We start from the raw sequence: 55,866 nt of genomic DNA, 5'->3' as shown, positions 1-55,866 counted from the left end.
GACCTTCTTGATCTGCTCGATCAACTCCACTGGCCAACTCTGCATGCCCAGACAAGCACCCAGCATCGCCCCCAGCATCGCGGCGATGGTATCGGTGTCGCCCCCCAGGCTCGCTGCCATGCACAACGCTTCGAAAGCGCCCATTTCGCCGACGGCCACTTGTTGCGCCAACGCGAAGGACACCACCACCGACTCTTGCGAGGCCACGGAGGTGCCGATCACGTCGTAGAGCAGATCGGCCAACATCGCTTTGTCGCTGTCGACACTGATGGTCCGCGCCCAGCTGATGCGCGATGCAATACGCCCGCCGGCGACCCAATGGCCGTGACCCTCAGCCTGCTGAGCCATCTGCATGCCCAGGTGCAATGCCTCGCCCAGGTCCATCCCATTGATCCCGGCCGACACTACTGCCGCTACCGCCGCCGCACTGGAGATCCCCAGCGTGGTGTTATGGGTGACTTGGCAGGCTTGTACCACCGCCTTGATGAAGCACTCAGGATTAGCGACATCCACCGCAATCCCGACCGGGGTAATGCGCATTGCTGCGCCGTTGGTGGTGCCGTAGCGCCCGGCTTCTTCAGGTGAGTGCCCGGCGAGAATCATTTCAATGGCGCGTTTGGTCGAAGGCCCTAAAAGGTCTTGCGAACCTTTGGCCTGCATCACCGCCTCCCATTCGATCAAGCGTTGCGCCAACACGGACGGTTCGATCTGACCGTTGCCGTCAATCAATAGATGACCGACCAGAATCGCCTGTTCCGTGTCATCGGTGATCGAGCCTTTGGGCATGTTCGGGGCGATTGGTTGATCGGCGCCAGCGTCCTCCAGAGCGGTGATCGCGCCGAAGCGCTGCTTGATCTGCGCGCGACTCAAGGACTGGGTCGGCATACCAAGGGCATCGCCCAGCGCCAAACCGTAAAAAGCGCCCGAGGCGCGATCGAGCGCGCTCATTTCTGCGCGCCGAATTGCAGGTGCAGGCGAAAGTGCACAGGATCGAGCAAGCTTTCTACTTGTTCCATAAAACGCTCACGGCGGTCATAGGTGGTGCGCAAGGCTTTGAGAAACACCGTGCCGACCGGGCGCCCGAGCAACCGGGCATCTTCCTCGTTCAGCGGCTCGGCACCGATCCATTGATCGCCGTGTTCGCCGATATAGCCGTAAGCGGCCAGGGTGATGGTCAGGGAGTCATCGATCAGACCCACACGCGGCAGGCTTTCCAGGCCACCGGTGGCCGGCATGAGTGAGCGTTCGAGGGACACCAGCGTACCGTCGTTACCGCGTCGGCGACGCTCCAGAAGGATGAACTGATCCGTGCCGAAACGGCTCAAGAGATCCGCCCGCTGCACCGCTTCCAGCCGCAACACCTCGGTGTTGATCAGCGCCCCGGTATCCGCCAGTGCTTGCGCCCAGCCACTGCGTTGATCGAGCACGACGCCGTCGTAGGTCACGATGGAACCGACACCACTCTGCGTGGCGATGTAGTGACGCCGCTTCAGCTCGGCCAACGCCTCGCGCAATGTCCCGCGGCTCACGCCAAATTCTTCAGCCAACTGATGTTCACCCGGCAGCAGAAGGCCGTCCTCCATGAGGCCGCTTTCGATGCGCCGAATAAACTCATTGACCACCCGTTGTTTCTTGTCAAATCGAACATGTCTAGTCATGTACAAATTGAAGCTGAAACGGTTCGGCCGTAGCAAGCGAATTATTTCAGCAGGATGTCAACGGTCGTGAAATCCGACCAGTTGCTGGAATAGAGCACCGTATCCAAACGGTCACACCCTTGTAGGAGCGGCCGATCGATTTAAGGCTCAAGCCCGATAGTGAAGAACTCGCCGCCACTCCAGACACCCAACCAGCGCTGCCCGTCGATTTCCCGTGTCACCGCCAATTCCACCAGTTGGTAAAACACATTGCGATGGATCAAGGCTTCGAGATTGGTCCGCACATGCACGTAGGGCGCAGGCTCTTGAGTGTCGGGATCGATCACCACCCGTAACGCGTGCTCAAGGCCGGCTTCGGCCTGCTCTTCAACGTTGGTGGTGAAACGCAGCACCTGAGCTTCACCCTCGCCTTCGACCTCAAGACTGACGGCGACAAAAGGCGCATCGTCGACCTTGATGCCAACCTTTTCCACCGGGGTGATCAGGAAATAGTCATCGCCATCGCGGCGCATGATGGTGGAGAACAGCTTAACCATCGGTTTGCGCCCGATGGGCGTACCGAGGTAATACCAGGTCCCGTCACGCGCGATCCGCATATCGATATCGCCGCAGAAGTCGGGATTCCACAAGTGGACCGGCGGCAAGCCTTTGGATTTGGGGATTTGCCCCAGCAGATCGTTAGCTTTTTGCGGACCACTCATGTTGTTCTCCTTGTGTATTGCTTAGTCGCTCAAGCCCAACAGACTGCGAGCGTATTGCTCCAGCGGCGGACCCAGCAAGTCTTCTGGCTTGTTGTCGTGGAACGTCAGTAAACCGCCACGACTGTGAATACGTGCAGTATCGATCAAATACTGGGTGCTGGTCTCGATCAGCATGAGCTGAATCACGCCACTGTCGATCCCCATGCGATCCACGGCTTCCTGATCGGCCCATTCATCGGTGTTGCCGATCCGGTCGTCAGCCTTGGCGAAGCGGCTGTAGAGCAAGTAATGCGCACCGGCCGCGCGGGCCTCGGTCATCGCTTCTTCCAGCCCCTCAGGCGTCCGGGCGCGACGGACCATGGGGAAGTATTCGACAAAACCGTTGAAGGCCTCTTCGGCGACCACGTTAGGTCGTGGATAGGCACTGCCCGGCGGAGCGAAGGCGCCTTGAGCAATGTAGATGAATGAGTCGGGTTGTATGCGAAACGAGTTAGAACGGTGGGTATCGCTGTGATCAAGCAAGCCTGCATCGCTCATATGATAGCGAGCGCCCTCGCCCAGATCGCTGACATTCATGCAGCCACCAAGCGCCAAAATGGCCAGCAGCAAAACCAGGCTACGCATCCTACCCTCCAGAGGCCGGTGACGGAAAACCGGCGAATCCTGGCAAGATGCAGCTTCCGCGCCACCTCAAGGTTGCGCACATCCCGTAGCAGCTGCCGCCAGGCTGCGTCCGACTGCGAAGCAGTCGTGAAACCTGAGGACACGGTCTTCTTGATGGATTGAGGTTGCTTGGTTTTGCGAGGGGTACCCCCTCGAACGCAGCCTTCGGCAGCTGCTACAAGAGCTGCGTTCAGCCGCCGATGATTTTCATGATGGTCGCACCGCCGGAAAATGCCACTTCCTGCTTGTCGCCCAAGGCTTTCACCAGCAGGCGTTGCAAGGCCGGCAAAGCCTCGTGGCGCGGCTTGTCCAGCAGGTCGCCGACATAGTGCCGATTGCTCGACGACAGGCAGCCATGCAGCCATCCGGTGGAGGACAATCGCAGCCGTGAACAGGTCCGACAGAACGGCACACTTTCATTGGCAATCACGCCAAAGAATCCCGAACCCGGAATTTCATAACGCACCGCCGTGGCATCCACCGGTGCATCGGCCTGAAGATATTCATAGCGATCGCCGATCAGACTCAACAGCTGCTGAAGGCTGACGAACTGCTGCAAGAACGCATTCGAATCGCTGGCCAAATGGCCCATACGCATCAATTCGATAAAGCGCAGTTCATAGCCGCGCTCAAGGCAGTAATCGAGCAACGGCATCACCTGATCCAGGTTCTGCCCGCGCAACGGCACCATATTGACCTTGATCTTCATGCCAGCAGCTTTGGCCTGATCCATCCCGTCAAGCACGGTCGCCAGATCGCCACCACGGGCAATGCTGCGGAAGGCGCCAGGGTCAAGGGTATCGAGGGAAACGTTGATCCGGCGAATGCCAGCATCCACCAGCAATGGCAGTTTGCGCGTCAAGAGCTGGCCATTGGTGGTCAGGCTGATATCTGCCAGGCCCATCTGCCCCACCGCGCTCATGAAAGCTTCCAGCTTGGGGCTGACCAAGGGCTCACCGCCGGTGATACGCAGGCGCTCGATGCCGGCCGCTTCGATCAGATAAGCAACGCCGCGAGCCATGGCCTCGGCCGACAACTCATCCTGCGCAGCGACCAGCCGCTTGCCGTTCGGCACACAGTAGGTACATGCGTAGTTGCAGGCTGAAGTCAGGCTGATCCGCAAATTGCGAAAACGCCTGCCTTGACGGTCAACGATCATGGATCACTCCGGCGGAAGAAGATTCGGACCTGCAAAACTTGACTCAGAAATCAAGTTTTAGCAAGTCCTATGCCTGAGTATATTCCTGTATTTCTGGGGACACTGCGCCACATAGGGAAACATGGCGCAATAAAGCATGTGAATGACTCAACTGGCGGGGGTATCGGTATCGCGCTTGCGCTTGTTGCCCATGCGCACGCCGATGTCCATCAGGAACTGGAAGAATCCTTCCTGATCTTCCAGCACATTGCTCCAAAACGGCGAGTGATACAGCGCCACAGCGCCATGCACCAGCGCCCAGGCTGCGCAATAGTGGAAGTAAGGCGGTACATCTTCAAGCTTGCCTTCGCTGATGCGACCCTTGATCAACAGGGTCAGACGTTCGAAGTTCGAGGCGCGGATCTTGTGCAGTTCCTCGACCATCTCCGGCACTTGATTGCCCTTGACCACCTTCTCTTCCAGACGGTCGAACAACCGGTAACGCTGCGGATCGCGCATACGGAATTCGAAGTAGGCCCGGGACAGGGCTTCCTTATCCTTGTCGACATCGGCAGAGTGCAGCAGCTCATTCAGGTCACGCTCGTAGTCGAGCATCAGGCGCAGGTAAATCTCCGCCTTGGACTTGAAGTGCTTGTAGATGGTCCCTTTGCCGATACCCACGGCATCAGCGATCATCTCGACGGTAACGCTGTCTTCACCGTGTTCGAGGAACAGCTTTAGCGCGGTATCGAGAATTTCTTGCTCGCGGCGACGAAACTCACGGACCTTACGAGGTTCTTTCTGCATAAGAAAAGGTCTGTAGGGGTCAAAATCGAAGCCGCGTATTATGCCTAACTTGCGCCAAATTGCACGGATCATCCGACCATGTCTACGTTTCTTGATGAGTTTGTACAGGCTCCGGGCCTGCGTTATTTGAATCATGCGGCCGTCGCACCCTGGCCAAATCGCGCTGCCGTAGCGGTCGCCCGCTTCGCCCAGGAGAACGTTTTACTGGGTGCGCGGGACTATTCGGACTGGATGGCCCTCGAACAACGCCTGCGCGAACGCTTGATGCGCCTGCTTAACGCCCCGTCGACGGATGACGTGGCGCTGGTCAAAAATACTTCGGAAGCGCTGTCATTTGTCGCCTTCGGACTGGAGTGGCAGAGCGGTGATCAGATTGTCATTAGTGACGAAGAATTCCCTTCCAACCGTATCGTCTGGGAAGCCCTGGCGCCGCAAGGCGTGGAAGTGGTTCAGGTCAGCCTCAAAGGCGATGACCCCGAAGGCGCCCTGCTGAGCGCCTGCGGTCCGCGCACCCGCCTGATGTCAGTGAGTGCGGTTCAATTCGCCAGCGGCCTGCGCCTGGACCTGCAGCGCCTCGGCGCCGGCTGCAAGCAACAGAACGTGCTGTTCTGCATCGACGCCATCCAGCAATTGGGCGCGCTGCCTTTTGATGTCCAGATTTATCAATGCGACTTTGCCATGGCTGACGGCCACAAATGGCTCTTGGGGCCTGAAGGACTGGGCGTGTTCTACTGCCGCAGCGAGCTGCGCGAGCAGCTTAAGCTCCATGAGTTTGGCTGGCACATGCTCGAACACATGGGCGATTACAATCGTACGGAATGGGAGCCTGCGAAAAGTGCACGCCGCTTCGAGTGTGGCAGCCCGAACATGCTCGGTGCCATGGCGCTGGAGGCCAGCTTGTCGCTGCTGGAGGAAGTCGGCATGGATCAGGTAGCCGCGTTGATCGCCGAGCGCGTGCAATGGCTACAGGACGGCTTGAGCGACATTCCTGGCGTGCAGCTGCACAGCCCGCTGAATCCCGCCCGTAGGGGAGGGATTTTCTCGTTTAGTATCGATGGTATCGATACTCAGTTGGTTTACGAGCAACTCAAACAGCACCAAGTTGTGTGCATTCCTCGCGGCCCTGGCATTCGTTTTTCCCCGCACTTCTACACAGAAAAGCGCGTAATCGACGAAACTTTGGCAATTGTGGCGACTATTGCCAAAAGATGAGAACTCAACCGAAGCGCGCGTATTCCAAATCTGTTTAAAAAACAGAGGGGTCAGACTGGACTCAACGCAATAGTGATCAATACTTGAACTGTCGGCGTGACATCTCCCCCAAGTGGCGCGCCGATGAAGGTACCAACGGATTGCGTGCCTTTGTTTTACTCCTAATGGTCTTAACCCGGATTCCCCCCCCAGAACCCGGGTTTTTTTTGCCTAAAATTCGACAGCCCCGCATACCACCGCAGGAGCTACCGAAGGTTCGGGCCGCCGATCTTTTCCGGCTCTACACCGAATCCTTGACATGCGCCAACGGGAACAACCGCTTGAAGTTCTCCGTCGTCTGTTCGGCGAAACGCTCGTAAGGTTCACCTCGCAACATCGCCAAAAACTCCGCAACATCTCGTACGTACTGCGGCAGGTTCGGCTTGCCCCGATGAGGGATCGGCGCCAGGTACGGTGAGTCGGTTTCCACCAGTAGACGATCAGCCGGCACTTGCCTGGCGACATCACGCAAGGCATCGGCATTGCGGAATGTGACGATACCGGACAGGGAAATGTAGAAACCCAGATCCAGCGCGGCCTTGGCCATCTCCCAGTCTTCGGTGAAGCAGTGCAGCACGCCCGCCTGAGGCAACGCCGCCTCGCGCAACAGTGTCAAGGTATCCGCTCGCGCGCCGCGGGTATGGACGATAACCGGCTTGCCGGTCTGCTGCGCAGCTTGCAGATGCAGGCGAAAGGATTCTTGCTGCAGCTCGGCCGCTTCCGGCTCGTAGTGATAATCCAGACCGGTTTCACCAATGGCCACAACCCGCGGATGGTTGAGTTCGCGCAACAGCCAATCCAATGCAGGTGCCGCACCGGGCTGCACGTCGAGCGGGTGGACGCCGACCGAGCAGTCGACATCCGCATAGCGCTCGGCCAACGCTTTGACATCAGCCGCATTCTCGACGCTTACACCAATACAGAGAAAGTGTCCGACACCGCGCTGACGAGCCGCTTCGAGGGCTGCATCGAGAGAGCCGGCATGTTCGGCAAGGTCGAGACGATCAAGGTGACAATGGGAATCTACGAGCATAAAAGGCTGCAACTACATCGTATGAGTGGGACGGTCGGACTTCAGTGCTCCGGCCAGATGGGTTTCGATTCTACTGCGAGCGGCATTGTCGCCGTCATTGAACTGCACGCCGACGCCCGCCGCACGGTTGCCTTGCGCACCCTTGGGGGTAATCCAGGTAACTTTGCCGGCAACCGGAATCTTTTCCGGCTCATCCATCAGGCTCAGCAGCATGAAAACCTCATCGCCCAACTTGTAGCTTTTGTTGGTCGGGATAAACAAACCGCCGTTTTTGATGAAGGGCATGTAAGCCGCATACAGCACCGACTTGTCCTTGATGGTCAGGGACAAGATGCCGTTGCGCGGCCCCGGATTGACAAGATCGTTCATACGGACCTCCGCTGCTGAATACCCGAGTCTAGGCCCGAGCGATCAATTCCGGGTAGGCAAACCTGCCCATTGCACCAATAACGCCTCAAGCAACAGCACGCGATTGAGGTTGGCTTTGCTCAACACCTTCTGGCGCTGGGCGAGAATCCAGTCCTGGATATTCAGGACCTTCTCCTGAGAAGATTTCTGCGCCAGGTATTGCACGACTTTGCGCATATCGGGCAAACCCAGCCCCGTCTCGTCCTGAGTCAGCTGATAACGCAGGATCAGGCTCGACCAGTCGCAGAACCAGTCGAACAGCAACAATAGCGGAATCGCATTCCAGCCCTCAGCCAACTGAGTGGGTGATTGCTGCTGCTTGAGCAATTTCTTCACGCCATCGACTACCAGGGCGCGCTGCTCACGCACACCCTGCGCCTGCAAGGTGACCGCGGCCAACGGCGAACCAGCAGCCAGCGTCAGTAGCTCAACACGCTCTTCTGCAGCGCAGTCGGGCAAGGCCTTGGCCAGCCACGCGAGGCTCATCGCTTCGCTCGGCAGTGGACAAGCCTGCTGCACACAGCGACTCTTGACGGTCGGCAACAAACGGCTTGGTTGATGGCTGACCAACAGCAACACCGTATCGCCGGAAGGCTCTTCCAGGCTTTTCAGCAAGGCGTTGGCGGCGTTGTTATTCATCGCCTCCGCAGGCTCGATCAGCACGACTTTGCGCCCGCCCATTTGGGCGGTCTGCACCACAAAGCTGACAAGCTCACGAACCTGGTCGACCTTGATCGCCTTGTCCGCCTCTTCCGGCTCCAGCACGTAGTTATCCGGATGGCTACCCGCCTTGAGCAGCATGCAGGATTTGCATTGCCCGCAAGCGTCCAGCCCTTCCGGCCTCTGACAGAGCAAACGAGCCATCAAGCGCTCCGCCAACGCGCGCTTGCCGATGCCCACCGGACCATGCAGCAAGTAGGCGTGAGCATGCTGTGCACGCCCCGCCAGTTGCTGCCAGAGGCTGTCCTGCCAAGGGAAGGCCTCAGCCACGGTAAAGTCCAAGCAATTGTGGCAGCAGGGCATCCAGCGACTGCTGAACCTGCGCCAACGGCTGCGCGGCATCCACCAGGCGATAACGCTTCGGATCAGCCTCGGCGCGCTTCAGGTAAGCACTGCGGACCGCATCGAAGAACACTCGACCTTCAAGCTCGAAACGATCCAGCCTTCCGCGGGCACTGGCACGGGCCAGACCGACCTCGACCGGCAGATCGAACACCAGTGTCAGATCCGGACGTAGATCACCCTGAACGAAGGTTTCCAGGGTTGCGATGCGCTCCAGCGACAAACCCCGACCACCACCCTGATAGGCGTAAGTGGAATCGGTAAAGCGATCACACAACACCACCGCACCTTTGGCTAGCGCCGGACGAATCACCTCGGCCAGATGCTGAGCACGCGCAGCGAAAACCAGCAGCAGTTCGGTGTCGGCATTCATCACTTCATCGCCAGGCGTCAACAACACTTCGCGAATCCGCTCGGCCAACGGTGTGCCGCCCGGTTCGCGGGTCAGCAACACCTCGATACCTGCGGCGCGCAGACGCTCGGCCAGGTACTCGCGGTTAGTGCTTTTGCCAGCGCCTTCCGGGCCTTCCAGGGTAATAAACAGACCAGTCACAGGCAGTCCTTAATCAGAGTCATTGCGGGCTTTGCGGCTCGGGCGCGGGGACCGGGGCCTGTTGCTCCAGAGTCGTTTCGGGAGCCGGCTGCGGAGCGCTATCAGCAGGCACCTCAGGCGCTGGATTCAAAGCATCCGGTGCCTGAGGCGCCGTTATCGGCGCAGGGCTGGATCGATAGTCCGCACGTCGCTTGAGCTGAAACTCGCGCACCGCACTATTGTGCGCATCCAGGTCATCGGAGAACACATGGCTGCCGTCACCACGGGCCACGAAATACAAACTGTTTCCCGGCACCGGATTCAGCGCCGCACGAATCGCTTCGCGCCCCACCATCGCAATCGGCGTCGGTGGCAACCCGGCGTTCATGTAGGTGTTGTAAGGCGTCGCTTCGCGTAAATTTTCGCGGGTCAACTTACCGTTGTAGCGCTCACCCAATCCATAGATCACTGTAGGATCGGTTTGCAGCAACATGCCGATCTGCATGCGCCGCACGAAGACGCCGGCAATCTGCCCGCGCTCCTGCGGTACGCCGGTTTCTTTCTCCACCAGCGAAGCCATGATCAGCGCTTGATAGGGCTCGGTGTACGGTGCGTCAGCCGAGCGCTTGTTCCATTCTTTGGCGAGAACATCATCCAGACGCTGGTAGGCTTTTTCCAGCAGATCCGCATCGGTCATGCCTCGCACAAAACGGTAGGTATCTGGAAAGAACCGCCCCTCCGGGAACACGCCGGCATGACCGAGCTTGCCCATCACTTCGCTATCGCTCAAGCCGGCAAGGGTCTGTTCAAGTTTTTCTTGCTTGGCCAAGGCTGCACGTACCTGACGGAAATTCCAGCCCTCGACCAAGGTCAGGCTGTACTGCACCACTTCGCCACGCTGCCACAGTCCGATCAAACCCTGGGCAGTCATGCCCGGTGTTATGCGGTACTCACCGCCGTGTAGCGGCTGTCCGTCGAGATTCAAGCGCCAGTACAGACGCAACCAAAAGGCGTCCTCCAGGACACCGTCGGCCTGCAGGCGATTGAAGGTTCCGCTCGGTGTGGAACCAGGCGGTACATCAAGCAATTTTTCTTGTGTCAGGTTGAGCGGCTGCTCCAGCGCCGAGTTCAGCTTCCAGGCCGAAGCGCCCAGCAGCAGTCCTGCCAGAACCAATCCGGTTTCCAGCAGTAGCAAGAATTTACGTCTCACAAATCAAGCATCCAGTAGCGCGCGGGCAATGCCTTGCAGTTTACGGGTGAGCGGACCAACCGGCCAGCTCAGCGCAGCATAAGCGCGTACCGGCCAGACGCCGTACACGCTGTTGCAGACGAAGACTTCGTCGGCCTGTTGCAGCTGGTCGAGACTGATCTCGGCTATTTCTGTGGGGATTCCCAGCGACTTGGCTTGAAACAATAATTCGGCTCGCATCACGCCGGCAACGCCGCAGCGACTTAAATCAGCCGTCAGCAAGACACCCTCACGCACCAGAAACAGATTACTGAACACCCCTTCGATCACACGCCCGGAGAGGTCCAGCATCAAGCCTTCGGCATGCTCGGTATCCTGCCACTCGGAGCGGGCAATAACCTGTTCCAGACGATTCAAGTGCTTGAGCCCCGCAAGCAAGGGCTGCTCGCAAAGTCGCGTGACACAGGGGAAAAGGCGAACACCTTGCTGACCATGGGCAGACGGGTAAGCAGCTGGCGGATTGCCTTGCAGAATCCGGCGGGCCTGAGCAGCCGGATCGGCAGCATAGCCGCGCAGGCTGTCGCCACGGGTGAGGATCAGTTTGAGCACGCCCTCGCCCATGGCCGCCGCATAAGCCTGCAGCTCGCTGCGCATCAATGATTGATCCACAGCGATAGCCAGACGCGAACAACCTTCGGCCAAACGCTGCAGATGCCGATCCAGCAGCAATGGCTGACCAGCCTTGACGGCGATAGTCTCGAACAGACCATCGCCGTACGCCAGGCCGCGATCTTTTAGCGACAGAGCGTCAGCCGGCTGACCGTCGACCCAGCTTTGCATTAACCGGCGAACCGACGGAACACCAGAGAACCGTTGGTACCACCAAACCCGAACGAGTTGGACAGCACCACATCGATATCCATGTCACGCGCGGTATGCGGCACGAAATCAAGGTCGCAGCCTTCATCCGGCTCATCCAGGTTGATGGTCGGTGGAGCGACTTGGCCGTTGATCGCCAGCACACTGAAGATCGCCTCGACGGCACCGGCCGCGCCCAGTAAATGCCCTGTCATGGACTTGGTTGAACTGACCGCCATCTTGTAGGCGTGCTCACCAAAGACAGTCTTGATCGCCTGGGCTTCCGCGAGGTCACCGGCCGAGGTCGATGTGCCGTGGGCATTGACGTATTGCACTTGATCGACGTTCAGTTTGGCATCACGCATAGCGTTGGTAATGCAGCGCGCTGCGCCCGCGCCATCGGCGGGTGGCGACGTCATGTGATAAGCGTCGCCGCTCATGCCAAAGCCGATCAACTCGGCATAAATGGTCGCACCGCGAGCTTTAGCGTGCTCCAGTTCTTCGAGCACCAAGGCACCGGCACCGTCGGAGAGTACAAAACCGTCACGGCCCTTGTCCCATGGACGGCTGGCGCGGGTCGGCTCATCGTTGCGCGTCGACAGCGCACGGGCGGCACCGAAGCCGCCCATACCGAGGCCGCAAGCGGCCATCTCGGCGCCGCCGGCAATCATCACATCGGCCTCGCCGTAAGCAATGTTGCGTGCCGCCATGCCGATGCAGTGCGTACCCGTGGTACAAGCAGTCGAAATGGCGTAGTTAGGCCCCTGGGTACCCAGATGGATGGACAGGAAGCCGGAAATCATATTGATGATCGAGCCTGGCACGAAGAACGGCGAAATCCGCCGAGGGCCTTGCTCGTGCAGCGTGCGGCTGGTTTCTTCGATATTGGTCAGGCCGCCAATACCCGAACCGATGGCAACGCCGATGCGTTCACGGTTGGCGTCGGTGACTTCCAGACCGGAGTTTCGGACCGCCTGAAACCCCGCTGCCAGACCGTACTGAATGAACAGGTCAAGTTTGCGAGCCTCTTTGACCGACAGATATTCCTCAACATTGAAGCCTTTTACCGAGCCGCCAAAACGGGTGGAATAGGCAGAAAGGTCGGTGTGTTCGATCAGACCAATGCCACTGCGGCCAGCCAGAATACCCTGCCAGCTGCTTGGCACATCCGCGCCCAATGGCGACAACATACCCATACCGGTGACTACGACGCGTCTACGCGACACAGCACTCTCCTTTTTCTAATGACGACACTTTGTATCAGGCCTAAAGAAAAAACCGCACGCCATGATGGCAGTGCGGTTTTTCCATGACAGCAAGCGACGACTACAAACTATTAAGCCTGGTGGCTAGTAACGTAGTCGATAGCAGCTTGAACGGTAGTGATCTTTTCAGCTTCTTCGTCAGGGATTTCGGTCTCGAATTCCTCTTCCAGAGCCATCACCAGCTCAACGGTGTCAAGGGAGTCGGCACCCAGGTCTTCAACGAAGGAAGCGCTGTTGGTCACTTCTTCTTCTTTAACGCCCAGTTGCTCAGCAACGATTTTCTTGACGCGCTCTTCGATGGTGCTCATACCTTGTTTTCACTCCTAATGGACAAATTCAGGCAGCTGGCCAGTGGGTAAGTGTATAGAAAGGCTTTTCAGTTTTTCAACTGAAAGCTTCACTCCTCGAACCCTACCGACCATCTGCCTATAAATAGATTGCAGCTTTATAACGGATTTTAGACAGCTCGTATGACATTTTTTTGAAGCAATCCGTCACATTTAACTCATGTACATCCCGCCGTTCACCGGGATTGTAGCCCCAGTAACGTATGCCGCACCGTCCGAAGCCAAAAAAGCGACCACATGCGCGATCTCTTGAGCTTGTCCCAGACGGCCCAGCGGAATTTGCGTCAGCAAGGCTTCACGCTGTGCCTCAGGCAATTCGCGGGTCATATCAGTATCAATGAACCCTGGAGCCACCGAGTTTACCGTAATCGACCGCGAGCCGACTTCACGCGCCAGAGCACGACTGAAACCTTCCAGACCTGCCTTGGCGGCTGCGTAGTTTACTTGGCCTGCGTTGCCCATGGCACCCACAACCGAACCAATACTGATAATTCGACCCCAACGAGCCTTGGTCATGCCACGCAGAACACCCTTGGACAGGCGGAACAGACTGTTCAAATTGGTATCGACGACATCATGCCATTCGTCGTCTTTCATGCGCATCATCAGGTTATCGCGGGTGATGCCAGCATTATTGACCAAAATCGCCGGCGCACCGAACTGCGCCTGAATGCTCGCCAGCACAGCAGCGACGGACTCGTCGCTGGTGACATTGAGTTCCAGGCCAGTGCCTTGAATACCGTTTTCTTTCAGGGTCGCAGCGATACGCTCAGCGCCCGAAGCGGAAGTTGCAGTGCCGATGACTACGGCACCCTGACGACCCAACTCAAGAGCGATGGCTTGACCAATACCACGACTGGCACCGGTAACCAGTGCAACTTTACCTTGCAGACTCATGCAAGCTTCTCCTAATTCAAGCCAGCGCTGCACGAGCGGCAGCGAAAGCATCTGGGGTATTGAGGTTCGAGGTCGACACGCCTTCGGCGCAGCGCTTGTTCAGGCCAGCCAGCACTTTGCCAGGGCCGCATTCGACCAGCTGGGTGGCGCCATTGGCTGCCAGGCACTGGACAGACTCGACCCAACGCACTGGCTTGTAGAGCTGCTCGAGCAGATCACGCTTGAGGGTCTCAAGATCCATTGCAACACTGGCGCTGACATTCTGCACCAACGGAATTTGCGGGGCCTGCCAGTCGATCGCAGCGATCGACTCGGCGAAACGCTCAGCAGCAGGACGCATCAACTCGCAGTGGGATGGCACGCTGACCGGCAACGGCATCGCTCGCTTGGCGCCACGCGCCTTGCAACCTTCGATAGCGCGCTCGACTGCAGCCTTGGCACCCGCGATCACTACTTGACCCGGCGAGTTGAAGTTGACCGCACTGACCACTTCACCTTGCGCACCTTCTGCGCAGGCCGCCAGCACATCGGCATCTTCCAGACCGAGAATCGCGGCCATGCCGCCCTGCCCGGCCGGTACAGCCTCTTGCATCAACTGACCACGACGCTCTACCAACTTCACGGCATCACCCAGGCTCAGACTGCCCGCAGCCACCAGAGCGCTGTATTCGCCCAGACTGTGACCTGCGACATAAGCCGGGCGCGCACCGCCTTCAGCCAACCACAGACGCCACAATGCGACGGACGCAGTAAGAATGGCCGGCTGGGTTTTATCGGTTTGATTGAGTTGCTCTTCCGGCCCTTGCTGGGTCAATGCCCACAGGTCATAACCCAGGGCATCGGAAGCTTCTTTGAATGTTTCCAGGATCAACGGGTATTGCGCGCCCAACTCGGCCAACATGCCGAGGGACTGCGAGCCCTGCCCTGGAAAGACGAATGCGAGGGATGCAGACATGTAACAAGCCCCTAATGATCTTGTCGTCGGAGAATTGACGTCCCTTATTAGGGACACAAGAAACTGACAGTTGGATGACTGATTGAATTGAGCGGTCACATTTAAGCATTGTCGAACGAAAACGCCTAAAGCAACAAATCTTCGAGACGACCATGCAAGCGTTCCGGCAGGTTTTCCTGGATCTCGATCAAGGCCCGCTGAATCGCACTTTGGAACCCCTGCACCCCGGCCGAGCCATGGCTTTTCACGACGATCCCCTGCAATCCGAGAAAACTAGCACCGTTGTGTCGCGCAGGCGCCAGATCAGCCTGCAAGCGGCGCATCAATGGCAGCGCCAGGGCCCCGACCATTCGCGATGCCAGACTTTGCCTGAACAACGCCTCGATCCGCGCCGCAATCATGGTCGCCAGACCCTCGCTGGATTTGAGCAGGATATTGCCGACGAACCCATCGCACACCACGACGTCAGCCTCACCACGGTACAACCCATCACCCTCGACAAAGCCGATATAGTTCAAACCACGGGCATTTTGCAGCAGAGTGGCTGCCAGCTTGACCTGCTGATTACCCTTGATGTCTTCAGTGCCGATATTCAGCAACGCCACCCGCGGCCGAACAATACCCAGCGTTTCAGCCGCCACCGACCCCATGACAGCAAATTGCAGAAGATGCTCGGCACTGCAATCAACGTTCGCGCCCAAGTCGAGCAACTGGCAATAGCCGCGCTGGGTCGGGATGGCCGCAACCATCGCCGGCCGATCAATACCCGGCAGGGTTTTCAGCACATAACGAGACAACGCCATCAGCGCACCGGTATTGCCGGCGCTGACGCATGCCTGAACCTTGCCATCGCGCAGCAATTCTAGCGCCACACGCATTGAAGAGTTCGGCTTACCGCGCAGGGCTTGCGATGGTTTTTCATCCATGGCAATCACTTCTGCGGCCGGCACGATATTCAGGCGTGCGCGATCCACAGCCGGCTGGCTGGCAATCAATTCTTCTAAAAGGGAGGATTGACCAACGAGGGCCAGGTGCAACGAGGGGGTAGCAGACAGACAAGCAAGGCTGGCCTGAACAATGCTGCGGGGACCGAAGTCCCCGCCCATTGCGTCAATCGCGATGACTTGAGCGGACAAGGATTACTCGTCAGCGCCCTTGTCGATCACTTTACGGCCACGGTATACGCCTTCTGGCGATACGTGGTGACGCAGGTGAACTTCACCGGTGGTTTTTTCTACAGACAGGGTGCTAGCCTCGAGAGCGTCGTGCGAACGACGCATGTCACGGGCAGAGCGGGATTTTTTGTTCTGCTGAACAGCCATAATTGATTAACTCCTAAACGTTTGGGTCACGCTTTAACTGCGCCAATACACTGAACGGGTTGGACCGCGTTACCTCGTCCTCGCTCGGTTCGGGCTCATCGAGACCCGCCGGCTGCTGGCATTCTTCCGGATGATGAGCAGGCACAATGGGCAAGGCGAGCAAAAGCTCCTCCTCGATCAGTGACTGCAGATCCAAAGGATCTTCGCCCAGTTCCAGCACGTCATAACCTTTCGGCAACGACTGGGTATTCGCACCCTCTTTCACCACAGCATAACTGCATTCGCTGTGGATCGGCAGGGTGACCAGCTCAAGACAACGCTGGCAAACCATTTTGACTTCGGTGTCGATAAAGCTGTGGATAACCACAGATTTACGCTCATCTCGTTCAAAAACAAATTTAGCCTGCACCGTACCGACAGTATCGGAAAGCGGGTCGCAGAGTCTCTCCAAATCGGCCAGCAGCATTTCACCTTGAAGGGTGGTGCCACGATCAGCCAATTTGCGCGGGTCAACGTGAGGTGGAATCGGGTCATTCAACATAGGCGCAGCATTATAGGGATGCCCCCGGCCATGTCAAAGGAAATTCAGCCCTGTCCGTCACTTGGAAGCCTCGCTAGAATTCGCGGCCATCTTCAGGAGAACCGCATGCTGCCATTATTACTTGCTTCAAGCTCGGTCTATCGCCGTGAATTACTGGCCCGCTTGCAGCTTGCATTTACCTGCAGCTCACCGGATATCGACGAAAGTCACCGCCCTGGAGAGCTTGCCGCCGACCTGGTCAAACGCCTGGCCAAAGAGAAAGCTCAAGCCTTGGTCAGCAGCCACCCTGCGCACCTGATCATCGGCTCCGATCAGGTTGCCGTGCTCGACGGCCGGATTATCGGCAAACCCCACACCTTCGAAAAGGCCCGCGAGCAACTGCTTGCCGCCAGCGGCGCCAGCGTGACCTTCCTGACCGGCCTGGCGCTGCTCAACAGCTCGACAGGCCACTGCCAGATCGATTGCATCCCTTTCACCGTGCACATGCGCTCGCTTGATCAGGCGCGCATCGAACGCTACCTGCGCGCCGAACAGCCCTACGATTGCGCTGGCAGCTTCAAAGCCGAAGGCTTGGGGGTGAGCCTGTTTCAAAGCACCGAAGGCCCGGACGCCACCAGCCTGGTCGGCCTGCCGCTGATTCGCCTGGTGGACATGCTGTTGGCTGAGGGCGTGCAAATCCCCTAAACATCAAAAGATCGCAGCCTTCGGCAACTCCTACAAAGACATGCATGATCGCCCACCGCAGGAGCCGCCGGCGGTTCGGGCCGCGTTCGGACGTTATTTTGATCTTAAAAAAACCGGCCACGAAGGCCGGTTCTTTTGTGCGAAGAGAAGATCAGCGCAATGTCGGCCCTTGAAAGCCCATCCACATTGCCAGTTGCTCGGCAACACCGGCCCCGAGCTTTTTCGAGAAGCGATCGAATGTCGACTCTTGAATCGTGAAGTCGACCAGCTCTTTCTCGCCGATCACATCCCGAGCCACTGAACTCGCACTACCCAGCCCATCGATCAAGCCCAGCTCCAGTGCTTGCTCACCCGACCAAACCAGACCAGAGAACAGCTCAGGATGCTCTTTGTCCTTGAGCCGGTCGCCACGCCCCTGTTTGACGCTGGCAATGAACTGACGATGGGTCGTATCCAGCACACCCTGCCAGAACTGGGTTTCTTCCGGCTTTTGCGGCTGGAACGGATCGAGGAACGACTTGTGTTCGCCAGAGGTGTAGGTCCGACGCTCGACACCAAGCTTCTCCATGGTGCCGACAAAGCCGTAGCCTGCAGCCGTCACGCCAATGGAGCCGACCAGACTGGCCTTGTCGGCATAGATCTGATCCGCAGCGCTGGCGATGTAATAGGCTCCAGAGGCCCCCAGATCCGAAATCACCGCATAAACCTTGATATCCGGATGCAGACCGCGCAAACGACGAATCTCGTCATAGACATAACCCGCCTGCACTGGAGTACCACCCGGACTATTGATCCGCAGCACCACGCCCTTGACCTTCGAGTCTTCGAAAGCAGCCCGCAAGCCGCCAACAATATTGTCAGCACTGGCAGGCTCTTTGTCGGCAATCATGCCGTTCACATCAATCAGTGCCGTGTAGCCAGGACCGCGTGTCGCGCTTTTTTCCATGTCCATCAGCGGCGTAAACAACACCAACGCTGCAAACAGATAAACAAAGGTCAGCAGCTTGAAGAAAATCCCCCAACGCCGCGACCGCCGCTGCTCTTGCACGCTTGCCAGAAGGGTCTTCTCCAAAAGCTTCCAGCTTTTATCGTCACCGCCGTCAGCGCTCGCTTTGTTCGGCGCTTTCCACTCATCGGTCATGCCATTTACCCCAGCAAAAACTTAATTGGTCCGCCGGCTCAGCCAGGCGTGCAACTCAGAAAAATGATCAATAGCCAGACGCGGCGCGAACTCACGCAAAGCATCCATCGACTGAGCGCCATAGCTCACAGCAACTGAATCCATCCCGGCATTGCGCGCCATCAACAGATCGAACGAAGAATCCCCCACCATCAACGCCTGCTCGGGCCGGACTTCGCAATGAGCGAGAATCTGCTCCAGCATCAACGGATGCGGTTTACTTGCAGTTTCATCCGCGGCGCGGGTGATATCGAAATAATCTTCCCAGCCATGGGACTTCAGCACCCGATCCAGCCCACGACGGGCCTTGCCGGTGGCCACGGCCAAGCGATAACCCTCGGAACGAAAAGCCTCGAGAGACTCAACCACGCCGGCGAATAGCGGTGAAGGCTCCGCCTCCAGCGCAATGTAATGGTCAGCGTAGTGCTGACGGAACGCCACTAGCTCAGCATCGCCGATCTCCGGGTACAAAGTGCGAATCGCCTCTGGCAAACCCAGACCGATAATACCCTTGACGGCAAAATCGTCTCGCGGCAGCAAATCTGATCGCTCGGCCGCCACCTGCATCGCCTCGACAATCCGACCAATGGAGTCGGCCAAGGTGCCGTCCCAATCGAAGATCAGCAGCTTGTAATCAGCTAGCACTCAGACGCTCCACGGTCTTGGCCCACATCTCATCCACCGGCGCTTGCAGCTTGAGCTCGCCACCATCAGGCAACGGCACGGTCAGCATGTAGGCGTGGAGGAACAGGCGCTTGCCACCCAACTCGCGAATCTCTTTGCTGAAGTCTTCATCGCCGTACTTGGTGTCCCCAGCGATGCAGTGCCCGGCATGTAAGGTGTGCACGCGGATCTGATGCGTGCGCCCGGTAACAGGCTTGGCCTCGACCATCGTGGCGAATTCACCGAAGCGGCGCAGCACCTTGAAGACCGTCAGAGCCTCCTTGCCCTCTTCATTGACTTCGACCATGCGCTCGCCGGAGCGCAGGTTGCTCTTGAGCAGCGGCGCACGAACCTGCTTGATCGACGCCGCCCAGTTACCGCGAACCAGCGCCATGTAGCGTTTATCAACGCCGTCGCCACGCAATGCGGTGTGCAGGTGACGCAACATGCTGCGTTTTTTGGCGATCATCAGCAGGCCGGAGGTGTCCCGATCCAGGCGATGGACAAGCTCCAGCTCTTTGGCATCGGGCCGCAACTGACGGAAGGCTTCGATCACCCCGTAGTTCAGACCGCTACCGCCATGTACGGCAATACCGGCTGGCTTGTTGATCACGATCAGCGCCTTGTCTTCAAAGACAATCGACGCCTCAAGGCGCTGCAACAAACCCTGAGCCAGAGGCACCGGTTCATCGCGCTCAGGCACGCGTACAGGCGGCACACGGACAATATCGCCCGCCTGCAGCTTGTACTCGGGTTTGATCCGACCTTTGTTCACGCGCACTTCGCCTTTACGCAAAATGCGGTAAATCAACGTCTTGGGCACACCTTTGAGCCGAGCAAGAAGGAAGTTATCGATACGTTGGCCGGCATATTCCGGCGAGACCTCAAGCAGCTGGACGCTGGGGGTCGGGGGGGCAGTAGTCGTCATGCCGCGAATGATAACAATTTTTTATGGATTTGAAGCACTTAATGATTGCTGCTATAGTCGCGAACGCCGCCAAAAGCGGCCTGGACAGCGGACAAACGGTCGTCGACCGGCCCTGACCAACGCAATTCATCAGGACGCGAGGCCGTCCTACGGGGCTTTCGCTACAATTATGGAAGGTTCGCGGTTGTAACGAGCGCAGGTGACATGAGGCCTGAAGCGAGCGCAAAAAGCAGAGTGATTACTCCCTTTTACGCCGATATTCACGGCCAGTTCACAAAGTGCAGTCGATCTCGAATGAGCCTGAGCGAAGGCTTCGGAAACACCGCCTAAATTAGCCATGATGCGTGACCTCCCCTTTCGGAGCTCACGGTAAATGCCAACCCGCTGCGGATTCTGCGCGCGGCAGCACCCGAATTATCAGGGATACGTGTAGGGTGGAGATGCACAACCGTCGGACTGTGTAGCACTAGGCTTATATTTAGACGCTTCATCTCGTCCACAGTCGCCGGTTGATTCCTCCTCCTGACCAGAGCTTTTGCTTAAGAGGTGCTTAAGCACCACAGCAAGCAGGACGCGTACGTCGCGACTCCGGCCCCAAGGTCGAACCTCGCTAGACACTGGAGTGGCCAACCACTCCTGACGCACCTGACACCGACCTAGAGAAGTCGTGTGTGCCGAACGCCGTTTCCGGCAGCCCGGAAACCGACGGTACTACATGAAAAGAATGCTGATTAACGCAACCCAACCCGAAGAGTTGCGTGTTGCACTGGTAGATGGCCAGCGCCTCTACGACCTGGACATTGAATCCGGTGCACGCGAGCAGAAAAAGGCCAACATCTATAAAGGCCGGATTACTCGCATCGAACCAAGCCTTGAGGCTGCCTTTGTCGATTTCGGCTCTGAGCGCCACGGCTTCCTGCCCCTCAAAGAAATCTCCCGCGAATACTTCAAGAAAGCCCCTGAAGGCCGCGTCAACATCAAGGACGTCCTGAGCGAAGGCCAGGAAGTCATCGTTCAGGTCGAAAAAGAAGAACGTGGCAACAAGGGCGCAGCCCTGACCACCTTCATCAGCCTGGCCGGTCGTTATCTGGTTCTGATGCCGAACAACCCGCGTGCTGGCGGTATCTCCCGTCGCATCGAAGGTGAAGAGCGCAACGAACTGCGTGAAGCCCTGAACGGTCTGGTTGCTCCAGCCGACATGGGTCTGATCGTGCGCACTGCCGGTCTTGGCCGCAGCAGCGAAGAAATGCAGTGGGACCTCGACTACCTGCTGCAACTGTGGACCGCCATCAAAGAAGCCTCGCTGGACCGTTCCGCTCCTTTCCTGATCTATCAGGAAAGCAACGTGATCATCCGCGCCATCCGCGACTACCTGCGCCAGGACATCGGCGAAGTGCTGATCGACAGCGTCGAAGCCCAGGACGAAGCCCTGACCTTCATTCGCCAGGTGATGCCGCAGTACGCCAGCAAGATCAAGCTGTACGAAGACAGCGTTCCGCTGTTCAACCGTTTCCAGATCGAAAGCCAGATCGAGACCGCCTTCCAGCGTGTCGTTGAACTGCCTTCCGGCGGCTCCATCGTCATCGATCCGACCGAAGCCCTGGTGTCCATCGACATCAACTCGGCGCGCGCCACCAAAGGCAGCGACATCGAAGAAACCGCTCTGCAGACCAACCTCGAAGCAGCCGAAGAAATCGCCCGTCAGTTGCGCCTGCGTGACATCGGCGGCCTGATCGTCATCGACTTCATCGACATGACCCCAGCCAAGAACCAGCGCGCCGTGGAAGAGAAAGTCCGCGAATGCCTGGAAGCCGACCGCGCTCGCGTGCAAGTCGGTCGCATCTCGCGCTTCGGCCTGCTGGAAATGTCCCGTCAGCGTCTGCGTCCATCTCTCGGCGAAAGCAGCGGCATCGTCTGCCCACGCTGCGACGGCACCGGCATCATCCGTGACGTTGAATCGCTGTCGCTGGCGATCCTGCGCCTGATCGAAGAAGAAGCCCTGAAAGACCGCACCGCCGAAGTTCGTGCCCAAGTGCCGATTCCGGTCGCTGCGTTCCTGCTCAATGAAAAACGCAACTCGATCACCAAGATCGAACTGCGCACTCGCGCGCGCATCGTCATTCTGCCGAACGATCACCTCGAAACCCCGCACTTCGAAGTTCAGCGTCTGCGTGATGACAGCCCGGAAGCTCACGTTAATCTGTCCAGCTACGAAATCGCTGCCGCCACTGCTGAAGTAGAAGAAGTTCAACCGGCCGCCGCGACCCGCACCCTGGTTCGTCAGGAAGCCGCAGTGAAAACTGCTCCCGCACGCGCCAATGCTCCGGTTCCGGTTGAAGTTGCAGCGCCTGTTGCAGCTCCCGTCGCCCACGTTGCCGAGCCAAGCCTGTTCAAAGGTCTGGTGAAGTCGCTGATCAGCCTGTTCGCTACTAAAGAAGAGCCTGCCGCACCGGCTGTGGTTGAAACACCAGCCACCGAACGCCAGCCGCGCAACGAAGAGCGCCGTACCGGTCGTCAGCAGAGCCGCAACCGTAACGGTCGCCGTGATGAAGAGCGCAAGCCGCGCGAAGAGCGTGCACCTCGCGAAGAGCGCGCTCCTCGTGAAGAACGCGCCCCCCGCGAAGTCCGTGAAGAAGTACCGGCCGTAGCCGCTCGCGAAGAACGCGCACCGCGTGCTCCGCGTGAAGAACGCGCCCCACGTGCTCCACGTGAAGATCGCAAACCGCGCGAAGCTCGTGAAGATCGCCCGGTTCGCGAACTGCGCGAGCCTCTGGATGCCGTTCCAGTTGCTGCTGGCGAAGAGCGCCCGGCCCGTGCGCCACGTGAAGAGCGTCAGCCGCGCCCACCGCGTGAAGAGCGTCAACCACGCACCGAACAGGCTGTCGCTGCCGTTAGCGAAGAAGAACTGCTGCCAAACGAAGAGCAACTGCAGGATGACGGCCAGGACAACGCCGAAGGCGATCGTCCACGCCGCCGCTCCCGCGGTCAGCGTCGTCGCAGCAACCGTCGTGAGCGTCAACGTGACGCCAACGGCAATGTGATCGAAGGTTCGGATGATTCCGAATCGGGTGATGACGCCTCCAGCGAAGGGAGCAGCGCGGACTTGGCTGCCGGCCTGGCCGTTACCGCAGCTGTTGCCAGCGCTGTGATCAGCGCTCCTGCTGAAGCTCAGGCTAATCAGCAAGCAGAACGCGCTACTGCCGCTACTCTGGAAACGGCTTCGGCTGAAGCGCCAGTGGTTGAAGCGACTACTCCGGTTGAAGCGCCTGTCGCTCCTGCCGTTGAAGTTGCTCCGGTTCCTGAAGTACTTGAAGCCATTGCCGAGCAAGCCGTTGAAGCTGAACAGCCAGTCGTCGCCGCAGAGCCTGCGTTCGAAGCTCCGATGGCTGAAAAAGCCTTTGAGCCTACTTACGACGCTCCAACCGCGTTCGATCGCATCGCTGAATCGGTAGTCGTTGAAGCTCCTGCGCCAGTCGCTGAAGTGGTTAGCGCCGAGCCAGTGGTTACTGCTTCGGTTGAAGCGCCAGTGGTTGTCGAAGTGGCAGAGCCGGTTGTCGAAGCCGCACCAGCCAGCGCCCTGACCGCAAGTGGTCGTGCGCCGAACGATCCGCGTGAAGTGCGTCGTCGCAAGCGTGAAGCCGAGCGCCTGCAGAAAGAAGCCGAACTGGCCGCGACTGCAGCCCCGGTTGTGGTTGAAGTGGTTGAGCAAGCAGCACCTGCTCCAATCGTTGAAAGCGCTCCTGAGCAAGCAGTCGTTGAAACTGCCCCGACCATCGACGAAAACCTGCGTTCCGTCAAAGAAGTGGTAGAGAAAAACCCTAAAGTCCTGGAAGAAGAGCACGAGCCTAAACCCCTCGCCTGATTCCAGCGGCTGTTAAAAAGCCCCGCCTGCTAAAGCAGGCGGGGCTTTTTTTGGTTCATTGCATCGAGCAAGTGCCCGTCACGCGGTTATTTAAAAACCAACGCCGCTGGCACATCCACATCCCACAAAACACCCGAATCATCCACTGGCACTTCCAGCACCTTGGCCGAGGCAAATAACGGCTTCGCCCCGCGATCACCGGACAACCTCATCAGCGCCGCCCCAAACGAGCACCCAAAGCCCACCGGATGACCATATTCAGCGCCGTACACTGGAACACTGACGGCATTGTCCTCAATACCCTCCACCACCTGCTCAATGCTCGACGACAGGATAAAAGGCATATCCCCCAGTACCACCAGCCAGCCACTCGAATCGGGACTGGCCGCAACGGCTGCCGCAATGCTGTCGCCCATACCTGCAGACTCCAGCAACAACACCTTGCAGCCATAAACCTGCGCCAACCGAACCACTTCAGGCCGGTCCGCTGTCGTCACCAGCAGTCGCTTACCCAAACCCGCAGGTAGATTCAACAACACCTGCTCAATCACCGACCGAACGACACCATCACGGCCCTCGCACACCGCCAGCAACTTATCCTGATCAGCGCCTGCAACTTGCCGATAGCGGCTGCCCTGCCCTGCCGCCAGCACGATGGCGCATACCGAGGCCTTCAAACCACCGCCTCGTCCAATGGCTTCTTTTGCAACAGATCGATGCCGTTCTTGATCGCGACAATCTCCGACATTACCGACAACGCAATCTCCGCTGGTGTATGACTGCCAATATGCAAACCGATCGGGCCATGCAAGCGGTCGATGGCTTGTTGGGTCAGTCCCAGCTCAGCAAGGTTTTCCCGGCGCTTCTGGCTATTGACCCGCGACCCCAATGCGCCGACATAAAAGGCCCGAGAGTTGAGCGCCGTCAGCAGTGCCATATCGTCCAGACGCGGATCATGGGTCAAGGCGACGATGGCGGTGCGTTCGTCGGTTTCGATACTCAGCACCGCGTCATCCGGCATACCCGGTACGAAGCGGCCATGCTGCTCTTCCCAGCCATAGACGAACTCCTTGCGCGGATCGCAGATCAACACCTCGAAATCCAGCAACCGCGCCATTTCCGCCACATAACGAGACAGCTGCCCGGCACCAATCAACAACAGCCGCCAACGCGGACCGTAAATCGCACGCAAGGTTATGCCGTCAAAGCTCAAGACATCGGTCTTGCTCGCCGCCTGCAAGGTCACCTCGCCGGAGCTCAGGTTCAGTTCCCGCGCGACAATCTCATGAGCCTCGCAACGCGCCAGCAACTCAGCCACCCAGGCGGGATCGCCGACCCGCTCTTCAGTCAGGCGCAAGGTGCCACCGCAGGGCAAGCCAAAACGCGCGGCCTCCTCGCGGGTGACGCCGTAGGTCACCAACTGCACTGACGGCCCGTCCGGAGGCAAACGGCCATCGTGCAAACGGGCGATCAAGTCGTCCTCGATACAACCACCGGAGACCGAGCCGATCACCACGCCGTCTTCACGCAAGGCCAGCATGGCCCCTGGTGGTCTGGGCGCACTGCCCCAGGTCTGGACCACGCTGTACAACACCACTCGCTGCCCGGCGCGGCGCCATTCCAACACGCTGCGCAAGACATTCAGATCGACGCTGTCCATCAGGCTTTCGCCTGCTGCCAGCCTTGCAGCTGGTAGCGAACCGGCAGACTGCGGATGCGTTTGCCGGTAGCCGCGAAGATCGCGTTGCACAACGCCGGAGCGATCGGTGGCACGCCCGGTTCACCGACACCGCCCAACGGCACGTTGCTCAGAGGCGTGACCAGATGCACAGCGACTTCCTTCGGCGCCAGGGACATGCGCGCCACTTCGTACATATGGAAGTTATCCTGCTGGACTTTGCCGTCCTTGAAGCTGATTTCACCCAGCACAGCATTACCCAGTCCCATCACACAGGCACCTTCAAATTGCGAGCGAATCCGCTCAGGGTTGATCTGCGGACCGCAATCCACAGCAATGTCAGCCTTGTGCACGATCAGCGAACCGTCGTCTTTTACTTCGACCTCGATCACCGCCGCCACGTAGGTAACGAAGCTGTAATGCACCGCCAGCCCCAAACCACGTCCTTTGGGCAATTGGCGCCCCCAACCGGCAGCCTTGGCCGCGGTTTCCAATACCCCACGCAAGCGCGCGGTATCGATCGGATAATGCTCTGGGGATTCGCCGTAGTTCCACTCTTCACTCAAGGTGCGCGGATCAATCTGACGATCCGGACCGAGCAACTTGAGTTGGTATTTCAGCGGATCCTGCCCGACTTGATGCGCCAATTCGTCGACAAAACTTTGAATGGCAAAGCCATGGGGAATGTTCGACACAGAGCGATACCAGCCAACCCGGGTATGGGCGGCCGCTTCGGGGTTTTCCAGGCGCACATTGGGAATGGCGTAGGCCATGTTGGTGAAGCCCATACCCAGTTCGAACGCGCCTTCGTGGTTCATGCCCGGAGCGAACAGCGCGGTGATGCTCGGCGCCACCGTGCGGTGCAGCCAGCCGGACGGCATGCCGTCTTTGTTCAGGCTGGCCTTGAGGTATTCGGCCGAAACGGTATGGAAGTAAGAACAGTGAATGTCATCTTCCCGGGTCCATTGCACCCGCACCGCTTTGCCTGGAAAAGCCTTGGCCAGGATCGCCGCTTCAAGGATGAAATCGGGTTTGGATTTACGGCCGAACCCGCCGCCGAGCAGCGTGACGTTGACCGTAACTTTCTCGAAGGGAATGCCGAGGCGTTCGGCAATGCGCTCACGCGTCACTTGCGGCGCCTGACTCGGCGCCCAGGCCTCGCATTGGCCGTTGTTGAACCGGGCAATGGCAACCATTGGCTCCATCGGTGCCTGCGCCAGATGCGGCAGGTAGTAAGCCGCTTCCAGGCTGCTGTCGGCGCTGTTCATAGCCTCGTCGATGTCGCCGGTGCTTCTCACTACTTTGCCCGGTTTCAAGGCTGCGGCTTCCAGCTCCTTGCGGTAGGCGATCGAGTCGTAACCGGCGTTGACGCCATCATCCCACTCGATCTTCAGCGCTTCGCGACCCTTGATTGCCGCCCACGTGTTGCTGGCAATCACCGCAACACCGCCCAACGGCTGGAATTCGGACGGCAGCGGACGACTCTCGATCTGCATGACCTTGATCACGCCCGGGACTTTCATCGCCGCGCTGCCATCGAAGGATTTGACCTTGCCGCCGTAGACCTGCGGCCGCGCCACGGTGGCGAAGAGCATGCCGTCGAAATGTACGTCTGCGCCGTACACCGCACGTCCGTTGACGATGTCTGCACCATCAATGGCTCGCGTGGCTTCTTTACCGATGTAGCGAAATTCCGAAGGCTGCTTGAGGCGCAGACTGTCCCGCGCCGGCACCGCCAAAGCACCGGCAGCAGCGGCCAAAGCGCCATAGCCCAACTCGCGACCACTCGGTTGGTGAATCACTTTGTGCAATTGCGCACGGCATTCGGCCACCGGCACTTTCCACTGATCGGCCGCCGCTTGCTCAAGCATGGTCCGAGCGGCGGCGCCGCAACGGCGCATCGGCTCGTACCAGTGACGCATGCTGCGTGAACCGTCGGTGTCCTGGTTACCGAAGCGCACTTCATCGCCCGGCGCCTGCTGGACTTTCACCAACGCCCAATCAGCGTCCAGTTCGTCAGCGACCACAATACTGAGGCTGGTGCGTACGCCCTGGCCCATTTCCGAACGATTGCAAACCACCGTCACACTGCCATCGGCGCCAATGCTGACGTACACCTTGGGATCATCGATCCAGCCATTGGGCATGCCAGCGGCACCGAATTTTTTCTCTTCGGCAAACGCCTCCTGCCAGCCCCAACTGGCTGCCAGCACCAGGGCGCTCGTGGCACCGACGCCTTTGAGGAAACCACGGCGGCTGAGGTTGCTCAGGGCAAAATCATTCGGTAACTGGCTCATGCCTTGGCCTCCTGCAAATGAGTGGCGGCCTGACGAATCGCGGTTTTTATCCGGTTATAGGTACCGCAACGGCAAATATTGCCGATCATCGCCTCCTCGATCTGTTCGTCACTAGGATTGGGATTGACCTTAAGCAAAGCCGTGGCAGACATGATCTGCCCGCCCTGGCAGAAACCGCATTGGGCTACCGCGGTGTCCAGCCACGCTTGCTGGACCACTTGCCCGACCGGGTCGCTGTGGAGATTGTCGATGGTGCTGACGTTCTGGCCAACCACCGAGCCGATCGGCGTGATGCAGCTGCGCGCCGGTGAGCCGTCGATATGGATGGTACAGGCGCCGCACAGGCCCATGCCGCAACCGAACTTGGTACCGTTGTAGCCTGCCACATCGCGAATGGCCCACAGCAGCGGCATATCCTCAGTGACATCCAGTGGGTGATCTTGACCGTTGAGCTTCAGGGTAATCATGGGCACGCCCGCATATGTCTTGGTTATGGGGTCGAGCAATCTGCCGCTTGATGCAGCGTTTCAGGTACACGCAGATCGACTCAGGCTAATCGGCTCTCTTATGAAAACAGCTGGGTTTCCATCGGGCCTTGCTTGGAACAAAGGGATGGAACAAAGAGATACATCGTTAGGAGGCTAAGTTAAAGCAGCATTAACAAAAAAGCCCTGCACACACGAAAGGTTTGCAGGGCTCTGGATTCAGACTTCAAGCGTAGCTCAATACTGATTCGGCTCCATTTCCAGTTGAACCTTGAAACGTTCGGCAATGTCTTTCTGGATTCGTTGCGCCAGGTTCAACAGCTCCAGACCGGTCGCCGCACCGTAATTGACCAACACCAGGGCCTGCAACCGATGCACGCCGGCATCTGCCTCACGAAAGCCCTTCCAGCCAGCGCGCTCGATCAACCAGCCGGCGGCTAGTTTTATTCGCCCGTCAGCCTGTGGATAAGCCACCAGATCGGGGTATTCGGCTTTAAGCTCAGCGACTATAGCCGCCGCCACCAAAGGGTTCTTGAAAAAGCTGCCGGCATTACCGAGCACTGCCGGATCAGGAAGTTTCTCGTTGCGAATACTGCAAATGGCATGACTGACATCACTGGCCGTCGGATGGCTGATGCCTTGTTCAGTCAACCATTGGCGAACCGGGCCGTACTCCAGGTGCAGATGCTCGGCGCGACTCAAGGCGAAGCGCACCCGTAGAATCAGCCAACGCCCAGGCTCATGCTTGAATAGACTGTCCCGGTAGTCGAAGTTGCACTCCGCCAGCGTAAAATCCCGTAGTTCGCCAGTCTGACGGTCCAGCGCAGTCAACCCGACGAACACGTCTTTGATCTCGACACCGTAAGCACCAATGTTCTGCATGGGTGCGGCGCCGACCGTGCCGGGGATCAGACTGAGGTTCTCCAGACCGCAGAGCCCTTGCTCCAGCGTCCATTGCACGAACGGGTGCCAGGTTTCGCCCGCTTCCGCCTCAACCACAACCCTGCTGCCGTCGTCACTCAACAGACGAATGCCTCGCGTGGCCATGCGCAGCACCAACGCTGGAATATCAGCGGTGAGCAACAAGTTGCTGCCACCACCGATCACCAGCAGAGGCAATGCCTGCTCAGCCGCATAAGCCAGCGCTTCGCGGACATCGGCGTCGCTATGGGCCTGGGCAAACACCTGTGCACGAACATCCACCCCAAAGGTGTTGAACGGTTTGAGAGAAACCTGCGTTTGCAGTTGCAAGGTCATAACCGCCCCTTCAATTCGATCACCAGCAAATCGCTGGCGCGCTCGATCAAGTCCAGCACCTGCTCGAACCCCTGATCGCCGTCGTAATACGGATCCGGCACTTCATCCACGGCAGAGTCATAGCGACGCAGGAACAGATCCAGCTCAGCCTTGCCCTTGGCCGGTTGCATGGCGTTGAGGTTGCGCAGATTGCTCTGGTCCATCGCCAGAATCAGATCATAGGTCGCAAAGTCGGCGCGGGTCACTTGCTGGGCACGCTGAGCGGACAAGTCATAGCCGCGCAACCTGGCGGCGGCTTGACTGCGTTTGTCCGGCGCCTTGCCGATATGCCAGTCGCCGGTGCCGGCGGAAGCGACTTCCACCTGATCCGCCAGCCCCGCCTCACGCAACTTGTGGCGCAGCACGCCTTCGGCCGTGGGCGAACGACAAATATTGCCCAGGCAGACAAACAGAACCCGCATCAAACCTCCAGCAGGCGCCGAACGCGCTCAAGGTCTTGCGCGGTATCGACACCCGCTGGCAGTGCTTCCACTGCATCGCCTACGTGAATCCGCACGCCGTGCCAGAGTGCGCGCAGCTGCTCCAGACACTCAGTGTTTTCCAGCCAGCACGGCCCCCAACTGACGAAGTCATGAAGGAAACCGGCGCGGTAGGCGTAGATCCCGATATGTCGGCGGTAAGGCACGCCAGCCGGCAATTGCTCGCGGCTCTTGGCGAAGTCATCCCGCGCCCAAGGCAATGTGGCGCGGCTGAAGGTCAGCGCCAGGCCATTGAGGTCACTGACGACTTTGACTACGTTGGTGTTGAACAGGGTTTCTACGTCTTCGATCGGCTCGGCCAGCGTCGACATGCGCGCTTCGGGATGAGCTGCAAGATTGGCTGCGACCTGATCGATCACTGCCGGCGGAATCATTGGCTCATCACCCTGCACATTGACCACGATGGCGTCTGCGGCCAAGCCCAATTGCGTAGCGACTTCGGCCAAACGATCGGTACCGGAATTGTGATCTTCACGAGTCAACACTACTTCAGCACCGAACGCCTTGCAGGCGTCAACGATGCGCGCATCATCGGTGGCCACGACCACCCGCTGGGCGCTGCTCTTGCAGGCCTGTTCCCAGACATGCTGGATCATCGGCTTGCCAGCGATCATTTGCAGCGGCTTACCGGGCAGACGCGTGGAGGCGTAACGGGACGGGATGACGACAGTGAAAGCGGTGCTCATTTATCCAGTCGCTCGTCGACGGTCAGGGTACGGGCTTCGCTTTCGAGCATTACTGGAATGCCATCACGAATCGGGTAGGCCAGACCGGCGCCTTTGCTGATCAGCTCGGTTTTATCGGCGCTGAGCTTCAGCGGACCTTTGCAGATCGGGCAGGCAAGGATGTCGAGCAATTTGGTGTCCATGAGAATTCCCTGGATAAAAGCGTTAAGGCAAAAGACGAGCAGGCAACAAACGCATCAACTGCATATCGAACCAGGCCACGAAGGCTGGAGACGGCACTGCGTCGACCGCCAGATACCACCAGTCGGCTGACGCGAAGGCACGGCACTTGACCGCATCTTTCTCGGTCATGACCAGCGGCAATGACGGCATGAAACTCAAGGCCGCCGCGCTGTACTCTGCGTGGTCGGCAAATGCATGCGGGACTGGCCGCCAGTGTAGCGTTTCAAGAGTGGTGAAGAAACGTTGCGGATTGCCGATGCCGGCCACAGCGTGCACCGCCTGCCCTGCCGGGAAGTAGTCCAGCGGGCGTCGCTCGCCGGTCTGCAGATTGATCAGCACGGTGGGCACAAGCCTGAAGGCGAAGCCATTGTCGCGGTCCTCAGTGGCTCCATTGTAGAGCAGCGCATCGATGCTTTGCAGACGCTCGACCGGCTCACGCAACGGACCGGCGGGCAGGCAGCGACCATTGCCCAGACCGCGTGCAGAATCGATCAGCACCAGTTCGAGATCCCGGGCCAGGCGGTAATGCTGCAAGCCATCATCGGAAAGGATCAGATCGAGCTTTTCGGCAGCCAGTAATGCCCGCACCGCGCGGCTGCGATCCGGGTCGATCATCAGTGGTACGCCACTGCGCTGAACAATCAGCAGCGGCTCGTCGCCGGCGACTTCAGCACTTTGCCCGGCGTTGACCCGCCACGGCAGTTGTGGCGGCTTGGCGCCATAACCACGGCTGACGACACCTACCCGCAGACCGCTGCGCTGGCAATGGTCGATCAACCAGAGAATCAACGGCGTCTTGCCGGTACCGCCTACCGTGATGTTGCCGACCACCACCAACGGCACCGGCGGTTGATAGATGTCGCCCTCACCGGCGAGAAAGCGTTCACGTTTACGCAGAACCACTTGCCGATACAGCCATTCCAGCGGCTGCAACAACTTCAGCGCGCGATGGCCGGTATACCAGGCGGCGAGCAAACGATTGGAAAGTGCCATCAGTGAGCCGGCGCCGCCTCGACGGTGGTCATGCGCAGATGGCTGAAACCGAGCTTGCCGGCGGCATCCATGGCGGTGATCACGGATTGATGTTGGGTTTTGCCGTCAGCGCTGATCGACAAGGGTAGATTGGTGTCGCCTGCGGACTCTTTCTGCAGCGCCTCCATCAGGCTGGCCAGATCGTTCTTGGGCAGTAATTGGTTATTCACGGTGAACACACCGTCGGCGCTGATGGCGATATCCAGTTGTTTGGCCAGTTGATCTTCAGCCGGCGAGCCGCTGACAGCTTCCGGCAGCTCAACGCGCAACTGGGTTTCACGGGTAAAGGTAGTGGTCACGACGAAAAACAGCAGCAGGACAAACACCACATCAATCAACGACACGAGGTTGATGTCGACGTTTTCCCGTTGTTTGCGGCGGAATTTCACGCTTTGCCCTCGACCAGATCGACATCACGGTCACCCTGCACCACTTCGACCAGTTTGATCGCTTCCTGCTCCATGCCCACCACCAGCTCATCCACCCGGCGTTGCAGGAAACGGTGGAAGAACACCGATGGAATACCAACAATCAAGCCTGAAGCCGTGGTGATCAATGCTTTGGAGATGCCACCGGCCAGCACTGCGGCGTTGGTGGTCATGCCCGAGCCCATGAACGAGCTGAAAATATCGATCATGCCCAATACCGTGCCTAACAGGCCCAACAACGGCGCCATAGCGGCGATGGTGCCCAGTGCGTTGAGGTAGCGTTCAAGCTCATGAATCACCCGCGCGGCGGCTTCTTCGATGCACTCTTTCATGATCTCGCGGCCATGTTTTGAGTTGGCCAGGCCCGCGGCCATGATCTCGCCCAATGGGGAGTTGGCGCGCAGTTCCTTGAGTTTTTCTTTGTTGAGTTGTTTGTCCTTGATCCAGAGCCAGACCTGCCCGAGCAGATGATCGGGAGTAACGCGGCTAGCTCGCAGGGTCCACAAACGCTCGGCAACGATGGCCAGCGCAGCGATGGAACTCAGAATGATCGGCAACATCATCCAGCCGCCGGATTTGACCAATTCCCACACAGTGACAGTCCCCTCGAAAAAGTGCGCCACTCTAACATAGGGCCTCGACGCACCGAAGACCGTGATGTTGCCTGTCGTCCGGGTTTAATAACCCACGGTTATTTGCTCCCGACCGGATCGCGCCAGAAGCGTCGCTGCTGGCGCATTGCCTCAGGCGGCTTGAAGGCACCCAACTGCAAACGTATGGCTCCTTGCTCTGCACTGTCATAAGCCATCATGTCCAGCTTGCGGTAACGCGCCATCACTTGCGGATGAGGATGACCGAACGAATTGCTACGCCCGCGGGAGATCAGCACTGCAGTGGGCGAAAGAGCCTTGAGAAAAACCATGGAGGACGAACTGCGACTGCCATGGTGCGGTGCCTGTAGCCAGTCAGTAGCAACGGCTAAAGGACTTTCCAGCAATGCGCGCTCGGCCTGGGCATCAATATCACCAGTCAATAGCAGGCGCTCGCCCTTGGCCTGGACCTGCAATACGCAGGACTTTTGATTGCTGTCGGTGGCGGATGACCACTGCCAGAGTTCGAAGCTCACCTCATCCCATTCCCATTTCTTGCCACTTTCGCACGACTGCGCTTGCAACTCGGCAGGCAACGCATCCGGATCGCCACTCAGCACTCGCGCCACCGGCAACCCTCGCATAACCGAACGAGCACCGCCGGCATGATCGGCGTCGGCGTGGCTGAGCAGCATCACGTCCAGTTCTCGCACACCCAACTTGCGCAACGATGGCAGTACCACCCGCTCTCCCAGATCGAAGTCACCGAAACGCGGCCCGGCGTCATACAGCAGGGTGTGATGACGAGTACGCACGATGATGGCCAAGCCCTGCCCGACATCCAGTTGCCAAATTTCAGCCTCGCCATTGGGCACCGTTTTGAGCGGCACAAAAGCCATCAACAGCAGCATCGGCCAACCCAAAAGCCGCAACGGCAATCCTTTGGGCAGTAACAGTAGAAAAGCACCGAGAACGCTTATTCCCCAGACCCAAAGAGGAATCGCTGCGGGCACCCATGCCGGCACATATCCAGCTATCAGCGCCAACGCTTGAAACAGCCAACCGATCAGACCACCCGCCAGCCACAGCAAGCCTTCACCGATGTAAGGCAGCGGCAGGAGCAAGGTTCCCAACAAGGCCGCAGGCAACACCACCAGGCTGACCCAAGGTACGGCAACTATATTGGCCAGCGGCCCGCTGATACTGATGGGCAAGCCAAGAATCAGCAGCACAGGACACAAACCAATAGCGATCAGCCATTGGGCGCGGGTCCAGGTTTGCCACCCACTCCAGGCGCCCAACCGACCACTGAAGGTGAAAATCAACACCGCCGCAAACGACAGCCAAAATCCCGGCTGCAAACTTGCCAGCGGTTCAAGCAACAGGACCACATTCAGCGCCAGCAGCAGCGGCCACCAGGCCCCCAAATGCCGAAACCGCAGCCGCCAGAGCAGGACCAGCCCGATCATCACACACGCTCTGCGTACCGGCACTTCGAACCCGGCCAGCAGGCCGTAACCCAGCGCCGCACCGAAGGCCAGCGCGCACGCCCACGGCAGCCAAGGCAAACGCGCCGGCCACACCCCATACCGCGCCAGCCCGGCGATCAACATATAAATGAGCCCGGCGAGCAGACCAATGTGCTGCCCGGAAATCACCAGCAAATGCACGGTGCCGGTGTCTTGCAGGACTCGCCAATCAGCAGCCGTCAGCCCTGCTCCATCACCCAGCACCAAGGCGGCCAACGCCCCGGCCCGACCTTGGGCGTCGACGCTCAATAGTCGCTGTCGGATGCCATCGCGCCACGCCCACTGGGCGCTTCTGAGCAGTTGCCCGTCTTTGACCGTGCCCGTTGCGCCGATTCGTTGCGCCAGCAACCAGGCGTCGTAGTCGAAAGCATGAGGATTGAGCAAGCCGCCGGGGCGCTTGAGCGTGATCGCCAGCCGCCAGCGTTCACCACTGCTGACCGATGGCCCGTTATACCAGGCCAGCCGCATCAATTTCGGCAACGAGGTCCGCCGCGACTGCCCCTCCTCAAACTCGAAACGCACCACGCCGTCGGCGTTCTGCGGCAAACCCACCACGCGCCCTTCGACCCATAGGGTTTGCCCGTCGAGACTGAGCGCCAGTCGATCGTTCAACGCCCATTGCGCACCCGCACACGCCCAACTGAAACCGAACAGAAAAAAGGCCAGTGGATACGTGCGAAACGGCAGAAGCATCAACCCCAATACCGGCAACAGCAGCAATAACCAGATCGGCGGCAACGCCGGCAAGAAGCGCAGGGTCAATAGACCCAACGCGAGTGCAAACATCCCTGTGCGCATAAGCCCGTCCTTGAGAGTCCTTTCTCTCGGAATAGTCGAGTCGCGCGGGCGCAGCTTTATTAATTGTCACAAAGTCTGAATTTGTCATCCGTAGAATCCGGGCATACTTGCCGCTTGAACTGACCGAGAAGCCCTATGCCCCGGCGCTTATTCAAACGTTACATGCCAGACCCGACCAGCATCAGGGAACACAAATCCTTACGCTTTCTCGGCACCCTGCTGCATGACCCGAACCTTTGGCACCTCAATCGCCACTCGGTAGCACGCGCGATGGCGGTGGGATTATTCGCCGCGTTTTTGCCCATTCCATTGCAGATGCTGGTGGCGGCAATTCTGGCGATAACGGTGCGCGGCAACATGCCGATTGCCGTCAGCCTGGTCTGGCTGACCAACCCGATTACCATGCCCGCGGTGTTTTTCTGCACCTATCAGACCGGTGCCTGGCTGATGAACGTACCGCCCCGTAGCCTGCCGGACGAGCTGTCCTGGGAGTGGATCAGCGGCGAGCTGTCGACGCTGTGGCAACCTTTCCTGCTGGGTTCAGTGGTCACCGGACTGGTCCTTGGTGCCCTCGCCTACTGCCTGACCATGACCTACTGGCGCTGGTGGGTCGGACGGCAATGGAAGCGGCGCAAGAAAAGTCGCCTGTAGAAATGCAAAAACGGCACCCTTGGGTGCCGTTTTTTGGTCTGGGATTGTGGCCCTACGTGCGCATACCTCGCCCGCTGACCAGCAGACGGGCACAACCGATATACAGCGCCACTGTCGCGACAAGCATGAAGGTGATGGCCACGCTGATCTTGATATCCGACACCCCGAGGATGCCGTAGCGGAAGGCGTTGACCATATGCAGCACCGGATTGGCCAGCGATACGGTCTGCCAGAACGGCGGCAGCAAGGTGATTGAGTAGAACACCCCACCCAGATAGGTCAGCGGCGTCAGCACGAACGTCGGGATAATCGAGATATCGTCGAAGTTGCGTGCAAATACGGCATTGATGAAGCCCAACAGCGAGAAAATCGTCGCTGTCAGCACCACCACCAAAATGGTCACGCCCAAGTGATGCACTTGCAGATCGGTGAAGAACAGCGATAGCAGCGTGACGATCACCCCGACCATCAGCCCGCGCAACACGCCGCCCAAGGTGTAGCCAATCAGAATGGTATGAGGCGAAACCGGCGAGACCATCAGTTCTTCGATGGAGCGCTGGAACTTGCTGCCAAAGAAACTCGAGACCACGTTACCGTAGGAGTTGGTGATCACCGACATCATGATCAACCCGGGCACGATGTATTCCATATAGGTGAAACCACCCATATCACCGATCTGCCGACCGATCAGGTTGCCGAAGATCACGAAGTACAAAACCATGGTGATCGCTGGCGGCAGCAGGGTTTGCGGCCAGATCCGGGTAAAGCGACGGACTTCACGATAGACGATGGTATTGAGTGCAACGAGGTTGGGTTGCAGCTCGGAACTCATACCGCCACCTTCGACAGATTTTTCTCCACCAGGGACACGAACAACTCCTCGAGGCGATTGGTTTTATTACGCAAGCTCAGCACTTCAATGTTCTGCGCGGCCAATTGACTAAACAACGCGGTGATACCCACCGCTTTATCGACCTGGACTTCCAGGGTGTGGCCATCGACCAGGCGGTTCGGATAGCCGATCAACTGCGGCGCAACTTTCATGTCGCTTTTCAGATCGAGCAGGAAGGTCTCGACATGCAGTTGGCTAAGCAACTGCCGCATGCTGGTGTTCTCGACAATGGTGCCGTGGTCGATGATGCCGATGTTGCGGCACAGTTGCTCAGCCTCTTCCAGGTAATGGGTGGTGAGGATGATGGTGATGCCTTTCTGGTTCAGCTCGGTGAGGAAGGTCCACATCGAACGACGCAGTTCGATATCCACCCCGGCAGTCGGTTCGTCGAGGATCAGCAGACGCGGTTCATGCACCAACGCGCGGGCGATCATCAGTCGGCGTTTCATGCCGCCGGACAGCGAACGAGACGGGACATCACGCTTGTCCCACAGACCAAGCTGGGTCAGGTATTGCTCGGCCCGCTCCTTGGCGACTTTCGGTGGGATACCGTAGTAGCCCGCCTGAGTCACGACAATGTCGAAGGTCTTTTCGAACTGGTTGAAGTTGAACTCTTGCGGCACCACGCCAATGCAGCGTTTGAGCGCGGCGGGCTCACGATCGAGATCATGACCAAAGATATTCACCGTGCCGCTGGTCTTGTTCACCAGGGTCGAGAGAATGCCGATGGTGGTGGATTTGCCGGCGCCGTTGGGGCCGAGCAAGGCGAAAAAATCACCTTCGGCGACATCCAGATCGATACCACTCAGGGCCTGGAAACCGTTGCCGTAGGTTTTGGTTAGCTGCCGGATGGACAGAGCGGAACTCATATCGGATTTACGCACCAAGAAGGGAAGAGAGTTACAAATAAGGGCGGACCGCACGCAATACAACAGCGGCGCACAAGACCAATGGTGCTTGTCGACGCCGCACAAGTACAGTCACCTGTATTGATAGTCAGTATTAAGTCAACGCGGTCATCACAGCTTTCTGATACGCCGGACGTTGCTTCAAGCGCTCATACCAGGCCTCTAGATGGCGCATTTGCGGGCGGTCGACGGGCATCTCAAACCAGGCATAAATAAAGCTGCCCAGCGGAATATCGCCCATGCCAATCTCCTCTCCGGACAGGTAAGGATGTTCAGCCAGCGCCTGATCGACCATCAATAGCAGCTCGGCACAGGTATCGCGCGCAGCATTGATCTTCACCCAATCCTGCTGATCCGCCGGGGTACGCAATACCCCCCAGAACACCTGACGGAACGGGTCGGCAAAGGTCGAGGTGGTCCAGTCCATCCATTTCTCGGCAGTAGCTCGCGCCTGCAGATTCGCCGGATACCAGGTCGAATCGGCGGCATGCTTAGCGCACAGATAACGCACGATGGTGTTGGATTCCCAGAGTACGAAGCCGTCATCTTCGATGACCGGAACTCGGCCGTTGGGGTTCATGGCACGGTACTCGGGTGTGTCGACTACCCCGAAAGCGCCGCCTGCATCCACTGCCTCGTAAATCAGACCGAGCTCCTCGGCGCACCAGAGTGCTTTTCTGACATTCGACGAATTTTTCCGACCCCAGATCTTCAGCATGACCGCCCCTTGATGGATGAATGCCGGGGCAGTCTACGCCGGATCAGGCCCGACTCAAATCAGTCTGCATATCACCCAGTTGGGCTGGCAACTGATCGCTGAACAAATGTGGATAACATTTTTCCAGATGCTCGAAGAATAAGTCTTCAGGCACATCCACGAACTGCCCGTGATCCACCAGGTACTCCATCAACTGCTCGCCCTGGCGATTGAACGGATGGAACACGCTGTCGTTAACCCCGTCGAACTCCAGCGGCGCTACGTTGAACAGCTCGCACAATTTCTGGTTGAACGCAGGCGTGGCCTTGACCCAACGCCCTTGTAAATACAACTCGGTGTAGCCGTGCATGGCGAACACATTGCTCCTGAGCAGCTCAAGCAAGCGTGGAGTCGACAGATGATTACGCACATCCGCCAGACCGATCCGCGCGGCGATCCCGCAATGCCGGGCGCATCCGGCAAGCAAGGTTGCCTTGGGCACGCAGTAGCTTTCGCCGGTTGCCAGCGCGTAGCTGCCGCGCAAGGTCTCGGGGTCACGGCTGAAGGTATAAGGGTTGTAGCGCACGGCCTCGCGCACGGCGTAATAGAGATTGATCGCCTGCTCGAGCGGATCACGACTGTTGCCGCGATGGGTTTCGGCGAACTCCACCACCGAGGGATGGTCACTATCGATGAAGCGGCCGGGACTCAGATACTCGTGCATGAGAACAATCTCCAGGGGAAGCCACGAGTCTAGCGACAGCCCGGGCACAGAGATAACGACGTTTCGGCCAAATATCAGCGCTGGGTGCTCTGTTTACGGAAGCGTTCAACCGTCCGCCGTTGAGATAACTCTCGAATTTCACCCAATGTTTCCTACAAATTCAAACACATCGCTCTTACCACCCTTTTTGTGGATGCCGTCTAAGCTCTGAGGGTGGTTTTGCCCCTGGTTTCACGGAGGATTGAATATGCTGCTGTTGTGGATACTGGTTCTGGTGGTCGGTATTGCTTATTTGGCACATCGCCGCACCGAGCCTCTACTCGCTTTGGGCGTGGTCGCTGTCTACCTGCTGGCGATGGGCGCCTTCAGCCGTGCACCAGGCTGGCTGTTACTGATTTTCTGGGTAATGCTCGCAGCGGTGACTGCGCCCTTGTTGTTGCCGGACCTGCGACGCAAATTCTTCACTGCGCCAATGTTCAACTGGTTTCAAAAAGCCTTGCCACCGATGTCGCAAACCGAGCGCGACGCCATTGATGCCGGCACGGTCTGGTGGGACGGCGAGCTGTTCAGCGGTCGTCCGGACTGGAACACGCTGCTGGCCTATCCGAAAGCGCAGCTGAGCGAAGAGGAGCAGGCGTTCATCGATGGCCCGACCGAAGCGCTGTGCGCCATGGTCAGTGACTGGCAGATCGGCCAATCGATGGACCTGCCGCCAGAAGCCTGGGATCACATTAAACAGCACGGCTTTTTTGCCCTGATCATCCCCAAGGAATTCGGCGGAAAAGGTTTCTCGGCCTACGCCCACTCCCAGGTAGCGATGAAACTGGCGACCCGCAGCGGCGACCTGGCGTCCACCGTGATGGTGCCAAACTCCCTCGGCCCGGCCGAACTGCTGCTGCATTACGGCACCGACGAACAACGTAACCATTACCTGCCCCGGCTGGCCCGCGGCGACGATATTCCCTGCTTTGCGCTGACTGGCCCGCTGGCGGGCTCCGACGCCGGGGCGATGCCGGACACCGGGGTGATCTGCAAAGGTGAATGGGAAGGCAAGGAAACCCTCGGCCTGCGCCTGAACTGGGAAAAGCGTTACATCACCCTTGGCCCGGTTGCCACTTTGCTCGGCCTGGCCTTCAAGGCCTATGACCCGGACCACTTGTTGGGCGACGAAGAAGACCTGGGCATCAGCCTCGCGCTGATTCCGACCGACACTGCCGGCGTGGAGATCGGCCGCCGTCACCTGCCGCTGGGCGCCGCGTTCATGAACGGCCCGAACTCCGGCAAGGATGTATTTGTGCCACTGGAATTCCTCATCGGCGGCCAGGAGATGCTCGGCAAAGGCTGGATGATGCTGATGAACTGCCTGTCAGTCGGGCGTTCCATTTCATTGCCTGCGGTGGGCACCGGTGCGGCCAAGTTCACCAGTCTGGTGAGCGGCCAGTACGCGCAGGTTCGCGAACAGTTCAATGTCCCCCTGTCAGCCTTTGAAGGTATTCAAGAAGCACTGGCGCGCATCGGCGGCAATGCCTGGATGATGGACGCCGCGCGAATGCTCACCGTCAACGCGGTAGACCTTGGCGAGAAACCCTCGGTGCTCTCGGCCATTCTCAAATACCATCTGACCGAGCGTGGCCGCGAGTGCATCAGCCACGCCATGGATGTCCATGGCGGCAAGGCCATCATCATGGGCCCGAACAACTATCTCGGACGCAGCTGGCAAGGCGCACCGATCTTCATCACTGTGGAAGGCGCGAACATCCTCTCGCGCAACCTGATGATCTTCGGCCAGGGTGCGATTCGCTGCCATCCGTTCGTGCTCAAGGAAATGGCCCTCGCCGGCCGCGAAGACAAACAACAGGCGCTGATCGAATTCGACGGCCTGCTGCTCAAGCACATCGGTTTTGCCGTGAGCAACGCCGCCAGTACCTTCGTATTGAACCTTGGCCTTGGGCGTTTCGAACACGTACCGGGGGACAAACTCAGCCAGCGTTACTTCCGCGCGCTTAACCGCCAGGCCGCGGCCTTCGCCATGCTTGCCGATCTCAGCATGATGTTGCTGGGCGGCGAACTGAAACGCCGCGAACGGCTGTCCGCGCGTCTGGGCGATGTGCTCAGCAATATGTATCTGGCCTCTGCCGCGCTGAAGCGTTATCACGACCTCGACTCCCCAGAGCATATGCACCCGCTGTTCGCCTGGGCCATGGAAGAAAGCCTTGGTCAGTCCGAACGAGCGCTGGACGAACTGCTCACCAACTTCCCGAACAAAGTACTCGGATGCCTGCTGCGGGTCGTGGTGTTCCCGTTCGGTCGTCGGCACAAAGGTCCGTCAGATAAGTTGGGGGCTGAAGTCGCTGCAGTCATCGGTCGCGCCAAAGGCGATCCAACCCTCGAAGAGTTGCTGGGAGGCTGCTATCGCCCGCAATCGACAGAGGATCCGGTCGGTGCCCTGCAGCATGCCTGCAACCTGTTGAGTGCCGCTCAGCCGCTACAGAAAAAACTCCACACGGCGCTGAAAAGCGGCCAGGTCAAACCTTCCGCCGGGGAACATGCCATCGATGCCGCGCTGGAGGCTGGCGTCTTGCAACCGGTTGAAGCCAAGACCTTGCATGAAGCAGAAGCCGCACGGCGCAAGGTCATCGACGTCGATGACTTTACCAAAGACGAACTGACACTCAGCGAGGGCAAAACCCGTTAACCCAGTCCGTATGGCTGTTCGATTATGAAAAGCGGGCGCCGGAGTTATATACTCTCGCGCCCGTTTTGCTTTAGTTCTAGAGGACTCCCGTTATGCTCGACCACACTCTCGCCCTGCTCGCACACCTGCGCAGCATCCTGGTCGCCTTGGGTGAAGCCGAACAGGTTCCGGAAGAAAGCCACGAACTTTTCCTCGAGCGCTTCGACGAACTGATGCTGCTATTGCCGGTCGATCCGATCGAAAGCCAATACCTGGGTCAGGACATTCTCTGCCAGGTCATCGCACGTTATCCGCAGATTGCCCACCTGGTGCCACGCGATCTGCTGTGGTACTTCGCCGGCGACTGTCTGCACTTCATGCCCGATGACGAGATCGACCTGTACCAGGCCCTCGAAGATCGTCGTTATGAAGCTGAACAGAACGACGAACCGTTCGACTGGAACCAGGAAAAACAACTGCTATCGATGTCGAATCAGGACAGCAAACACTGATCTACAATCGATAACGCAAAAGGCCCGCTCGGTTAAACCGGCGGGCCTTTTTATTTGCTCAAGAGCTGCTGCGTGGGGATGGGGAAGCCAGCGTCGGTTCCTTCTCCAGACACTCCACCAGATAGTCGATGAACACCCGCAGCTTCGGCGGTAAATAACGCGTCGGTGAATGAAGAAGCCATGCTCCGCCGTGATACGAAGCGAGAAAGGTCCAGTCCGGCAACACCTGCACGATCAGCCCCTGCTCCAGCGCATGCCGTGCCGTGAAATACGGCAGGCTGCCAATTCCGACATGCTGCAAAACCGCGTCCAACCGAACACCGGTGTGATTGGCCGCATAGCGCCCGCGCACACCCACCGTCACCGCTTTACTGCCTTTCTTGAATTTCCAGCGCGCATCACTGGGGGTTTCGCCCAGATAAATACAGCTGTGGTTGAGCAGATCGTGGGGATGGGTGGGCGTTCCGTGCTCGGCAAGGTACTGCGGCGTCGCACAAATCAAATGCTCAATAGGCAGTAATTGACGACCGATCAAACCGGGTGGAGGACTGTCTGTGATACGGATACTGAGGTCGACATTGTCATCGATCAGATCGACATGTCGATCTTCCAGAATCAGCTGCACATCCACTTTAGGATAACGCCGCAAAAACTCCGGTATGTGCGGATGGACCACAAAACGGCCGACCGCCTTTGGCACACTAACCCGCAGCAGGCCTTCAGCCTCATGGTTGTACTGGCCGCTGATTTCCATCACTGACCTGGCCGCACTGACCATGTCCTGGCAGCGTTTGAATACTTCCTCACCGCTTTCGCTCAAGCGCAGCTTGCGGGTAGTACGTTGCAACAGACGACTCGCCAACGCTTTTTCCAGGCGAGAAATGCTGCGACTCACCGCTGACGGTGAGGACCCCAGCTGGCGGGCGGCTTCGGAAAAACTGCCGGTCTCGACAACCTTGACAAAGATCGCCATCTCACCCAGCAGAGGCAGCGGGAGATTTATGCTCATGACGCACAAGTCCATTGATATTTGAACGGATTATCGCGCACTTCCTCCATCCCTATACTACTGAATAGAACCTTGATGCGGATGTAGATGATGACCCCGCGCCTACAGCGTGGATTGATCCTGTCGGCTATCGGGGCACGGCTCACCCCTTACTTACTGGAGTTGAAATGCTTTCGAACTACCTAGGCGAGTTTCTCGCACTGGCTGCAATCCACTTTCTCGCAGTGGTCGCTCCCGGGCCGGATTTCACGGTTACCATCCGCCAGAGCGTGCGCTTCGGTCGGATGGTCGGGCTGTACACCGCCATCGGCATCGGCGCAGGCATTTCGGTGCATGTGCTTTACACCCTGCTCGGGGTGGGCGCACTGATGCACACCACACCGTGGTTGCTGAGCGTCGCCAAGGTCGTGGGTGGCGCTTACATTCTGTATCTCGGTGTCAGCCTGCTGCGCAGCAAACCGAAAACCGCGGTTGAAGGCAGCAACGCTACGCCGGAGCAGGTGGAACGCCAGACATTGCCCAAAGCGTTCATGACCGGATTCCTGACCAACGCCACCAACCCCAAGGCTACACTGTTCTTTCTGGCAATCTTCACGACGGTGATCAGCGCTACGACGCCGCTGAAAATTCAGGCGCTTTACGGGGTCTGGATGTGCTTTGTGAATGCGGCGTGGTTCATCATCGTCGCGCTGTTCTTTTCCAGCGCACGCGTGCGGCTCATGTTTATGCGGATGGGCCACTGGTTTGAACGGACCATGGGCGTGATCCTGATTCTGTTCGCCGGGCGATTGATTCTGTCGATGTGATTTGCTGTGCGTTGGGGCGTGGTGGAGATGACGACGGGAAGCGTCAAGAAGTACATCTAATGGCTGGCTGCTTGAGCCGCACCATAATCAACCCCGCTACCACCACCGCAATCCCCACATATGTGGTGCCATAGATGACATCGCCAAATACCAGGGCCGCCCAGACCAGGGTCACTGGCGGCTCCAGATAGACCAACACCGCAACATGGGTGGCGGTCATTTCACGCAGCAGCATCCACAGGCTCAGGTAGGCGACGAAGGTAGAGAACACCGTCAACCACACCACCGAGATCAGGACTTCAGGCTCGCTCGGTATCCTCAAGGAGTCGGTATAGAGCACCGCCACACCGAAGCCTATCAACGTGAACAGCGACTGTATAAACAGCGATACGCTCAGATCGCTGCGTTTGGATTGAATCAATGTGGACCGACGCTCATACAAGGTGGCCATCGTCAGCCCCAAGGCCGATACCAAGGGCAACAGATACATGATCAGGCCGACATCGGCGCCGGTATTCACGTACTGACCAGAGATGACGATCGACACCCCGACAAAACCGATCATCAATCCCAACCATTGCCACCCGCTGCTTTTCTCCATGACATTGGTCGAAGTCAAAGCAGCCGTCATCAACGGCTGCAAGGCCGCAATGATTGCAGCGATTCCCGGTGGCAAACCGTTTTGAATGGCGATGTAGACACAACTCAGATACAAGAATTGCGAAAGCAAGCCGATCACGGCGTGATGCTTGATTTCAGTCCAAGTGATCTTCATCAGCCTGACGTTAAGGAACAACGCCAAGCAGGCAGACACCAGCACAAAGCGCCAGAACAGCAAATTGAAAGCCCCGGCAGTCTGTGCCCCCAGCTTGGCACCGATAAATCCCGAACTCCATGACAGGACAAACACAGCCTGCAACAACAGGAGTTTCAGGGGCTTGGCGCTCAAACCTTTGCCGGAAACGTTCATCCATGTCCCTTGATGCTGCGATGCTCCCGGCCGGCGGCGACCTCAACAAAACTAATCGGCTCAATGCCTAACTGACGATACTGCTCGGGTGCTGGCACAAACAGGTCCCGCTTTAGCGCGCACCACGGTCTGAGCGTGCTCAGAACCCCATCATCGGATGCCAGATGCCAGAACGTGTTTACGTCTTCGACGGTGTAAGGGCAGTGGAACGACAACACTAAAGACATGCGCCGCCCCGAGGTCACGGGGCGCACACCGTGGAACACCCGACTCCCATAGATGTACACCGCATCACCGCACGCTCTGACCTTACTCTTGCGTAACCGGCCACCGAAATCATGGGTATCGAATTGTTCAACTGGCCCTTCGAAGTAGACAAACTCCCCACCTTCGTACTCACCGGGGTCAGACAACAAAATGTTCAACACAAAGCTCGTGCCGTCGGTGTGCCACATTCCGATCTGGGCTTTGTCGTCTGGAGTCTCTGGCGGGTAGAAGTAGTTAACCTGCGAGCGAGCGTTCAGCAACGGATGCGGCACCAATGGCACGCCTGCAATCCTGGAGACCGCCAGCAAAAACGCGCGGCTGTTCATCATTCCCCGGATCAACGTCGATGATTGCGTCGCTGCCCGCGTTCGGTTGGAGATGATCCAGTTGCTGGTGGTGGAAGCGGCCTCCAACTGGTAGCAGGCACGCCGTAACTCCGTTATGCCTTGCTCGGAAAACAACCCACCGACCTCCGCGACCGCCGTCAACTGGTCCGGGGAAGCGACGTGGATAGGAGAAGTTGCATAGCCGAATTCCGTGAGGCTCTTGGCATAGCCTGCCACCGGTGAAGCGCTGCTCAAGTAGCTGTCATTCCACTCATGAAGGGTGTCGAGGAATGCCTCTGGCCGTTTGCGCCTGGACGCAGGCAAACAGGATGCTCGCAACGCCAGTTTGATGCGCTCCAAGCCTTGCGCGAATACAGGAAGATCGCCCTCTCTAGCCATGGTCTTAGTCCCTTTTTATACAGATTTCATCAACCCACGCAGTATTTTGATAGCTGGTAAATCACGCTCCCATCCCCACTGCAATACTCGCCAATCACCTTATAACCGCCGTATTCCTGCCTGATTCGCATGAACTGTTCGCGCGTGTATTTGAGGCAAACATTGGTCAACAGGTAGCCTTCTTCACGACCATCGCTAACGGGTAGAAGAGTTGCTGCAACCCTGTACAGATCATCGTTATGTTCAATTTCAGAAACGACAATCTGATGGGTGCCGCGTTTCTCGAAGCCCATTTTCAAACCGATCAAATCGGAAAATCGGCTCATGCAAGCATGCTCATAGAAACGGCGGATATGATCGTCGCCCTCAGGCGTTGATAGCTGCATCTCGGACAACACATAGGTCTGCTTGCCACCCACGCTTCGAATAATGTCGCCGATGGTGCCGGGCAACTCATTACCTTCCTGAAACCCCAGCATCGTAATCAGGGTTACGTCCTGTCCGCGTTCGATATGGTGGCGCTCCAGATCACGGAAGTTCTTCGCGAGGTAGTTGAATCCTTGCGCTGTGGGAAGTAACGGCTCGACCGCATCACGCATCGCGATTTGCGAAGCATGGTTGACATCAATGGCTGTGTAGTCCTGAGGCTCCACCCCGTGCTCGAGCAAGTATCCAATGAGCGCCGATGTCTTTACCGGCTCCGGCCCCAACTCCACATAATGCAGTCTGTCTTGCCCCAACAGAGCTACCAGGTCATCGGCAACAGCCCGCAGTGTCTGGTCCAACGATCCGTAGCCATTGGGGGCGGCACACAAATCTGCACGAGTCATGCCTTCGGTGTTGAGCGAAGTCATCAGAGAAAAAATTTCTTCGCTGATCCACTGATGGGGATCTGATGCCTGCGAAGACAAGGTCGAATATTTTTCAGCGTTTTCAATCGTCCATATGCGGCCAGACAGACCGTGCGCACTTTTCAAAGATTCAACAACCAGATCGTTGATTTCCATACCGCCCCCTTTTTTATTTGATGAGCAAGCTCCCTCTTGCTTGACCGAAGAGTAGGTTGAGGGCATTGTTTTGTAAATTTGAATAATCAGTACAAGTAATTCAAAAAATGAGAACCACTAATCAACGATTGAATATCGATTCACTGCGCACCTTTCACGCGGTGGCGCGTTTCAGGAGTTTTAAGGAGGCTGCGAACCATGTTCATCGCAGCGCTTCAACCGTTACAACGCAGATTCACAAGCTCGAGGAGTTGGTGGGGCAGAAGCTGTTCAATCGTAATAACCAGGGCGTCGAACTGACGATGTACGGGAAAAAGCTACTGTCGGAAACGACGGAGTTCCTGAAGAGTCACGACCGCCTGTTGGCTTCGCTAACGCCCCAACCCATGCAAGGCAGGATCCGTCTTGGTTTGCCCGACTCCTATGCGCCAACATTCATGCGCGATTTCCTGCCCATGCTAATCGCTGACAATCCACTGCTAGAGCTTGAAGTAGACGCCAGATCCAGCGGCGAACTCTTTGCCATGTTCAGCCGCAAGCAAGTGGATCTGGCCTTGGTGGTGAGTGCGCACCCCTTGGAGCAAGGCGAACGGCTGTGTGATATCCAACCGGTATGGGTAGTCGCCGAACACTTCAAGGCACCCGAGCAATCTCCTCTGCCGATTGCCGTACAACTGACGGGTTGCCCCTATCGCGAGTCCGCTGTACACGCACTGAAGGAGCACGGCGTCTATTATCGGATCATGCTCGAAAGCGCCAGTTCGCCCGCCGTAGAGGCTTGCGTTTTGAGCGGATTGGCAGTGGGGATGATCGAAGAAAGCAGAATGATTGCTGGTTTGACCCGAACAATCCCTGGAGTGGCGCTGCCTGATCTTCCAGTTCACCATCTCTATCTGCTTTCCGACAGCAGCAACCATCTGGCTCTGCACCTGCATGGACAAGTCAAAGCTGGCTTTAGCATCTGACGTTGAAATCCAGGTGTTGCAATCGGAGCAGACGCAGCCTCAGAAAATGATACGACTCACAACGCAAAAGACCCGCTCAGCATGACTGGCGGGCCTTTTTGAATATTGTTGCGTCCACAAATTACGCACACACAAAAACGCCGCTCAGAGAGCGGCGTTTTTGTAAAAATGGAGCGGGAAACGAGACTCGAACTCGCGACCCCGACCTTGGCAAGGTCGTGCTCTACCAACTGAGCTATTCCCGCAAATGGCGTCCCCTAGGGGACTCGAACCCCTGTTACCGCCGTGAAAGGGCGGTGTCCTAGGCCACTAGACGAAGGGGACACGCTGCCCGGAACACATGGTGTGTGTTCCAGTGCCCAGACCCGCATCCGAAGACTTGGTTCTGGTTTCACTCAACCCTGCCCGAAAGCAAGGCTGTTTAAAATTGGAGCGGGAAACGAGACTCGAACTCGCGACCCCGACCTTGGCAAGGTCGTGCTCTACCAACTGAGCTATTCCCGCAATGGCGTCCCCTAGGGGACTCGAACCCCTGTTACCGCCGTGAAAGGGCGGTGTCCTAGGCCACTAGACGAAGGGGACACACGTACAACATTCACTACTTACTGCGTTTCGCTGTGTGCTTTACGCTGTAAGTGGCGCGCATTCTATGGATGGATTGAGGGGTCGTCAACCCCCAGATATAAATTTATTTAAATCAATGACTTCGCTATGGTTTTGGCGACTGTTTCGGCATTTCACCCGCCCAGGGTTTGGCGCCTATATTCTGGCACCCGACAAGGCGTTATAGTCCAGCGCAGTGAATGATGGCAATCTGCATTCATCCGCGCGACGACGCCTTTCAACTCGTCGTTCAGTCCTATGCGCCTAAATGCCAAGCCACTACACTCACACGCGAACCCTATATAGAGGTCTTAACGGTGACACCACTCATGATCACCCTGCTCGTAATAGCCGGGATCGTAATACTGATCGCCATCGGCTACATGAACCATGTGGTGGAAAACAACAAGCTGGAAAAGGCGCGCACCAAGGTCGAACTCAACGATCGCCTGCGCCGTTGCGGCGAAATCACCGAGACCTTCCCCGGCCAACTGATGACACCCGCACTCAAGCTGCTGCTGACCCGGCTGGAACTCAATGTCACTCAGCGCCTGCTGAACCTCAACAAGACTGACGCTGCTACAAAGACACGGGTAACCGAACTCAGCGCATTGGTCGCCCAGGGCGAATCAATACCGGTCAACAACCCGCCGGCACCGATCCAGACTGAAGCCAAGGCCAAGGATGTACGCTTTCTATTGGAGGCGATGCATGGCCAGGTAACCCGGGCAGCACAGGACGGCTTTCTACCGGCCAACGAGGCCAAGCACTGGATCAGGGAGATTCGTCATATCCTGGTGCTGCTGCATATCGAGTTCTTCAACAACCTTGGGCAGCATGCCTTGCAACAGAACCAGCCTGGTCAGGCGCGCCTGGCGTTCGAACGCGGCGTGCAGTACCTGCGTAAGCAACAGGATCCGGTGACTTACAACGAGCAGCTCCAGTACCTGGAGAAGCTCCTGGCGCGCGCCAATTCAATGGTGCTGACCAACATTCAACCGACAGAAGGCGAAGTCAATGAATTGACCGAAGGCCTGAAGACGGTAGAAGCCGATGCTGACTGGAAGAAGAAAGCGATTTACGACTAAGAGATGCTGCTTGCCGCATGAGCAATTCATGCGGCAAGCGCCAACTGTGTCTAACCAACGCCAGGTTGGTTGACCGAAAGCTTTCGCGGGCAAGCCCGCGCCTACAGTAATCCGAAGCCTGCACCCTACAACCGGAAATGCCCAACCATCCCCTTCAGCTCCGCACCCAACTGCGCCAGTTCAATGCTGGACGCGGCATTGCCCTGCATCGCCAATGACGATTGATCGGCACTGGCGCGGATGCTGGTGACACTGCGGTTAATCTCTTCGGCCACTGAGCTTTGCTGTTCGGCAGCAGCGGCGATTTGCTGGTTCATCTGCTGAATCAACGATACTGCGGCAGCAATGCTGCCCAGCGCGCTTTCGGTCTGCAACGCATCGCTGACGGCCAATTTGACCAACTCGCCACTGCTCTGAATTTGTTGCACTGAAGAATGTGCGGCCGAACGCAAAGCGCTCACCAACCGTTCGATTTCCTCAGTGGATTGCTGGGTGCGCTTGGCCAACGCCCGCACTTCGTCGGCAACCACCGCAAAGCCCCTGCCCTGCTCTCCAGCGCGCGCCGCTTCGATGGCCGCATTGAGTGCCAACAGGTTGGTTTGCTCGGCCACGCTTTTGATCACGCCGAGCACCGTACCGATGTTTTGTATTTCCGCACTGAGACTTTCAATGCTGGTGCTGGCCGAGGTGGCCGAGTCCGCGAGCTGTTCTATACGCTGCATGCTCTGGCGAACCACCTGCTGACCACTTTCAACCTTATCGTCCGCCCTCTGTGCAGCCTGGGCTGCCTCTTCAGCGTTGCGCGCCACGTCGTGCACGGTGGCAGTCATCTGATTCATCGCCGTGGCGACCTGCTCGGTTTCTTCTTTCTGACTGCTGACTTCGAGATTGGTCTGCTCGGTCACCGCCGACAGCGAATGAGCCGAGCTCGCCAACTGCTCGATACCCGCCTGCAAGCCACTGACGATACTGCTGAGCCCGGCACCCATTTGCTGCATCGCCAGCATCAGCTGGCCGATTTCGTCACGACGGGTGACCTCGACTGTCGCGCTGAGGTCCCCCGCCGCAATTTGTTGAGCGACATGAATCACGCTTCGTAGCGGCGCGACGATCAGCCGGGTAATCACCCACGCAGCGATCAATCCGACCAGCAGCGCCAGTGCCGACGAGCCGATGATCAGAATCGAATTCTTTTTAAGTTCCACCTGCATCGACTGATCTTCGGCCGCATAGGCCTGATCGACTCGATCGACCACTTGCGCGGCGCGCTCATGCAGTTGCTGATAAACCTTTTTTTCTTGCGCCAGCAAACCGGTGTACTCGGTAAGCTTTTCACTGAAACTGGCGATATGCCCGGCCACTTCGTTGAGGACCGTCTGATACCCCGCGTCCTTGACCGTTGTCTTGAGCTGCTCGGCCTGGGTCAAAGCCTGATCAGCCTGCTCGATCTTGCCCTGCTCCCCACTCTCATCCTCACCCTTGCGGCTCTGATCCAGACGCACATGCGCTTCGTTCATCGCCTGCAGCATCAGCCGCGATACCTGACTGACTTGATTGGCTTGCTCGATAAACTCCGCACCCTCTTTGCCTTGGGACTCCTTCAGCGTGTAGGCGCCATCATCGGCAAGACCGGACTGGAGCACATCGAGGTTATTGGCGACGCTGGAAACCGACCAACTGGCCATTTCCAGCGCAAGGTCCTTGGCCTGGGTCAGCTCGACGAACTCATCGAACGCTTTGCGATAAGCGCCCAGTGCCTGTTCGACGTCATTCATCACCGGAACGTTGGTCGCTGACTGCGCCTTGAGTTGGGTCGCCAGCGCGATCAGGCCATCAACGCCTTCATGCAAGGCATCGGCAGTTTTCGGGTCGCCATGCAAGGCATAGTCCTGCTCCAGCAGACGCACTTTAAGCAGGTTGCTATTGAGCGTGGACATCTGCTTCAGACCATCGAAACGATGACTGATCTCCTGCAGGGACCACACGCCAATGGCTGCCACCAATGCCGTCAGGAGCAATACCAGAACAAATCCGACACCCAGTTTTTTCGCCATACCGAGGTTGGCAAAACGTCCTTGAACGGCCGTAATCATTGCGCTTTATCCCCTTCCCATGCCGAATGGCATAAAGGCCATTTTCTATTTATGCAGATTCGCAATGGGCCGCCCTTTAGCACAAGTCTCTGGCGTCTGAATAATGGCAAAAAGCTACGTCAAGGTCGTTTTCAGGATGGTTGAGGTCGATCCGGCAGAGCCGTGGCACGGAAAAATGCCAAGGCCCTCGGGTCATTCGCGTAGGCCACATTGATGCGAAGCCAATTGCTCGGTGCACCGTCAGGATTGAACGCCACCCCTGAAGAAAGCGATACACCACATTTGCCAGCCTGCTCGCGCACCTGAGCATAGTCGGACAGTCCAGGTCGCGCCCAAATGAACATGCCACCAGCAGGTCGAGTGAACACTTCCCACTCGGCGTCCTCCAGCGTTTGTAGAGTGGCGAGCATGTCTTTATTCAAGCGCTGACGCAGACGTTGCGCCAACTTGTGATAGGCACCGGTGGCCAACAGGCTGGCCATCACTGATTCGCAAAAGCGCGAGACTCCAAGGCAGGTGATCATCTTTACCTCGGCCAGCCGGGCAATGATTTCGGCGCTGGCGGTGATATAGCCGAGCCGAAGCGAACTGCTAAGAGTTTTCGAGAAGCTGGCGACGTAAATCACCCGCTCATCAGCATCCAGGGCCGCCAGGCGTGTGCAGGCACCTTTCTGTAAGTCGGCAAAAACGTCGTCCTCGACAATGAAGAAGTCATGGCTAGTCGCCAATTGCAGCAAGCGCTGCGCCACCGTCGGCGCCAGGCTGCTGCCGGTCGGGTTGTGGTACAGGCTGTTGATGAACAAAGCGCGAGGCTTATGGTTCTCCAGCAGGCTGTAGAGCTCATTGAGCTGCGGCCCGCTAGACGTTCTAGGCACCTCAAGCAGCGCAATCCCATGGAGCTTGAGCAAACGATGGAGATTGGAGAAGCCAGGGGTCTCAATCACCACGCAATCGCCTGGTTTGAGCAGCGTGCGCACCACCAGATCCAGGGCATGGCTGGCGCCATGGGTAGTCAGAATTTGACCTTCATCCACACAGATGTTGATCTGCTTCAGATGTTTCTGCAGTTGTTGGCGCAAGACCGGCAAACCCAACGGCGTGCTGTAGTTGAACAGCCCGGTCATGTCGGTGCGAGTGATCTGACGGATCGCGTAACTGAGGTCATCGCTTTCTCGCCAGCTTTCAGGCAACCACCCGCACCCCAGCCTCAACTCACTCAAAGGGCTGCCGGTGAAGTGCCCCCACCCCGCCTCGGCCTCCTCATCCCCCTGAACCTTATCCCGGGGCTGGAGAACGCGCACTGGTTCGGCGACGAAAAAGCCCGACCCCTGCCGTGATGTCAGCAGCCCCTGAGCAACCATCCGCTCATAGGCTTCGATGACGCAGGACTGGCTGAGCAGGTTGTCCCGCGCCAATTGTCGGATAGAAGGCAGGCGCGTACCGGAGTGCGAGTTTTCCTGGTGAATCCACGCCGCCAACGCGTTGACGATTTGCTGCACCACCGGCACGAGCGCCTGCCGATCAATCTTCAAATCCATGAATAGACGACTCCTAACTGTTTGTTTTTTTTCTGAAAACAGTTAAGCACAGGTGTTCTGTTGGCGAAGGGCGATAAGTCCTGGATAGCGCCCCTCCTAACCATTTGAAACACATCGTCGGCCACCTGACTGGAATGGCCATTGCGTTGCCACCACCCATTTACATCCAAACGGATAGAGTTACGCGCCAGTGCGGACGTTTTCCATAGCAAAACGCCCCGAGCCAGTGAGGCCCGAGGCGCTTAATAAGAGGTAGGACCCGGCATCCAGTGGATCGCATGCCTGAGCAAACAGCATTGCAGGATAATTCCGGATTTTATAGGCGTACCTGATCAGAGTTTCGCAGCGTGCCGCTGGTGACGCTGCATGTAGCGCTCCACATAGGAACACGACGGAATCACTGTGTAGCCCATTTGTTCTGCGTACTCGAGCGCCTGTTCGGTCAGCGCGGCCGCTATACCGCGGCCACGCAGTGCGTTGGGCACAAACGTGCGATAGATATCCAGGGTCTGCTTACCCAGGTCCATATAGGTCAGGTAGGCACGATGACCGTCCACACTGGTCTCGAACTGATGACCAGCCTGGTCATGGTGGATGGACAACGCCTCGCTCATCACTACTCCTCGCGGGTCAGGAATTCTGACCCCTACCTTACCGATGTTTTTCCGGCGAAGGAACATCTACGCCACCCCGTGCCTGTCTGGACACCGAGAAGAGCTTACCGATCTCGCGCAGCCGAGCACGTTACAAATAGTAGGCGCCATTGCCGTAAATGCTCAAGGCGCGCTCGTCATCGTGTAGCTCCCGCTGGTGCAGCTCTGTGTCACGTAGAGGTGGCCCGACCCAATATCCCCTGGTCGATGGCCTGTGCATTGCCGGATGTTGAGACTTAAGACGAACGCCCTTCCTTAAAGTCACCTCTACATGGACAAAGATGCGTGAGCCGATCCGCAAATTCTGAACACAAGTGTAGACCGATCAATATAGACCGACTTTCGCCTACACTCCAAAACAGCCTCTGGCGCCAGCGTGCACTCATGACCCACTATGAAGCAGCTCGCCCAGAGCGGGCCTCGCAGCTGCATACTTTTTATACAGTCTCATGAAAAGTTGCTCGAAAATTATTCAAGGCCTAGAATATTTTTTGCTTCTTGCGCTACGTCAGTTTACTTACTACAAGTAATGGGTAGTATGTACGCCGGCTAATTCCTCACTCTGAGGAGATAGCTCTTTAATAGAAAGTCCTTGAAGGGGAACACGATGAATAACGTTCTGAAATTCTCTGCTCTGGCCTTGGCCGCAGTTCTGGCTACCGGTTGCAGCAGCCACACCAAAGAAACCGAAGCACGTCTGACCGCTACTGAAGATGCATCGGCTCGCGCCCAAGCTCGTGCAGACGAAGCGTATCGTAAAGCTGATGAAGCTCTGGCTGCTGCTCAAAAAGCACAACAGACTGCTGACGAAGCTAACGAGCGTGCTCTGCGTATGCTGGACAAAGCTAGCCGCAAGTAATAATCCTTCGGGGTTGTTATCAAGCCGATCCATTCATGGATCGGCTTTTTTATTGCCCGAATTTCCTGACGGCAATAAAAAACCCGCCGAAGCCGTGAAGCCTCGACGAGTTATTTTATGAGCAATTACTGTTGCAGATCGATCGGCACACTAGTCACCAAAGGCGCGTTGTTCGGCACGGCGATTTCTACTGGCAGACCATCTTCAGCGGCTACCACATCGCGTACCACATCCCAGTTCATGCGCAAGTTATTGGCCAGGTCTTGACGCTTGAGCAAGGCGTTGATCACCGCGGTGTGCTTGTCCACTACTGACGGATTGCCATTGTCATCCAGTGGCGTATGCGCTTCCAGATAGACCTTGCCACCACTGATACCAAATTTGTACGGATCGTTGAGAATCCGCACGGATGTCCCTACCGGTACCATGCCGGCCATTTCCAGAACGTTGTTGTTGAACATGCGGAAGCACCCGTGACTGGTGCGCATACCGATGCCGAACTTCTTGTTCGAGCCGTGGATCAGGTAACCCGGAGTCCCCAGAGTGAACTTGAACGGCCCCAGCGGGTTATCCGGGCCTGCTGGGACCACGTTTGGCAACGGGTCGCCATCAGCGGCGTGCTCGGCCTTGATCGAGGCAGGCGGCGTCCAGGTCGGGTTCGGGGTTTTCGCGGTAATGGTGGTGTGGGCAATCGGCGAGCCCCAGCCTTCACGACCGATACCCAGCGGGAAGGTGTAAAC

At 57.9% G+C, this 55,866-nt stretch carries 56 protein-coding genes, 4 tRNA genes and 1 pseudogene (2 of these 61 only partly in view); 10 read left to right on the top strand and 51 right to left on the bottom strand.

Translation table 11 applies throughout. The annotated features are described in order from the left end of the window. The 6 genes from ACN1C3_RS22890 to ACN1C3_RS22865 form a co-directional block, all read right to left on the bottom strand. On the bottom strand, positions 1-948 hold the 5' portion of the coding sequence (locus tag ACN1C3_RS22890; RefSeq protein ID WP_419118024.1) for an ADP-ribosylglycohydrolase family protein. Its footprint begins 51 nt before the window's first position; only the first 948 of its 999 coding nucleotides appear in the window; it begins with the start codon at positions 946-948; its stop codon lies off the left edge, out of view. Further along, positions 945-1,658: a GntR family transcriptional regulator gene (locus ACN1C3_RS22885; RefSeq protein WP_419118023.1), complete on the bottom strand. Its 714-nt coding sequence runs from the start codon at positions 1,656-1,658 to the stop codon at positions 945-947. The genes ACN1C3_RS22890 and ACN1C3_RS22885 overlap by 4 nt, the downstream gene beginning before the upstream one ends. Positions 1,659-1,798: 140 nt before the next feature. Continuing rightward, on the bottom strand, positions 1,799-2,359 hold the full coding sequence (locus ACN1C3_RS22880; RefSeq protein ID WP_419118022.1) for a DUF1285 domain-containing protein: 561 nt from the start codon (positions 2,357-2,359) through the stop codon (positions 1,799-1,801). A 21-nt stretch (positions 2,360-2,380) separates the two neighbouring features. Then, entirely contained in the window at positions 2,381-2,983 is a 603-nt protein-coding gene (locus tag ACN1C3_RS22875) for a DUF4823 domain-containing protein (RefSeq protein ID WP_419118021.1), read from the bottom strand. Between the two features lie 229 nt (positions 2,984-3,212). Beyond that, positions 3,213-4,181: a GTP 3',8-cyclase MoaA gene (locus ACN1C3_RS22870; protein ID WP_419118020.1), complete on the bottom strand. Its 969-nt coding sequence runs from the start codon at positions 4,179-4,181 to the stop codon at positions 3,213-3,215. 147 nt (positions 4,182-4,328) lie between these two features. Continuing rightward, the gene (locus ACN1C3_RS22865; RefSeq protein WP_419118019.1) at positions 4,329-4,967 is read right to left on the bottom strand and encodes a TetR/AcrR family transcriptional regulator; all 639 of its coding nucleotides are present in this window, start codon (positions 4,965-4,967) and stop codon (positions 4,329-4,331) included. A gap of 78 nt (positions 4,968-5,045) precedes the next feature. Between ACN1C3_RS22865 and ACN1C3_RS22860 the strand changes: the two genes are divergently transcribed. Beyond that, entirely contained in the window at positions 5,046-6,179 is a 1,134-nt protein-coding gene (locus ACN1C3_RS22860) for an aminotransferase class V-fold PLP-dependent enzyme (RefSeq protein WP_419118018.1), read from the top strand. A gap of 280 nt (positions 6,180-6,459) precedes the next feature. Here ACN1C3_RS22860 and ACN1C3_RS22855 read toward each other — a convergent pair whose 3' ends face one another. The 13 genes from ACN1C3_RS22855 to ACN1C3_RS22795 all read right to left on the bottom strand — a co-directional run bounded on the left by ACN1C3_RS22855 (position 6,460) and on the right by ACN1C3_RS22795 (position 16,627). Continuing rightward, the gene (locus tag ACN1C3_RS22855) at positions 6,460-7,251 is read right to left on the bottom strand and encodes a TatD family hydrolase (RefSeq protein WP_419118017.1); all 792 of its coding nucleotides are present in this window, start codon (positions 7,249-7,251) and stop codon (positions 6,460-6,462) included. A 12-nt stretch (positions 7,252-7,263) separates the two neighbouring features. Then, positions 7,264-7,620 (bottom strand): PilZ domain-containing protein, encoded by a 357-nt coding sequence (locus ACN1C3_RS22850; protein WP_419118016.1) that lies wholly within the window; start codon positions 7,618-7,620, stop codon positions 7,264-7,266. A 42-nt stretch (positions 7,621-7,662) separates the two neighbouring features. Then, positions 7,663-8,649, bottom strand: a complete 987-nt coding sequence (locus tag ACN1C3_RS22845; RefSeq protein WP_419118015.1) for a DNA polymerase III subunit delta' — start codon at positions 8,647-8,649, stop codon at positions 7,663-7,665. Then, positions 8,642-9,274: a dTMP kinase gene (gene tmk, locus ACN1C3_RS22840; RefSeq protein WP_419118014.1), complete on the bottom strand. Its 633-nt coding sequence runs from the start codon at positions 9,272-9,274 to the stop codon at positions 8,642-8,644. Before tmk ends, ACN1C3_RS22845 begins: the two co-directional genes overlap by 8 nt. Before the next feature lie 19 nt (positions 9,275-9,293). Continuing rightward, complete coding sequence (gene mltG, locus ACN1C3_RS22835) at positions 9,294-10,463, bottom strand: endolytic transglycosylase MltG (RefSeq protein ID WP_419118013.1); 1,170 nt, start codon at positions 10,461-10,463, stop codon at positions 9,294-9,296. A gap of 3 nt (positions 10,464-10,466) precedes the next feature. Then, complete coding sequence (pabC, locus tag ACN1C3_RS22830) at positions 10,467-11,282, bottom strand: aminodeoxychorismate lyase (protein WP_419118012.1); 816 nt, start codon at positions 11,280-11,282, stop codon at positions 10,467-10,469. Next, positions 11,282-12,526 (bottom strand): beta-ketoacyl-ACP synthase II, encoded by a 1,245-nt coding sequence (gene fabF / locus ACN1C3_RS22825; RefSeq protein ID WP_419118011.1) that lies wholly within the window; start codon positions 12,524-12,526, stop codon positions 11,282-11,284. The genes pabC and fabF overlap by 1 nt, the downstream gene beginning before the upstream one ends. Before the next feature lie 110 nt (positions 12,527-12,636). After that, positions 12,637-12,873: an acyl carrier protein gene (gene acpP, locus ACN1C3_RS22820; RefSeq protein ID WP_004371293.1), complete on the bottom strand. Its 237-nt coding sequence runs from the start codon at positions 12,871-12,873 to the stop codon at positions 12,637-12,639. Positions 12,874-13,065: 192 nt separating this feature from the next. Then, entirely contained in the window at positions 13,066-13,809 is a 744-nt protein-coding gene (gene fabG / locus ACN1C3_RS22815) for a 3-oxoacyl-ACP reductase FabG (protein ID WP_419118010.1), read from the bottom strand. A gap of 16 nt (positions 13,810-13,825) precedes the next feature. Beyond that, entirely contained in the window at positions 13,826-14,764 is a 939-nt protein-coding gene (fabD, locus tag ACN1C3_RS22810; protein WP_419118009.1) for an ACP S-malonyltransferase, read from the bottom strand. 125 nt (positions 14,765-14,889) lie between these two features. Beyond that, entirely contained in the window at positions 14,890-15,900 is a 1,011-nt protein-coding gene (plsX, locus tag ACN1C3_RS22805; RefSeq protein ID WP_419118008.1) for a phosphate acyltransferase PlsX, read from the bottom strand. A 3-nt stretch (positions 15,901-15,903) separates the two neighbouring features. Next, on the bottom strand, positions 15,904-16,086 hold the full coding sequence (rpmF, locus tag ACN1C3_RS22800) for a 50S ribosomal protein L32 (RefSeq protein ID WP_003179396.1): 183 nt from the start codon (positions 16,084-16,086) through the stop codon (positions 15,904-15,906). Positions 16,087-16,099: 13 nt separating this feature from the next. Next, positions 16,100-16,627 carry a YceD family protein gene (locus ACN1C3_RS22795; protein WP_008152342.1) on the bottom strand — a complete coding sequence of 176 codons (528 nt, stop codon included), beginning with the start codon at positions 16,625-16,627 and terminating at the stop codon, positions 16,100-16,102. A gap of 105 nt (positions 16,628-16,732) precedes the next feature. Here ACN1C3_RS22795 and ACN1C3_RS22790 point away from each other — a divergent pair, with 105 nt between their 5' ends. Beyond that, entirely contained in the window at positions 16,733-17,311 is a 579-nt protein-coding gene (locus tag ACN1C3_RS22790; protein WP_419118007.1) for a Maf family protein, read from the top strand. 151 nt (positions 17,312-17,462) lie between these two features. On the opposite strand, the gene ACN1C3_RS22785 is transcribed toward ACN1C3_RS22790, so the two are convergent. Genes ACN1C3_RS22785 through rluC form a run of 3 tightly spaced genes read right to left on the bottom strand, consistent with a single transcriptional unit; the run spans position 17,463 to position 20,082 of the window. Beyond that, positions 17,463-18,452, bottom strand: coding sequence for a S49 family peptidase (locus ACN1C3_RS22785; protein WP_419118006.1), 990 nt, complete (start codon positions 18,450-18,452; stop codon positions 17,463-17,465). Positions 18,453-18,473: 21 nt separating this feature from the next. After that, entirely contained in the window at positions 18,474-19,136 is a 663-nt protein-coding gene (locus ACN1C3_RS22780) for an HAD-IA family hydrolase (protein WP_419118005.1), read from the bottom strand. Next, the gene (rluC, locus tag ACN1C3_RS22775) at positions 19,126-20,082 is read right to left on the bottom strand and encodes a 23S rRNA pseudouridine(955/2504/2580) synthase RluC (RefSeq protein WP_419118004.1); all 957 of its coding nucleotides are present in this window, start codon (positions 20,080-20,082) and stop codon (positions 19,126-19,128) included. The genes ACN1C3_RS22780 and rluC overlap by 11 nt, the downstream gene beginning before the upstream one ends. A 715-nt stretch (positions 20,083-20,797) precedes the next feature. On the opposite strand from rluC, the gene rne reads away from it, so the two are divergent. Beyond that, the gene (gene rne, locus ACN1C3_RS22770) at positions 20,798-23,944 is read left to right on the top strand and encodes a ribonuclease E (protein WP_419118003.1); all 3,147 of its coding nucleotides are present in this window, start codon (positions 20,798-20,800) and stop codon (positions 23,942-23,944) included. Between the two features lie 86 nt (positions 23,945-24,030). Here the strand turns inward: rne and ACN1C3_RS22765 are convergent, their stop codons facing one another. From ACN1C3_RS22765 to ACN1C3_RS22710, 12 genes are all read right to left on the bottom strand, one after another. Then, a complete protein-coding gene (locus ACN1C3_RS22765) occupies positions 24,031-24,621 on the bottom strand; it encodes a nucleotidyltransferase family protein (protein WP_419118002.1) in 591 nt (196 codons plus the stop codon). Further along, positions 24,618-25,604: an XdhC family protein gene (locus ACN1C3_RS22760; protein ID WP_419118001.1), complete on the bottom strand. Its 987-nt coding sequence runs from the start codon at positions 25,602-25,604 to the stop codon at positions 24,618-24,620. Before ACN1C3_RS22760 ends, ACN1C3_RS22765 begins: the two co-directional genes overlap by 4 nt. Continuing rightward, positions 25,604-27,919: a molybdopterin cofactor-binding domain-containing protein gene (locus ACN1C3_RS22755; protein WP_419118000.1), complete on the bottom strand. Its 2,316-nt coding sequence runs from the start codon at positions 27,917-27,919 to the stop codon at positions 25,604-25,606. Before ACN1C3_RS22755 ends, ACN1C3_RS22760 begins: the two co-directional genes overlap by 1 nt. Beyond that, positions 27,916-28,386 carry a (2Fe-2S)-binding protein gene (locus ACN1C3_RS22750; RefSeq protein ID WP_419117999.1) on the bottom strand — a complete coding sequence of 157 codons (471 nt, stop codon included), beginning with the start codon at positions 28,384-28,386 and terminating at the stop codon, positions 27,916-27,918. Before ACN1C3_RS22750 ends, ACN1C3_RS22755 begins: the two co-directional genes overlap by 4 nt. Before the next feature lie 255 nt (positions 28,387-28,641). Continuing rightward, positions 28,642-29,661: a UDP-N-acetylmuramate dehydrogenase gene (gene murB, locus ACN1C3_RS22745; RefSeq protein WP_419117998.1), complete on the bottom strand. Its 1,020-nt coding sequence runs from the start codon at positions 29,659-29,661 to the stop codon at positions 28,642-28,644. After that, positions 29,658-30,122: a low molecular weight protein-tyrosine-phosphatase gene (locus ACN1C3_RS22740; RefSeq protein ID WP_419117997.1), complete on the bottom strand. Its 465-nt coding sequence runs from the start codon at positions 30,120-30,122 to the stop codon at positions 29,658-29,660. The genes murB and ACN1C3_RS22740 overlap by 4 nt, the downstream gene beginning before the upstream one ends. Further along, positions 30,122-30,886: a 3-deoxy-manno-octulosonate cytidylyltransferase gene (kdsB, locus tag ACN1C3_RS22735; RefSeq protein WP_419117996.1), complete on the bottom strand. Its 765-nt coding sequence runs from the start codon at positions 30,884-30,886 to the stop codon at positions 30,122-30,124. Before kdsB ends, ACN1C3_RS22740 begins: the two co-directional genes overlap by 1 nt. Further along, positions 30,883-31,068, bottom strand: a complete 186-nt coding sequence (locus ACN1C3_RS22730) for a Trm112 family protein (RefSeq protein WP_419117995.1) — start codon at positions 31,066-31,068, stop codon at positions 30,883-30,885. The genes kdsB and ACN1C3_RS22730 overlap by 4 nt, the downstream gene beginning before the upstream one ends. A gap of 22 nt (positions 31,069-31,090) precedes the next feature. Next, positions 31,091-32,101: a tetraacyldisaccharide 4'-kinase gene (lpxK, locus tag ACN1C3_RS22725; protein ID WP_419117994.1), complete on the bottom strand. Its 1,011-nt coding sequence runs from the start codon at positions 32,099-32,101 to the stop codon at positions 31,091-31,093. Then, the gene (locus ACN1C3_RS22720; protein WP_419117993.1) at positions 32,101-32,529 is read right to left on the bottom strand and encodes an ExbD/TolR family protein; all 429 of its coding nucleotides are present in this window, start codon (positions 32,527-32,529) and stop codon (positions 32,101-32,103) included. Before ACN1C3_RS22720 ends, lpxK begins: the two co-directional genes overlap by 1 nt. Continuing rightward, the gene (locus tag ACN1C3_RS22715) at positions 32,526-33,161 is read right to left on the bottom strand and encodes a MotA/TolQ/ExbB proton channel family protein (RefSeq protein ID WP_419117992.1); all 636 of its coding nucleotides are present in this window, start codon (positions 33,159-33,161) and stop codon (positions 32,526-32,528) included. Before ACN1C3_RS22715 ends, ACN1C3_RS22720 begins: the two co-directional genes overlap by 4 nt. 98 nt (positions 33,162-33,259) lie before the next feature. After that, complete coding sequence (locus ACN1C3_RS22710) at positions 33,260-35,485, bottom strand: DNA internalization-related competence protein ComEC/Rec2 (protein ID WP_419117991.1); 2,226 nt, start codon at positions 35,483-35,485, stop codon at positions 33,260-33,262. Between the two features lie 135 nt (positions 35,486-35,620). Here ACN1C3_RS22710 and ACN1C3_RS22705 point away from each other — a divergent pair, with 135 nt between their 5' ends. Beyond that, positions 35,621-36,136: a DUF2062 domain-containing protein gene (locus tag ACN1C3_RS22705; protein ID WP_419117990.1), complete on the top strand. Its 516-nt coding sequence runs from the start codon at positions 35,621-35,623 to the stop codon at positions 36,134-36,136. 52 nt (positions 36,137-36,188) lie between these two features. On the opposite strand, the gene ACN1C3_RS22700 is transcribed toward ACN1C3_RS22705, so the two are convergent. The 4 genes from ACN1C3_RS22700 to ACN1C3_RS22685 all read right to left on the bottom strand — a co-directional run bounded on the left by ACN1C3_RS22700 (position 36,189) and on the right by ACN1C3_RS22685 (position 39,357). Beyond that, positions 36,189-36,968: an ABC transporter permease gene (locus tag ACN1C3_RS22700; RefSeq protein ID WP_419117989.1), complete on the bottom strand. Its 780-nt coding sequence runs from the start codon at positions 36,966-36,968 to the stop codon at positions 36,189-36,191. Further along, complete coding sequence (locus tag ACN1C3_RS22695) at positions 36,965-37,897, bottom strand: ABC transporter ATP-binding protein (RefSeq protein ID WP_419117988.1); 933 nt, start codon at positions 37,895-37,897, stop codon at positions 36,965-36,967. The genes ACN1C3_RS22700 and ACN1C3_RS22695 overlap by 4 nt, the downstream gene beginning before the upstream one ends. Before the next feature lie 133 nt (positions 37,898-38,030). Further along, entirely contained in the window at positions 38,031-38,654 is a 624-nt protein-coding gene (locus tag ACN1C3_RS22690) for a glutathione S-transferase family protein (protein WP_419117987.1), read from the bottom strand. Positions 38,655-38,697: 43 nt separating this feature from the next. Continuing rightward, entirely contained in the window at positions 38,698-39,357 is a 660-nt protein-coding gene (locus ACN1C3_RS22685; protein ID WP_419117986.1) for a transglutaminase-like domain-containing protein, read from the bottom strand. A gap of 247 nt (positions 39,358-39,604) precedes the next feature. Here ACN1C3_RS22685 and ACN1C3_RS22680 point away from each other — a divergent pair, with 247 nt between their 5' ends. Together ACN1C3_RS22680 and ACN1C3_RS22675 are read left to right on the top strand one after the other, a co-directional pair. Then, positions 39,605-42,052, top strand: coding sequence for an acyl-CoA dehydrogenase (locus ACN1C3_RS22680; RefSeq protein ID WP_419117985.1), 2,448 nt, complete (start codon positions 39,605-39,607; stop codon positions 42,050-42,052). A gap of 92 nt (positions 42,053-42,144) precedes the next feature. Next, positions 42,145-42,543, top strand: a complete 399-nt coding sequence (locus tag ACN1C3_RS22675) for a PA2817 family protein (protein WP_150806404.1) — start codon at positions 42,145-42,147, stop codon at positions 42,541-42,543. Positions 42,544-42,601: 58 nt separating this feature from the next. On the opposite strand, the gene ACN1C3_RS22670 is transcribed toward ACN1C3_RS22675, so the two are convergent. Next, positions 42,602-43,552, bottom strand: a complete 951-nt coding sequence (locus tag ACN1C3_RS22670) for a LysR substrate-binding domain-containing protein (protein WP_419117984.1) — start codon at positions 43,550-43,552, stop codon at positions 42,602-42,604. A 167-nt stretch (positions 43,553-43,719) separates the two neighbouring features. On the opposite strand from ACN1C3_RS22670, the gene ACN1C3_RS22665 reads away from it, so the two are divergent. Then, a complete protein-coding gene (locus ACN1C3_RS22665; protein ID WP_419117983.1) occupies positions 43,720-44,358 on the top strand; it encodes a LysE family translocator in 639 nt (212 codons plus the stop codon). 43 nt (positions 44,359-44,401) lie between these two features. Here the strand turns inward: ACN1C3_RS22665 and ACN1C3_RS22660 are convergent, their stop codons facing one another. The 3 genes from ACN1C3_RS22660 to ACN1C3_RS22650 are packed head-to-tail and all read right to left on the bottom strand — an operon-like array spanning position 44,402 to position 47,327. Next, positions 44,402-45,328 carry a DMT family transporter gene (locus tag ACN1C3_RS22660; protein WP_419117982.1) on the bottom strand — a complete coding sequence of 309 codons (927 nt, stop codon included), beginning with the start codon at positions 45,326-45,328 and terminating at the stop codon, positions 44,402-44,404. Further along, on the bottom strand, positions 45,325-46,320 hold the full coding sequence (locus ACN1C3_RS22655; RefSeq protein WP_419117981.1) for a 2OG-Fe(II) oxygenase family protein: 996 nt from the start codon (positions 46,318-46,320) through the stop codon (positions 45,325-45,327). The genes ACN1C3_RS22660 and ACN1C3_RS22655 overlap by 4 nt, the downstream gene beginning before the upstream one ends. Before the next feature lie 29 nt (positions 46,321-46,349). Further along, positions 46,350-47,327, bottom strand: a complete 978-nt coding sequence (locus tag ACN1C3_RS22650) for a hypothetical protein (RefSeq protein WP_419117980.1) — start codon at positions 47,325-47,327, stop codon at positions 46,350-46,352. A gap of 107 nt (positions 47,328-47,434) precedes the next feature. On the opposite strand from ACN1C3_RS22650, the gene ACN1C3_RS22645 reads away from it, so the two are divergent. Then, a complete protein-coding gene (locus ACN1C3_RS22645) occupies positions 47,435-48,292 on the top strand; it encodes a LysR family transcriptional regulator (protein WP_419117979.1) in 858 nt (285 codons plus the stop codon). 169 nt (positions 48,293-48,461) lie between these two features. Here ACN1C3_RS22645 and ACN1C3_RS22640 read toward each other — a convergent pair. The 4 genes from ACN1C3_RS22640 to ACN1C3_RS22625 all read right to left on the bottom strand — a co-directional run bounded on the left by ACN1C3_RS22640 (position 48,462) and on the right by ACN1C3_RS22625 (position 48,874). Beyond that, positions 48,462-48,537: transfer RNA gene (locus ACN1C3_RS22640), tRNA-Gly, on the bottom strand. A 3-nt stretch (positions 48,538-48,540) separates the two neighbouring features. Further along, positions 48,541-48,616, bottom strand: a tRNA-Glu gene (locus ACN1C3_RS22635). 104 nt (positions 48,617-48,720) lie between these two features. Further along, a tRNA-Gly gene (locus tag ACN1C3_RS22630) sits at positions 48,721-48,796 on the bottom strand. Between the two features lie 2 nt (positions 48,797-48,798). Further along, positions 48,799-48,874: transfer RNA gene (locus ACN1C3_RS22625), tRNA-Glu, on the bottom strand. Between the two features lie 338 nt (positions 48,875-49,212). Between ACN1C3_RS22625 and ACN1C3_RS22620 the strand changes: the two genes are divergently transcribed. Further along, the gene (locus ACN1C3_RS22620) at positions 49,213-49,983 is read left to right on the top strand and encodes a hypothetical protein (protein ID WP_419117978.1); all 771 of its coding nucleotides are present in this window, start codon (positions 49,213-49,215) and stop codon (positions 49,981-49,983) included. A gap of 125 nt (positions 49,984-50,108) precedes the next feature. Here ACN1C3_RS22620 and ACN1C3_RS22615 read toward each other — a convergent pair whose 3' ends face one another. The 4 genes and pseudogenes from ACN1C3_RS22615 to ACN1C3_RS22600 form a co-directional block, all read right to left on the bottom strand. Further along, on the bottom strand, positions 50,109-50,972 hold the full coding sequence (locus ACN1C3_RS22615; RefSeq protein ID WP_419118051.1) for a methyl-accepting chemotaxis protein: 864 nt from the start codon (positions 50,970-50,972) through the stop codon (positions 50,109-50,111). Beyond that, positions 50,970-51,194: pseudogene (locus tag ACN1C3_RS22610) on the bottom strand (HAMP domain-containing protein); the annotation flags it as partial. The gene ACN1C3_RS22615 and the pseudogene ACN1C3_RS22610, both read right to left, overlap by 3 nt. A gap of 1,013 nt (positions 51,195-52,207) precedes the next feature. Next, on the bottom strand, positions 52,208-53,614 hold the full coding sequence (locus ACN1C3_RS22605; protein ID WP_419117977.1) for a PLP-dependent aminotransferase family protein: 1,407 nt from the start codon (positions 53,612-53,614) through the stop codon (positions 52,208-52,210). Positions 53,615-53,946: 332 nt separating this feature from the next. Further along, complete coding sequence (locus tag ACN1C3_RS22600; RefSeq protein ID WP_419117976.1) at positions 53,947-54,228, bottom strand: GNAT family N-acetyltransferase; 282 nt, start codon at positions 54,226-54,228, stop codon at positions 53,947-53,949. Between the two features lie 646 nt (positions 54,229-54,874). On the opposite strand from ACN1C3_RS22600, the gene oprI reads away from it, so the two are divergent. Then, positions 54,875-55,126 carry an outer membrane lipoprotei OprI gene (gene oprI, locus ACN1C3_RS22595; RefSeq protein WP_419117975.1) on the top strand — a complete coding sequence of 84 codons (252 nt, stop codon included), beginning with the start codon at positions 54,875-54,877 and terminating at the stop codon, positions 55,124-55,126. A gap of 125 nt (positions 55,127-55,251) precedes the next feature. Here the strand turns inward: oprI and ACN1C3_RS22590 are convergent, their stop codons facing one another. Beyond that, positions 55,252-55,866, bottom strand: partial view of a L,D-transpeptidase family protein gene (locus tag ACN1C3_RS22590; protein ID WP_419117974.1) — the 3' portion only. The gene runs 354 nt beyond the window's last position; only the last 615 of its 969 coding nucleotides appear in the window; its start codon lies off the right edge, out of view; the stop codon is at positions 55,252-55,254.

This window comes from Pseudomonas sp. H11T01 (genome assembly GCF_048515765.1).
GTDB lineage: Bacteria > Pseudomonadota > Gammaproteobacteria > Pseudomonadales > Pseudomonadaceae > Aquipseudomonas.
The sequence above is the reverse complement of the archived record's forward strand: the minus strand, read 5'-3'. Positions and strand labels throughout refer to the sequence as shown.

Bases quoted from the DNA above. Each gene is read 5' to 3' on its own strand.
- ACN1C3_RS22690 (WP_419117987.1), bottom strand. From the start codon at position 38,654: ATGCTGAAGATCTGGGGTCGGAAAAATTCGTCGAATGTCAGAAAAGCA.
- fabG (WP_419118010.1), bottom strand. From the start codon at position 13,809: ATGAGTCTGCAAGGTAAAGTTGCACTGGTTACCGGTGCCAGTCGTGGT.
- murB (WP_419117998.1), bottom strand. From the start codon at position 29,661: ATGACCTTGCAACTGCAAACGCAGGTTTCTCTCAAACCGTTCAACACC.
- ACN1C3_RS22670 (WP_419117984.1), bottom strand. From the start codon at position 43,552: ATGAGCATAAATCTCCCGCTGCCTCTGCTGGGTGAGATGGCGATCTTT.
- ACN1C3_RS22750 (WP_419117999.1), bottom strand. From the start codon at position 28,386: ATGATTACCCTGAAGCTCAACGGTCAAGATCACCCACTGGATGTCACT.
- ACN1C3_RS22645 (WP_419117979.1), top strand. From the start codon at position 47,435: ATGAGAACCACTAATCAACGATTGAATATCGATTCACTGCGCACCTTT.
- ACN1C3_RS22850 (WP_419118016.1), bottom strand. From the start codon at position 7,620: ATGAACGATCTTGTCAATCCGGGGCCGCGCAACGGCATCTTGTCCCTG.
- rluC (WP_419118004.1), bottom strand. From the start codon at position 20,082: ATGACGACTACTGCCCCCCCGACCCCCAGCGTCCAGCTGCTTGAGGTC.
- ACN1C3_RS22785 (WP_419118006.1), bottom strand. From the start codon at position 18,452: ATGACCGATGAGTGGAAAGCGCCGAACAAAGCGAGCGCTGACGGCGGT.
- ACN1C3_RS22600 (WP_419117976.1), bottom strand. From the start codon at position 54,228: ATGAGCGAGGCGTTGTCCATCCACCATGACCAGGCTGGTCATCAGTTC.
- ACN1C3_RS22655 (WP_419117981.1), bottom strand. From the start codon at position 46,320: ATGGCTAGAGAGGGCGATCTTCCTGTATTCGCGCAAGGCTTGGAGCGC.
- ACN1C3_RS22680 (WP_419117985.1), top strand. From the start codon at position 39,605: ATGCTGCTGTTGTGGATACTGGTTCTGGTGGTCGGTATTGCTTATTTG.
- ACN1C3_RS22795 (WP_008152342.1), bottom strand. From the start codon at position 16,627: ATGTTGAATGACCCGATTCCACCTCACGTTGACCCGCGCAAATTGGCT.
- ACN1C3_RS22865 (WP_419118019.1), bottom strand. From the start codon at position 4,967: ATGCAGAAAGAACCTCGTAAGGTCCGTGAGTTTCGTCGCCGCGAGCAA.
- ACN1C3_RS22660 (WP_419117982.1), bottom strand. From the start codon at position 45,328: ATGAACGTTTCCGGCAAAGGTTTGAGCGCCAAGCCCCTGAAACTCCTG.
- ACN1C3_RS22760 (WP_419118001.1), bottom strand. From the start codon at position 25,604: ATGGACAGCGTCGATCTGAATGTCTTGCGCAGCGTGTTGGAATGGCGC.
- ACN1C3_RS22870 (WP_419118020.1), bottom strand. From the start codon at position 4,181: ATGATCGTTGACCGTCAAGGCAGGCGTTTTCGCAATTTGCGGATCAGC.
- oprI (WP_419117975.1), top strand. From the start codon at position 54,875: ATGAATAACGTTCTGAAATTCTCTGCTCTGGCCTTGGCCGCAGTTCTG.
- ACN1C3_RS22710 (WP_419117991.1), bottom strand. From the start codon at position 35,485: ATGCGCACAGGGATGTTTGCACTCGCGTTGGGTCTATTGACCCTGCGC.
- ACN1C3_RS22860 (WP_419118018.1), top strand. From the start codon at position 5,046: ATGTCTACGTTTCTTGATGAGTTTGTACAGGCTCCGGGCCTGCGTTAT.
- ACN1C3_RS22650 (WP_419117980.1), bottom strand. From the start codon at position 47,327: ATGGAAATCAACGATCTGGTTGTTGAATCTTTGAAAAGTGCGCACGGT.
- ACN1C3_RS22730 (WP_419117995.1), bottom strand. From the start codon at position 31,068: ATGGACACCAAATTGCTCGACATCCTTGCCTGCCCGATCTGCAAAGGT.
- ACN1C3_RS22605 (WP_419117977.1), bottom strand. From the start codon at position 53,614: ATGGATTTGAAGATTGATCGGCAGGCGCTCGTGCCGGTGGTGCAGCAA.
- ACN1C3_RS22755 (WP_419118000.1), bottom strand. From the start codon at position 27,919: ATGAGCCAGTTACCGAATGATTTTGCCCTGAGCAACCTCAGCCGCCGT.
- ACN1C3_RS22855 (WP_419118017.1), bottom strand. From the start codon at position 7,251: ATGCTCGTAGATTCCCATTGTCACCTTGATCGTCTCGACCTTGCCGAA.
- ACN1C3_RS22700 (WP_419117989.1), bottom strand. From the start codon at position 36,968: ATGAGTTCCGAGCTGCAACCCAACCTCGTTGCACTCAATACCATCGTC.
- pabC (WP_419118012.1), bottom strand. From the start codon at position 11,282: ATGCAAAGCTGGGTCGACGGTCAGCCGGCTGACGCTCTGTCGCTAAAA.
- kdsB (WP_419117996.1), bottom strand. From the start codon at position 30,886: ATGAGCACCGCTTTCACTGTCGTCATCCCGTCCCGTTACGCCTCCACG.
- ACN1C3_RS22675 (WP_150806404.1), top strand. From the start codon at position 42,145: ATGCTCGACCACACTCTCGCCCTGCTCGCACACCTGCGCAGCATCCTG.
- ACN1C3_RS22740 (WP_419117997.1), bottom strand. From the start codon at position 30,122: ATGCGGGTTCTGTTTGTCTGCCTGGGCAATATTTGTCGTTCGCCCACG.
- acpP (WP_004371293.1), bottom strand. From the start codon at position 12,873: ATGAGCACCATCGAAGAGCGCGTCAAGAAAATCGTTGCTGAGCAACTG.
- ACN1C3_RS22695 (WP_419117988.1), bottom strand. From the start codon at position 37,897: ATGAGTTCCGCTCTGTCCATCCGGCAGCTAACCAAAACCTACGGCAAC.
- ACN1C3_RS22790 (WP_419118007.1), top strand. From the start codon at position 16,733: ATGCTGCCATTATTACTTGCTTCAAGCTCGGTCTATCGCCGTGAATTA.
- ACN1C3_RS22885 (WP_419118023.1), bottom strand. From the start codon at position 1,658: ATGACTAGACATGTTCGATTTGACAAGAAACAACGGGTGGTCAATGAG.
- lpxK (WP_419117994.1), bottom strand. From the start codon at position 32,101: ATGGCACTTTCCAATCGTTTGCTCGCCGCCTGGTATACCGGCCATCGC.
- ACN1C3_RS22875 (WP_419118021.1), bottom strand. From the start codon at position 2,983: ATGCGTAGCCTGGTTTTGCTGCTGGCCATTTTGGCGCTTGGTGGCTGC.
- ACN1C3_RS22665 (WP_419117983.1), top strand. From the start codon at position 43,720: ATGCTTTCGAACTACCTAGGCGAGTTTCTCGCACTGGCTGCAATCCAC.
- ACN1C3_RS22615 (WP_419118051.1), bottom strand. From the start codon at position 50,972: ATGGGTGCCGGGCTCAGCAGTATCGTCAGTGGCTTGCAGGCGGGTATC.
- fabD (WP_419118009.1), bottom strand. From the start codon at position 14,764: ATGTCTGCATCCCTCGCATTCGTCTTTCCAGGGCAGGGCTCGCAGTCC.
- ACN1C3_RS22685 (WP_419117986.1), bottom strand. From the start codon at position 39,357: ATGCACGAGTATCTGAGTCCCGGCCGCTTCATCGATAGTGACCATCCC.
- rpmF (WP_003179396.1), bottom strand. From the start codon at position 16,086: ATGGCTGTTCAGCAGAACAAAAAATCCCGCTCTGCCCGTGACATGCGT.
- rne (WP_419118003.1), top strand. From the start codon at position 20,798: ATGAAAAGAATGCTGATTAACGCAACCCAACCCGAAGAGTTGCGTGTT.
- ACN1C3_RS22705 (WP_419117990.1), top strand. From the start codon at position 35,621: ATGCCCCGGCGCTTATTCAAACGTTACATGCCAGACCCGACCAGCATC.
- ACN1C3_RS22880 (WP_419118022.1), bottom strand. From the start codon at position 2,359: ATGAGTGGTCCGCAAAAAGCTAACGATCTGCTGGGGCAAATCCCCAAA.